Below are 57671 nucleotides of genomic sequence, written 5' to 3' on the forward strand. Positions count from 1 at the left end.
GGATCGATCCCCGCCTGAAGCCAACCTGCCGCGCGTGCCCCAAAAGGCTGCCGGCCAGCGGCCGGCACTACCGTGTGCGACTGTCGGCGGGGCCAAGGCCCATCTCTCAACACAGTTGCTACAGGGACGTACTTGCGGCGTCCCCCGCGAACCCAACCCGCCCGGCCAACCCCATGACAAGCTCTACGCGAGCAACCCACGAGGGGCTGCGCCGTTGGCTGGAAACTACGCTACCGCGCGACACACCAACGCCAGGATCGCAGGCACCGCCTGGATCATGAAAATGCGGCGGCTCACGCTGTAGGCGCCATAGCACCCGGCCACCACCACGCAGGCCAGCGAGAACGTCACCAGCACCGGCTGATTGATCACCAGCCCCACCACGATGCCCGCCGCCAGGAAGCCGTTGTACAGGCCCTGGTTGGCCGCCAGCACGCGCGTGGTCTCCGCCTTCTCCGGCGTGTTGCGGAACGTCTTCAAGCCCAGCGGACGGGTCCACAGGAACATCTCCAGCACCAGGAAGTACAGGTGCAGCACCGCGACCAGCACGGTCAGCAGCAGCGCGATCAGCGACATGGTTTCTCTCCTCGAAATGACTGGACGGGATCAGCGGTCGCGCGGCAGCTTTTTTTCTTCGCGCAGTACACCAAACGCGGCGGCGGTCATGCACGCGGCAACCACCACGCCACCGATGAACACCACATGTGAACCAAACAGCGACAAGCCCTTGTGCACCCACGCAAAGCTCAGGTCCGCGCCGCGGTACACCACCGTATCGATGGCCGCGCCGGCTTTGTAACGCCACTGCCGGTCCACGCGGGTATAGATGGTTTCACGTGCCGGCTTGGCCAATGCGAACTCGCTGGCGCGGGTCATCACCTGCACCACGGCCACCATCAACGGCATGGGTGAAGCGGCAAGCACCGAGAAGCCGATCAGGATCGCAAAGCCAGGGATCAACAGGGCCGGCGCGATGCCGTGGCGCGACAGCAGCCAGCGGGTCAGGCCCAGCTGCATCAGCAGCGCCAGTGCGTTCACCGCCAGATCGATACGCGAGAAGAAGGCCGTGGCAGCGCCTGCATCGTTGAACGCTGCACGCACGATACTGGCCTGCTGGTTGTACAGCAGGGTGCCCACGCCCACACCGAAAACCACCATGATCGCCAGCCAGCGCAGCAACGGCTCACGCACGATCAGTTTCAGGCCGTCCAGCACGCTGCCGCCCATCGGCTGCTCGCCGGATACCAGCTGCTGCTCCTGCTCACGCAGCACCGCCCAGTGCCGCAGCCGCCAGATGCTCAACAGGCAGATGGCGAGAAAGCCTGCCGAGACCAGCATCAGATTGGCAATGCCCACGCGCTGCACCAGCGCACTGGTGATGACCGGACCAAGGAAGGCACCGATGGTGCCGGCCGCGCCGATGTAACCGTAGAAGGCACGTGCCTGCGCGTTGGAAAACACATCGGCCATGAAGCTCCAGAACACTGCCACCGCGAACAGGTTGAAAACGGTGATCCAGAAAAAGAACGCCATCCCGCGGCCTGGCACACCGCTATCGAACAGTACGTAGAAGCCCAGCAGAGTGACGATGAAGAACCCATACACCGCCGGCAGGAACACCCGCCGCGGGAAGCGGCTGACCAGCCAGCCGTACACCGGCTGCAGTACCAGCATGATCACGAACACGCAGGAGAACAGGAACTGCAGGACGAAGTCCTTCAGCGCGATGCCATGGCTGGCAAACCAGGCGATCAGCATCGGCGGGAACACGGTCTCCAGGTCAGCCGAGGCAGCCATCGCCTCACGCACCGGGCGCAGCACGTAGTAGCCACTGAGCAGGCAGAAGAAGTACAGGAACGACCACCACAGCGCCGGCGACTCACGCAGTGCCACCGTCAGCCCACGCAGCGGCCCCTTGCCCTTCACCGCGCTCACGCGGCGTCCCTCGCCAGAAGACGGCGGTTGGACAGCGGCATGGCAGGCTCCGGGGGCGGTGAAGCGCGTACGTTAGCCAATGCACTGCAACATCGCCAGCAGCAGCCACGCAGAAGGCTGCAACGCAGTGTCACGGCCCCACCCATACGACACGTTCCGATACATGCCTTCAGGGCGTCAAAATTCCAACTTTTTCAACGAGATGCGCATTCATCTTCGCTTTGTTTGTGCACAAGGGAAAAGCGGCGCTAGAATCGCCATCAGCAGTCGCGCACGGGTCTCCACGATGAAAAAGAACAGCCTGCGTCGTCCGATCCGTTCGGCGGCCACCGGTTTGCTGGGCATGTTGATGCCCGTTGCCTTGTCCACCACCGCGCAGACCCCGCCGCCATTGCCGCCGATGCCGGCCAACATCGAATCCGCCGCCACCGCCGTCGCCCACACGCAGCCCGCCGCCTACCGCACCGGCCTGGTGCCGCAGGTGCAGCTGCCGGCGGCCGGCTTCAACGTGGCCAATATCGAATCGATGGCGCAGCAGCTTACCTATGGCGAGCGCGTGCCGGGCATGGCGGTGGCCATCGTGCAGGGCGGGCGCATCCTCAGCGCGCGCGGCTATGGCGTTACCGACGTCAACAACCCGCTGCCGGTCGATGCCCACACCGTGTTCCGCCTGGCCTCGCTGTCCAAGGCCTTCGCCGGCACCATGGCCGGCCTGCTGGTCAACGACGGCACCCTGCGCTGGGACAGCAAGGTCACCGACTATGTGCCGGGCTTCCGCCTGAACTCGCCGGAAGCGACCGATCGCCTGACCGTGGCCGACGTGCTCAGCCATCGCGTCGGCCTGCCCTACAACGCCTACGACCGCGACATCGAAGGCAACGCCGAGTACTACTCACTGACCCAGAAGCTGGCCAACACCAGCCTGAAGTGCCTGCCGGGCGACTGCTACGCCTACCAGAACGTGGCCTTCAGCCTGATCGGCGACGTCGTCTATGCCGCCTCCGGCAGCTTCTACGAGCAGTCGGTCGAGCGCCGCATCTTCAAGCCGCTGGGCATGAACGATGCCAGCCTCGGCCTGGCCGGCATCCAGGCCAGCTCGCGCTGGGCGCGTCCGCACGTGCGCAGCCGCAACGGCTGGGTCTCGCTGACGCCGAAGCCGACCTACTACCGGGTCGCCCCGGCGGCCGGCGTCAATGCCAGCGCCAGCGACATGGCGCAGTGGCTGCTCGCCCACACCGGCCACCGCCCGGACGTGCTGCCGGCACCGCTGCTGGCCACCCTGCATTCGAGCCTGATCAGCACCCCCGGCGAGATGCGTTCGGGCTGGCGCCGCGAGCGCCTGCACTCGGCCGGCTACGCCCTGGGCTGGCGCACCTTCGACTACGCCGGCCACGACGTGGTGTTCCATGCCGGTGCCGTGCAGGGCTATCGTGGCTTGGTCGCGCTGGTGCCGGAGCGCGATCTCGGCATCGCCATCATGTGGAACGGCGAAAGCGGCCTGCCCAGCGGCCTGCTGCCGACCGTGCTCGATTCCGCGCTCGGCCTGCCGACGCAGCGCTGGCTGGACGTGGACACCGACTTCGGCAGCGACAACCTGATGGCCGAGGGCGCAAGCCCGGCGCAGCAGGACAAGCGCAAGGGCAAGGGTGCCTCGAGCAACCGCGCGGTGGCGTCCCCGCGCTGATCAGGCGGGCTCGACCGTAAACATGAAGGGCGGCCTGAGGGCTGCCCTTTTTGTTGTTGTGTAGAGCCGAGCCGTGCTCGGCTGAGCGGAATTCTGGCGCAAGGCAGCCGAGCATGGGCTCGGCTCTACAGCTCCGCAGCGCTAATGCGCGAAGTAGTGCATGCCGCCATCCACCGGAATCACCGCACCGGTGATGTAGCCGGCCAGCGGCGAAGCCAGGAAGGCCACCAGCGGCGCCACTTCGTCCGGCTCGCCGAAGCGCCCGATCGGAATGTTGCGTGCAATGAACGCGCGCCGGCTTTCCTCGGTGGGATGCAGGCGATCAAGAATCTGCGGGCTGTTGATGCGCCCCGGTGCAATCGCATTCACCGTAATCCCCTGCCCGGCCACCTCCGACGACAACCCCTTGCTCCACAGATGCAGCGCCGCCTTCGCCGCGGTGGCGGCATTCACCGAACGTGGCTCCATCGAACCGCTGAAATTGATCACCCGTCCCCATGCCTGCGCCTGCATGCCGGGCAACAGCACCTGGGTCAGCCGTCGTGCGGCGGAGAAGTTCAGGGCGATCGCTTCCTCCCAGACCTCGTCATCGGCATCCACCGTGGTCGGCCGGGAGCCCCCTGCGGCATTGACCAGGATGTCCACGCGCTGCAATGCCTCCCGGGATGCCTCCGCGATGGACCGGACGTCGTCGGCGACGGTGACATCGCCGACCACGATGACCGGTGCCGCGCCGCCTTCGGCTTCGATCCGCGCCGCCAGCGCCTGCAGGGGCGCGCGCTGCCGCGACGTGATGGCGACGCGCACGCCCTGGGCCGCCAGATGCCTGGCGACGGCGGCACCGATGCCACTGCCCGCCCCCGTGACCAATGCGGTACGGCCTGCAAGATTCAAGTCCATGGTGTTCTCCTGTCCACGTGGCCGGCCAATCCAGCCCTTGCACGACATGCTGTTTGATCACCCCTGATTGATAAACTCCGCGCAGGTTTCAGCATTCAACACCCGGAGTGTCAGATGAACCTGCTGGAAAGCATGCAGGTCTACGTGCTGATCGTGGACAAGGGCAGCCTCAGTGCAGCGGCGGCGGCGATGGATATCTCCGCGACGATGGCCGGCAAGCATCTGCGCGCATTGGAGGCACGGTTGGGCATGCAGTTGTTGAGCCGTACCACCCGGCGCCAGCATATGACGCCCTTCGGCGAGGACTACTACACCCGCTGCCGGGAGATCCTGCGCCTGGTGGAAGAAACCGACGCGCAGGCGCAGCACCAGCAACTGGCACCGGCGGGTACGCTGCGCATCAGTGCGCCGGTGATCTTCGGCACGCATGCGTTGGTACCGGCACTGGCCGAGTACATGGCGCGCCATCCGGAGGTCCGGGTCGAAGCCACGCTGACCGACCGCGTGGTCGACCTCGCCGAGGAGGGTTTCGAAGCAGCGCTGCGCATCGGCACGCTGGCCGACAGCAGCATGCTGGTGGCGCGTGCGCTGGCACCGTATCGCTTGATGATGTGCGCATCGCCCGGATACCTCGCCCGGCACGGTACGCCCTCCGACCTGCAGGCGCTTGCCCGGCACCAATGCCTGTCCTTCGAACCCAGCGCATTGGCGCAGTGGCTGCAGGTCGATGCTGGCGGGCTTGAGCGTGTGCCCGACGGCCGGCTGCAGATCAACAACGGCGAAGCGCTGCGCACGGCGGCGCTGCATGGGCTGGGCATCGTGCTGCAGTCGGCACTGCTGCTGGCTGCCGACGTCGACGCCGGACGCCTGGTGCAGCTGTTCCCGGAGCATGGCCAGACCGGTCGGCCGATGCATGTGGTCTATGCGCACGACCGTTACCACTCGACCCGCCTGCGCAGCTTCCTGGACTTCCTGGTGGAGCGCTTTCCACCGTCGCCGCACCGCTAGCGTCGACCGTCAGAAAAGCCGTCGGGCATGGCCCGACGCTACAAACCGCTCCATAAAAAAACCCCCTCCCCGCTGGGCAGCCAGGGAAGGGGGTTTCAGGATGCGGCTATCGGGAAGTACTTAGATCAGCGGCGCCGGGGTTGCCGGCAGAGCGACCGGAGCGGCCTTCTTCTTGCGGGCGGCCGGCTTGCGCTTGGCAACCTTCTTCGCTGCCTTCTTCGGGGCAGCCTTCTTGGTGGCCTTCTTCGCGGTCTTCTTTACTGCCTTCTTGGCGGTCTTCTTGACGGCCTTCTTGGCAGTCGCCTTCTTCGCGACCTTCTTGGCCGGCTTGCGGGCCGTTGCCTTCTTGGCAGTCTTCTTGGTGGCCTTCTTGGCTACCTTCTTGACGGCCTTCTTCGCGGTCTTCTTGACGGCCTTCTTGGCAGTGGACTTCTTGGCTACCTTCTTCGCCGCCTTCTTCACTGCCTTCTTCGCAGTGGTCTTCTTGGCGACCTTCTTCGCAGCCTTCTTCACTGCCTTCTTGGCGGTCGCCTTCTTCGCGACCTTCTTCACTGCCTTCTTGGCAGCAGCCTTCTTCGCGACCTTCTTCACCGCTTTCTTGGCGGCGGGCTTCTTCTTCGCAGCTTTCTTGGTTGCCATGGGATGGCTCCTCGTCAGTGATAGGGAGTTGAAACGCCCAGTTGGATCAAACCCGCGGATGCTGCGTGCGGGGACCGCCGGCGCGTCAGGCGCGCCGTTACGGATGCGGCAATGCCCGCCTCGATCGGCGGAGCGGACATCGGAACGGGAGTTGCCTTGCATTTCTCCGGGGGAAGCGGGGCCATGTCCACCGTCATCAGGGTCGCGGTGGTCTTGAAGGGGCTGCTTCGCATCGGACGATTGATTCTGCGCACTCGGTTGGGCAGGCAAGGTCTGCTGAGGCGAAACCTAATCACGGTTTTTTTTACTGTCAACAACCCCCGCGAAAAATTTTCACATCCGCGCCATCCCGGACGCCGCCCGCACCACCGCTCCGCACGGCCTGCAACGACGGTGGAAGCGGCGCGCACGCGCGTCGCATGCGACGACGTCGATGCGCTCTCTGAACAAAAAACACTTGAAATAAGCACTCTGCGCAGATAGGCACATGTTCTGGACAACAGCGCACGTGCATCGCCGATGGTCACCGGCACCGTCGCCAACGCCAGCACAACGGGGCCGCAACGGGGGGCGAAAAGTTTTCACATCTGATCGCTTCGGCGCAGGGCGGAAACGCGGATTTGCGCAAAACTGCGCACGCCGATCGGCACCGTTCGTCTGTCGGCTGATGCCACGCCGAGGGTGCAGAGCGAACCCGCCGTCATGAGTCCGACGCACTCGCCAAAACAAAAACGGCCACCCGAAGGTGGCCGTTCCAGAACCCGGAAGTGACGACTCAGTGGTCGTCGTTTTCCAGGGCTTCGGCATACGCGTCCGGATCCAGCAGTTCGTTGAGCTCTTCGGCGTTGGTCAGTTCGACCACGAACATCCAGCCTTCGCCGTAGGCATCTTCATTGATGGTTTCCGGCTTGTCGGACAGCGCCGAGTTGACCTCGACGACCTTGCCGCTGATCGGGCTGTAGACGTCCGAGGCGGCCTTCACCGACTCGACAACGGCGATCTGCTCGCCAGCCTTTGCGTCGGCACCGACTTCCGGCAGTTCGACGTAGACCAGGTCACCCAGCAGGCCCTGGGCGTGGTCGGAAATACCGACGGTGACACGGCCATTGCCTTCGACACGGGCCCACTCATGGGACTTGAGGAACTTGAGGTCGCCGGGGATCTCGCTCATGGGACTGCTCCAGAGATATGCAGGGGTGGAAAAAACGGGGCTAGTGTAACCAACCGGCCGCCACTGCTGTCAGTGACGATCGGCAGTTTCGGATCAGGCGTCGGCGAGCACGCCGGGCTGGGCCTGGCCTTCGCGCACGAACGGGAACTTGACCACGCGTACCGGTACCTGCCGGCCGCGGATGTCGACGGTGACCTCGCCGAGTTCACCGGCCGGTACGCGGGCGAAGGCGATGCCCTTGGCCAGGGTCGGCGAGAAGGTGCCGGACAGGATCTCGCCCTGGCCGCCCGCGGTGGTCACCGCCTGGCCGTGGCGCAGCACGCCCTTCTCGTCCATCACCAGGCCGATCATCTGGCGTGCGGTGCCGGCGGCCTTCTGCGCTTCCAGCACGTCGCGGCCGATGAAGTCGCGGCCTTCGTCCAGCGACACGGTCCAGGCCAGCGCCGCTTCGTACGGGCTGATCTCTTCGTCCATGTCCTGGCCGTACAGGTTCATGCCGGCTTCCAGGCGCAGCGTGTCGCGTGCGCCGAGGCCGGCCGGCTTCACGCCCGCCGCCAGCAGGCGGTTCCAGAACGCGACCACGGCGTCCTGCGGCAGCAGGATCTCGAAACCGTCTTCGCCGGTGTAACCGGTACGGGCGACGAACAGTTCGACGCCGTCATCGGACTGCACCTGCAGGGCGGCGAAACGGCCCAGCTTGGTCAGCGCCTGACGGTCCGCATCACGCGCCAGGCCGATCACGATGTCGCGCGCCTGCGGTCCCTGCACGGCCAGGATGGCCAGGTCCGGGCGCTGCTCGACGGTGACGCCGAACGGCGCAGCCTGCTCGCGCAGCCAGGCCAGGTCCTTCTCGCGGGTGGAGGCATTGACCACCATGCGGAAGAAATCGTCGCCCAGGTAGTAGACGATCAGGTCGTCGATGACGCCGCCGCGCGGGTTCAGCATGCACGAGTACAGCGCCTTGCCGGTCACCTTCAGCTTGTCGACCGAGTTGGCCAGCAGGCGGCGCAGGAACGGCTTGACCTGCTCACCGCGCAGGTCGACCACCGTCATGTGGCTGACGTCGAACACACCGGACTCGCGACGCACCTGGTGGTGCTCGTCCAGCTGCGAGCCGTAGTGGATGGGCATGTCCCAACCCCCGAAATCGACCATCTTGGCGCCAAGGGCGCGGTGGGTATCGTTGAGCAGCGTCTTCTGGGTCATGACCGGGTCCGGCAGCAGAGGAAACAAGAATCCCCATTATCCCAGATCGGTCGCCCGCAGGCGTGCCGCAGCGCAGCGCCGGAGCTGTAGAGCCGAGCCCATGCCCGGCTGCTCTTCGTGTGGGAGCCGAGCGTGGGCTCGGCTCTACAGGTGGCGGCCTGCGTCCTCGACCACCAGCACCGTGCCCTGCACGCTGCGCACCCGCACCCACGTGCCCGCAGGCAGCTCCGGACCGCTCACCTGCCAGGACGCATCGTCAATGCTGACCCGTCCCTGGCCACCGACGATGCCCTGCTGCAGTACCACCTCCCGGCCGACCAGCTGCTCGGCGCGGCGGTTGAGCAACGGCGCATCGCTGGGCCGTGCCCGCGGCCGCCCCCAGCGCCGGTAGCACTGGATCGAGACCACACTCAGCAGGACGAAAGCGATCACCTGCCACAACAGCGGAATGTCACTGAACACCGCAACCAGTACGAACACCGCCGCCGCGCCAATGCCGATCCACAGCATGAACGCGCCAGGTGCCAACGCCTCTGCTGCGAACAGCAGCAGCGCCAACGCGCCCCAACCGACGACTTCCCAGCGCATGTCAGCCTCCGAGCGGCGGCGGCCGCTTGCCGGCGACCTTGTTGTCCTGGCTGGCCAGCGCCTGCTTCGCCAGTTCGGCCACGCCCGCGATCGAACCGATCACGCCACTGGCCTCCATCGGCATCAGCACCAGCTTCTGGTTCGGCGAACTGGCCAGTTCCTTGAACGCTTCCACGTACTTCTGCGCAACAAAGTAGTTGATCGCCTGCACGTCACCCTCGGCAATCGCCGCCGACACCACCTTGGTCGCCATCGCTTCGGCCTCGGCCAGGCGCTCGCGTGCCTCGGCATCACGGAACGCAGCTTCGCGACGGCCTTCCGCCTCCAGCACGGTGGCCTGCTTTTCGCCATCGGCGCGCAGGATCTCCGACTGGCGTGAACCCTCTGCCTCGAGAATCTGCGCGCGCTTTTCGCGCTCGGCCTTCATCTGCCGCGCCATCGCGTCCAGTAGATCCCGCGGCGGCTGGATGTCGCGGATCTCGATGCGGTTGACCTTCACGCCCCAGGGATTGGTGGCATGGTCGACCACGCTCAGCAGCTGGGCATTGATCACCTCGCGCTGGCTGAGCGATTCGTCCAGGTCCATCGAACCGATCACGGTACGGATGTTGGTCTGCACCAGGGCGATCATCGCCACTTCCAGGTTGGCCACCTCATAGGCGGCCTTGGCAGCATCCAGTACCTGGAAGAACACCACGCCGTCCACGCGCACGGCGGCGTTGTCCTTGGTGATCACTTCCTGGCTGGGCACATCCAGCACCTGCTCCATCATGTTCACCTTGCGCCCCACCCCGTACACGATCGGGATCAGGAAATGCAGGCCGGGGGTCATGGTATGCGTGTAGCGCCCGAAGCGCTCGACGGTCCACTCGTAGCCCTGGGGCACCATCCGTACGGCCTTGAACAGGATCACCACGGCCACGAAGGCCAGTACCACGGTAAAGAACATGGTCGGGAACATCTTGCTTTCCTTATCGATGACGTCCAGGCCCCAGCATAGCGCGTGAAGGCCGCATTCACAGCGGAGCTACCAGGGCACGCGCCCGCGCAGGATGTCGGCGAACATCACCCAGTCGCCCATGAACGAGTACAGCGGGTGCTGGAAGGTGGCCGGGCGGTTCTTCTCGAAAAAGAAATGGCCGACCCAGGCGAAGCTGTAACCGCAGAACAGGGCGGCCAGCACAAGGATGGGTTGGCCGCGCAGGATCGCCGCCGCAACCAGCAGCAGCACCCCGCAGCTGCCGACGAAGTGCAGCCGGCGCGACACCGGATGGCGGTGCTCGCTGAGGTAGAACGGATAGAACTCGCGGAAGCTGGCGAAGCGGGACATGCGCATGCTCCGGGGCCATGGTCAGGCCCATCATGCGCCTTTCGGGGGGCGCTGCGCTGCCTTGCAGCACCGAACCATGCTCGGCTTGCGCGTGCCAGCGCGGTCGGAAAGAAGAGCAGCCGAGCGTGGGCTCGGCTCTACAGAACCGCCTTGCCCGGCCCTACACCGATGAGGTGCGCGGCCCGAACATGATCACCGCCATGCCGGCCAGGCACAGCGCGGCGCCGAACAGGTCCCAGCGGCTGGGACGGATGCCATCGACCAGCCACAGCCAGAACAGCGCGGTGCCGATGTAGACGCCACCGTAGGCGGCATAGACCCGACCACTGGCGGTCGGATGCAGGGTCAACAGCCAGGCGAACAGGGCCAGGCTGGCGGCCGCCGGCAGCAGCAGCCAGATGCTGCCGCCCTTGCGCAGCCACAGCCACGGCAGGTAGCAGCCGACGATCTCGGCCAGCGCGGTCAGCAGAAACAGGCCGAGTGTCTTCACGCCTTCTCCGCCGCCTTGGCGTGCTGCCAGAGGGCTTCCTGCGCCTCCAGGTCCATCGCAGCCAGCGCCCCACCCTGCGCATCGGCCTGCGCTTCCATCGCACGGAAGCGACGTTCGAACTTGTGGTTGGCCCCGCGCAGCGCCGCACCCAGATCGATATCGGCGTGGCGCGCCAAGTTGGCGCAGACGAACAGCAGGTCGCCCAGTTCTTCCTGCAGGCGCGCCTTGTTGCCGGCGATGTCGCCGCGCTCGAACTCCTCGCGCAGCTCCTGCAGTTCCTCGGCCGCCTTGTCCAGCACCGGCAATGGGCCCGGCCAGTCGAAGCCGACCTTGGCCGCGCGCGACTGCAGCTTCACTGCCCGCTGCCATTCCGGCAGGCCGCGCGAGATGCCGGCCAGCGCGGAGGTGTCCTGCTCGCCCTTGGCGGCGCGCTCGGCCCGTTTGATCGCCTCCCAGTTACGCATTACCCCGTCGGCATCATCGACACTGACCTCGGCGAACACGTGCGGGTGGCGGCGCTGCATCTTGTCGCTGATCGCGCGGGCCACGTCTGCGAAGGCGAAGCTGCCCTGCTCTTCGGCCATGCGCGCATGGAACACCACCTGCAGCAACAGGTCGCCCAGCTCGTCGCACAGGTCGTCGAGGTCGCCGCGGTCGATCGCATCGGCCACCTCGTAGGCTTCCTCGATGGTGTACGGCGCGATGGTCGCGAAGTTCTGCTCCAGGTCCCACGGGCAGCCGCCCTGCGGGTCGCGCAGGCGAGCCATGATCGCGAGCAGGCGCTCCAGTTCGTTGCTTGCGGCGCTGCCGGTGGTGGGGGTGTCGTGCGCGCTCATGCGGCCTCCAGGGTCAATCGGACAACCAGTCACGCCATGGCAGGCTGGTATCACCAAGGGCAATGAAATCGCCGTTCAACAGGGTCTCGCGGCGGTTGTAGCGGAACGGCTTGCCGGTCGCGGCCGACAGTACCGCACCACCGGCGGCGTGCAGCACGCACTGGCCGGCAGCGGTATCCCATTCGGAGGTCGGACCCAGCCGCGGATAGACATCCAGGCCACCTTCGGCGATCCGGCAGAATTTCAGCGACGAGCCCTGCGCGATGGTCTCGATGCGGCCCATCCTCGCCAGCAGCGCCTCGGTCTCCGGTGAGCGGTGCGAACGGCTGGCGGCAACCCGCAACGGTGCGGTGGCCGGTGTACGGGTGCGCAGCACGGTGTCGTGCAGGCCCTGCCGGCGATAGGCCAACTCGCCGCGCATGGCATGCCAGACGATGCCGGTGACCGGGGCCAGCACCACGCCGAAAGCCGGTGCGCCCTGGTAGATCAACGCGATGTTGACGCTGAACTCGCCGTTGCGCTTGACGAACTCGCGGGTGCCGTCGAGCGGGTCGACCAGCCAGTAGGCCCCCCAGTGGCGGCGCTGCTCCCAGCCCACCTGCGCCGATTCCTCGGACAGGATCGGCAGGTCCGGGGTCAGCTGCTGCAGGCCCTGTTCAATGACCTGGTTGGCCGCCAGGTCGGCACTGGTGACCGGGCTGTTGTCGTCCTTGATCTGCACCTCGAAGCCATCGGCATAGACCTGCATGATGGCCTGTCCGGCTTCCTGGGCGATGGCGATGGCGGTCTCGCGCAGGTCCGTGGTCAGTTTGATCATCGCAATCCCTGCAGCCACTGGCGGGCGATGAACAGCGCCGCCAGCGAGCGTCCCTCGGAGAAGTCCTCACGCAGCATCAGCTGGTCCAGCTCGGCCAGCTTCCACGGGACAACTTCCAGTTCTTCCGGCTCGTCGCCGGCCAGCTTTTCCGGGTACAGGTCGCGCGCCACCACCAGCCACGACTGGTGGCTCATATAGGTCGGGGCAAGGGTCATTGCGCGCAGCACGTCGACCCGGCGCGCACCGTAACCGGCCTCTTCCTTCAGTTCGCGGTCCGCAGCCTGCTCGGGAGTCTCGCCGGCATCGATCCGGCCCTTGACCAGGCCCAGTTCGTAGCGGTGCATGCCTGCGGCGTATTCACGTACCAGCAGCACGGTCTCGTCGTCGAGCATCGGCACCACCACCACCGCACCATGGCCACGGCTGACCAGGCGCTCGAAGCGGCGGCGTTCGCCGTTGGAGAACTCCAGGTCCAGGTGCTGGCGCTGGAAGGGACCGTTCTCCTCATCGGTGATCCGATGGATGATCGGCAAGCGACGGCCGGCACGGTCATCGTTCATGCGGAATCTCCGCGGCGGCCGGCGCCTGCGCCGGGGCCGATAGAATGTGCAGGCAGCAACATGTTCATGAGCCCGAAATGCTAGCAGACCCAACCCCCTCCCCGCTGGCCCACCATTGGCGGCAGCGCGACCTGCAGGTGCTGTGGCACCCCTGCACGCAGATGCGCGAGCATCCGGACACCCTGCCGCTGGTGCCGATCGCCCGTGGCGAAGGTGCCTGGCTGATCGACCACGGTGGCAATCGCTATCTGGATGCGGTCAGCAGCTGGTGGACCAACCTGTTCGGCCATGCCGAACCGCGCATCGGTGGCGCCATCGCCGCCCAGGCGACGCAGCTGGAACAGGTGATGCTGGCCGGCTTCGGCCATGAGCCGGCCATTACCCTGGCCGAACGCCTGCTGGCGCTGGCACCGCGCCAGCCCGGCCGCGCGCCGCTGGCCAAGGTGTTCTACGCCGACAACGGTTCGGCCGGCGTGGAAGTGGCCCTGAAGATGGCCTTCCAGTATTTCCAGAACCGTGGGGAATCGCGGCGTACGCGTTTCATCGCACTGGAGAACGGCTACCACGGCGAGACCCTGGGCGCGCTGGCGCTGGGTGACATCCCGCTGTATCGCCGCGTCTATGCGCCGCTGCTGGCCGAAGCGCTGTTCGCGCCGTCGCCCGATGCCTACCTGGCCGAACCCGGCCAGAGCGCGGCCGACCGCGCGCGGCAGGCTGCCGACGGCCTGGCCACCCTGTTCGACCAGCATCCGGGCGAGATCTGCGCGGTGATCCTGGAACCGCGCCTGCAGTGTGCCGGCGGCATGCGCATGCACGATCCGGTGTACCTGCAGCGCGTGCGCGAACTGTGTGATGCGCATGGCGCGTTCATGATCGCCGACGAGATCGCCACCGGCTTCGGCCGCACCGGCACCCTGTTCGCCTGCGAACAGGCCGGGGTGATGCCGGACCTGATGTGCCTGTCCAAGGGCCTGACCGGTGGCTTCCTGCCGCTGGCCGCGGTGCTGGCCACGCAGGCGCTGTACGACGCCTTCCTTGACGACTCGCGCGAGCGCGCGTTCCTGCACTCGCACAGCTACACCGGCAACCCGCTGGCATGCGCGGCCGCGCTGGCGACGCTGGACATCTTCCGCGACGACGATGTGATCGCCCGCAACCGCAGCATCGCTTCCGTGATGGGTACGCTGGCGGCACCGTTCAACGACCATCCGCACGTGGCCGACGTGCGCCAGGCCGGCATGGTGGTGGCCTTCGAGCTGTCGCGCGACGGTAACAAGCGCACGCCGTTCGACCCGGCCATGCGGCTGGGCCTGCACGCCTACAAGGCCGCCTTGAATCGCGGCGTGGTGCTGCGCCCGCTGGGCGACGTGCTGTACTGGATGCCACCCTACTGCGTGGACGACGAACAACTGGAGCTGCTGGCACATACCACACTGGCAGCGATTGACGAGGCGATTGCATGCGCGTGACCCGCTGCCCCATCGACCTGGCGCTGCACAGCGGCCAGACCGTGACCCTGCCGGAAGAGACGGCCAACCACCTGGTGCGGGTGATGCGCCTGCGCGAAGGCGATACCTGCGTCCTGTTCAACGGCGATGGCCACGACTACAGCGCGACGCTGACGGTGGCCGGCAAACGCGAGGTGCAGGTACGCATCGACGCCGTGCAGGCCATCAAGAATGAATCGCCACTGGCGATCACCCTGCTGCAGGGCATCGCGCGCGGCGAGAAGATGGACCTGATCCTGCAGAAGGCCACCGAACTGGGCGTGGCGGCGATCATTCCGGTCAACGCCGAGCGCACTGAGGTGAAGCTTGATGCAGCTCGAGCGGAGAAGCGCGTGGCGCACTGGAACAACGTGGTGACCTCGGCCTGCGGCCAATCCGGGCGCGCGCGCATTCCGCAGGTGGGCTCGCCACTGTCGCTGGCGCAGGCCGCGGCGGCACTACCAGTGGATACGCTGCGGTTGACGCTGGACCCGCAGGGCGCACATCGCCTGTCGACGCTGGCGGCCGCTCCGGCAGGCGGCATCGTGATCGCGATCGGCCCGGAAGGTGGCTGGTCGCCGCGCGACCGGGATCAGCTGGCGGCTGCAGGCTTCCAGGGCCTGCAGCTGGGCCCGCGCATCCTGCGCACGGAAACCGCGGGGCTGGCCGCGATCGCGGCACTGCAGGCGCGGTTGGGCGATCTGGGATAAGGCTGATTCGTTGTGGTGCCGACCGCTGGCCGGCATCCACGGGATCATGAGGTTGCCGGCCAGCGGCCGGCACTACCGCGACCAGCGCGTTCAGGGCAGCAGCCGAGCTCAGGCTCGGCTCTACAGGGCCCGCGCCAGATTGCAGTTTCCTTGTAGAGCCGAGCCATGCTCGGCTCGGTGCCGGTCGGCAGCCGGCACTACCGTTTGGTAGATCAGGCCGCCAGTGAATCCAGGGCGGCTTCCAGTGCGTCCAGGTTCGGCAACAGCGCGCTCTGCTCACCCAGCAGCACGCGCATGTGCACGATCTGCGGCAGGGTTTCTTCGGAGGCGTCGGCCAGCAGGCCGTCGCGCGGCACCGAGATCAGCTGCGGGAAATTCTGCGTCAGCAGCGCATAGTAGGGGCGCTGCGCGTTGCCGCTCAGGGCCTTCAGCACCACCACTTTGTTGTGGCCGGCCACCGCCTCTTCGCCCAGCCCCGAAAGGCGTGCGAACGACACCAGCGGCACCTGCCAGCCGTGCCAGCCGATTTCGCCAACCAGCCAGCGCGGCGCATCGGAGACCGGCTGCACCGGCACGCGCGACATCATTTCGGCCACGGTGGCATTGGGCAGCAGTACGCGCTCGTTGCCGGCCTGGATCAGGACGCCGCGGATTTCGTCATTGCTGGCGTAGCTCATGGTGCCTCTCCGTTATCGTCTTCCGAGCCCCAGCGCGAGGCGATGGCCTGCGCCAGTTCCTGTGGCTCACCCGCCACCATGCCAGCGGCGACCACCGCCGTGGCTGCGGCAGGGTCATAGCAGCCCTCGCCGACCTGCCCGGCCACCCAGGCGCCGGCGGCGGCCAGATCCAGCGCCGGACCAACATGCGCAAGATCGGCACCGCTGAGCAGGACCAGCGCAGTGTGGTCAGCCGGCAGCGCGGCAATCGAAATACCCTGCGCGTCGCTGACGAAATGCAGGCCGTCACTGGCTGCCTGCACGCCAATGTCATCGGCCAGCACGTGCACTTCACCGGGTGTTGCACGCTGGCCGGCTTCGGCCAGCTGCACCGGCAACGGCGACACGCGTGCCATCTGCTTGACCAGGTTGCCGTAGCGTCCGCCATCCAGGCGCATGTGCACCAGGACCGGCACGCTCAGCGAAGACGGCAGCGCGCCGAGCAGGCGACGCAACGCGTCCGGGCCACCGATGCCGGCCAGCACCAGCAGCGATCCGGCGCGTGCGCCCACGGGCGCTGCGGCATCCAGGTCGACCAGGCTCAGATGACCGGTATCGAAGGAAGGCAGCGATGCCTCCACTGCAGCGTGGTGCGGAGCGGCGGCCGGGGCATCGGCCCCGTCTTCGACCAGGGACCAGGCGGTGTGGTCGAAGGAGACCGGCGGCAGGGGCGCTGCTGCGGGCGCGGTCTCTGCCAGCGACGGCAGTGCGGGCGGCTCCAGCGGCTCGGGCACGACCGGCTGCAACGCCGCCAGCGCCTGTTCCAGCGCGATCGGTTCGTGCAGCTGCGCGGGCGGCGAGTACAGGCTGTCAGCAGGGACCTCGTCGGCCCAGCTCAATGCCTGGTCCAGGTGCGGCTGCAACGCTTCTTCCTGCGGTGCCGGCGGTGGTGCCGGGTGGCCCGGCTCCAGCTGCAGGCCGGGTTCTTCTTCGGCCCCCGGCGGCAACACCTGCTGGTGGCCATGCAGCTTGGCGGCCAGATGACGGCCCCAGCGCTGAGCCTCCCAGCCATCACGACGTGCGGCCAGCTCGGCCTCGTCGAAGACCAGGGTCAGGCCCGGTGCGGACAGCACCGCTTCCAGGCGCTCCAATGCATCTTCGATGGCGGCTTCCAGCGCGATCACCACGAACTGCGGGCGCGCCTCCTGCAGGATCCGCACGTCCAGCGTATTGGGATCATCTTCCAGCACCAGCTGCACATCGGCGTGCGACAACGTCTCGCGCAGGCGCTCACGCGCCGCGCCGGGACGGGCCAGCAGGGCAACGGCCGGAGCCGTTTGGGTTTCACTCACGGACACGGGCGATCCCCAGCAGGTCGTACACGTTACGCATCAGGTCCAGTTCCTGGTACGGCTTGCCCAGGTAGCGCTGGACACCGATCTCGAAGGCGCGCTGGCGGTGCTTGTCACCACTGCGCGAAGTGATCATCACGATCGGCACGTCCCTGTAGCGCGGGTCGGCACGCATCGCGGTGGCGAGCTCGTAACCATCCATGCGCGGCATCTCGATATCCAGCAGCATCAGGTCGGGCACGCGCTCTTCCAGGCGCTCCAGCGCCTCCACGCCGTCGCGGGCAACGCTGACCTCGAAATTGTGGCGTTCGAGAATGCGGCCGGTGACCTTGCGCATGGTCAGCGAGTCGTCCACCACCATCACCAGCGGCACCTGGCGCTCCTGGCGCGGGGCGTTGGCCAGCACCGGCAGCGTCGGGTTGGCGAGGAAGCGGCGCACCAGCGGCGCGACGTCCAGGATCACCACCACACGGCCATCGCCGGTGATGGTCGCGCCGTAGATGCCCGGCACCGATGCGATCTGCAGGCCGACCGGCTTGACCACGATTTCGCGGTTGCCCAGCACCTGATCGATTGCAACGGCGGCCCGCAGGTCGCCGGCACGGACCAGCAGCAGCGGCACCTGGTCCTGGCCATCGGCACGCGCCGGGGCCTGCCCGACCAGGCTGCCAAGGTCGTACAGCGGATAGTCTTCGCCACTGTAGCGGTAGCTGCTGTCGGCGGCTTCGAAGCGCTCGCGCGACAGGCGGCCGATACCACTGACCGAGGCCACAGGCACTGCGAAGGTTGTTTCGCCGATCTGCACGAACACCGCCTGGGTGACGGCCAGCGTCTGCGGCAGGCGCAAGGTGAAGCGCACGCCCTGGCCACGCACCGACTGGATGTCGACCGAGCCACCGAGCTGGCGCACTTCGTTGCGCACCACGTCCATGCCCACGCCGCGGCCGGCCAGCTGGCTGACCTGATCGGCGGTGGTGAAGCCGGAGGCGAAGATCAGGTTGTCCAGCTCCTGCTCGTTCGGCTGCGCATCGGCGGCCAGCAGGCCGCGGTCGATGGCGCGGCGGCGGATCGCTTCGCGGTCCAGGCCAGCGCCGTCGTCGGCCACTTCCAGCACGATTTCCGAGCCTTCGCGGTGCAGGCGGATGGCGATCTCGCCCTCCTCCGGTTTGCCGGCGGCGCGGCGCTGTTCCGGCGCTTCCAGGCCATGGGCCACGGAGTTGCGCAGCATGTGTTCCAGCGGCGCGACCATGCGGTCGAGGACGTTGCGGTCCAGTTCGCCGTGGGTACCTTCCAGGGTCAGGTGGACCTGCTTGCCGGTATCCATGCCGGACTGGCGGACCACGCGGCGCAGGCGCGGCACCAGGCCGTCGAACGGCACCATGCGCGCGCGCATCAGGCCATCCTGCAGCTCGGAGCTGACGCGCGACTGCTGCTGCAGCAGCGAATCGTACTGGCGCGACAGGTCGTCAAGCACACCCTGCAGGCCACCCAGGTCGGCCGCGGACTCGTTCAGCGCACGACTGAGCTGCTGGAGGGTGGAGAAGCGGTCCAGTTCCAGCGGATCGAATTTCTGGTCGGCCTGATCCTGTTCGCGCTGGTAGCGGGCGACGATCTGCGCCTCGGTTTCCAGGTCGAGTCGGCGCAGCTGGTCGCGCAGTCGCGCATTGGTGCGCTCCAGTTCGCCCATGGCACCACGGAAGGCACCCAGCTGCTGTTCAAGCCGCGAGCGGTAGATCGCCACTTCACCGGCATGGTTGACCAAGCGGTCGAGCAGGTCGGCGCGCACGCGCACCTGCTCCTGCTGTGGACGCGCCAGCGGATCTTCATCGACCACGCCTTCTGCCGGCAGCGGTGCCGACAACGGCGCATCGAGCAGTGCCGGAGCCGGGCTGACGACCGGTGCCGAGGCGGTTTCTGCGGCGCTCACCACGTTGGCCGCCGCTGCCGCAGCGATATCGGTGGTGGTACGCACTTCGAACGCGTCGACCAGGTCCTGCGCCGGTTCCACCACGCGATGATCACCGGTGCGGGTCAGCAGCTGGTGCAGGCGATCGAAGCCACGCTCCAGCAGCTGCACATCGCGGCGCTCGATCTCGGTGCGGCCGGCGGCGACGGCTTCCAGCAGCGATTCGATGCTGTGGCCGAGATCGCCGATGGCGTTGATGCCGGCCATGCGCGCGCCACCCTTGAGGGTGTGCAGGTCGCGCTGCAGGCCGGCCAGCACCTCGCGATCCTGCGGTGCATCGCGCAGTTCGCTGATCAGGCCATCACAGTGGTCGAGCAGGTCCTTGCCTTCCTCGACAAAGATATCGACCAGCTCGCGGTCGTACACGCTGAAGTCAAGTGCGTCGGCGCCGTCTTCGGCATCGGCCGCATCAGGCGCCTGCTCGAGGTGTGGCGCACGGGGCGTGACGTCGGCCTCTGCAATCTCGGCATCGGCATCGGCTTCGACCGCGCCCTGGCCCGGCGCCTCTTCCATCTCGAAGAAGCGCACCGCAGCAGCGCCGCCCTGCGGGGCCTCCGCGGTGATCTCCTCAATCACCGTCGCCGGGGACGGCTGATCGGCGCTCTCTCCTTCACCGACCGCCGCCTCCCCGCCGACGTCCGCATCCTCGGCAAAGGCATCTGCCTCGCCCGGCGCGAGTTCGCTGGCCTGGAGGCCGATCACGGGCCATTGCCCATCGTCGTCCAGGGTCTGCTCTTCCTCGATCACGTGCAGGCCGGCCTCGAGCGCGGCTGCCAGCGTGACCGGTTCTGCAAAACCCGGCACAGCCATTTCATCCTGCAGGCTCGACAGCTCGCTGTCGAGTGGCAGTGCAGCAGCGTCGTCAATGACGCGGTCATCGCCACGGCCCGAATCAAAGGACAGCGACGTATTCAGGTCGATCGCGTCAACTTCCGCAGACACCGGCAGCTCTTCCGCGTCACGGTCATCCACCGGCAGCGCACTGGCGTCGAGGTACGGCGACAGATCGTCGGCCATGGTCAGATCAGCGTCGTCGACCATCACGATCGTGGGCACGGCATCTGCTTCGGCCACTTCGACAGCAGGCGCACTCTCGACCGGCTGGATCGATTCAATCGCACCGGTGTCCGCCACGGCAGGTTCAGCTTCGCCTGGCACCGACGGCCAGCCGGCGTCGAAGTAACGCGAAAGATCATCGCTGGCGGTCAGCTCGCCCACGTCCAGGCCGCTGTCGGCCGCGACATCCAGCGGCTGCGGCTCGGCTGCAGCTGGAACCGGTTCCAGCGCATCTTCGGCAAGCAGCTGCGGCTCGGCAATGAGATCGGGCGCCGCATCGAAAGCGGACGGCATGCCGGTTTCGTCCAGCGCGTCCAGCCCAGACAGCGGCGCTTCGGCTTCGGATGCCTGCTCGACATCAGCCGCCAGCTCGACACCCTCCTCATCCTCGTCTTCCAGCGCGAACAGCGGCCAGCGTGCTTCCGGCAGCTCGCCGGCCAATGCCTGCAGCCGCTGCACCAACGCGCCCTGCGGAACAATGCGCGGCTGTTCGGCCTGCAGCGCCTCCATGGTCGCGGTGATCGCCTGCGCAGTCGCATCCAGTGCGGCAACGCCTTCGTCGCCAGGCACCACGTCGGCGGCCAGTGCGCGCTTGATGTAGGACTCGGCACCGCCGGTGACCGCCGTGATTTCCGGCACTTCGGTCATCGCGAAGGCGCCGTTCATGGTGTGCACTGCGCGCAGCAGCGCGTCGCTGACCGGCTGCGGTGCCTGCTGCGCCGAGCGCAGCCAATCCTGCAGGGTGGCCTGGTGGACTTCCACTTCGGCTTCGAGGATCTCGCGCAGCACGCTGTCGATGTTGGCTGGCGTGCCCACGGCCTCGGGCACCGGCTCGGCTTCGTCCTGCACCGACGCGATGGCTTCGGCCGCCAGGATGCGGCTGATCTCGTCCTCGCCTTCGGCCTCGGCCACCGGTGCGGCCGCTACCGGCAGCGGCACGTAATAGGTTTCCTCACCGGCGCCGACACGATCGGCGATGGCCTGCATCGCCTGCAGGTCCACGCTGATGCGCTGGCCATGGCGCAGCGCGGCGTTCAGCTGCGGCAGCGCGGCATGTGCGTTATCGACCATCGCCAGCACGGCCGGAGTGGCCGGGCGGCTGCCATCAAGCACGCGGTTGAGCATGCCTTCGATCTTCCAGGCGAACTCGCCCAGGGTGCGCGCCCCCACCAGGCGGCCACTGCCCTTGAGGGTGTGGAAGATGCGCCGGATCGGCCGCAGCCGGTCCATGTTGTCCAGCTGCACACGCCATGCCGGCAGCAGCGTGCCAAGGTTGGCGAGCTCGTCGTCGAACTCTTCCAGGAACACCTCGCGGATGTCCTCGTCAATGTTCTCGGCATCGTCGTCGAAGCCGGCCTCGAAGCCGCCCTCGGTCCCAGCCACGACCGGGATGTCCGCAGCGGGCGGAGCCGCCATGGCCTGCGGATTGAAGTCGGCCGCCGCAGCGCTCAGCTCGGCAAAGAACTGCGCGTCGGCTTCGCTGAAATCGATGGGTGCGATGGTGTCGATATCAATCACCGACACCGCCGGTGCTGGTGCATCGGAGGCCGGCGCCAGCATCTCGGCCATCGGCGCGGGCACGTCCTCCGACACACCCGCCGGAACGGCGTCCACTCCGGCAACCACAAGGCTTTCGTCTACCCGCAGGGGCGTGGCGGCATCGACGATCTCCAGCGACGGATGCAATCCGGCGTCGTCTTCCAGCGACAGCGTCTCCATCGCGTGCAGCGACAGCACGTCGTCGGCATTGTCCAGCGCATCGGCGTCGAAGCGGAATACCACGTCCTCGCCGGCGGCAACCGCATCGTGCTCTGCAGCGACCGGGTCGAACACCGGCGCGGCAAAGCCAGCGGTGTCGAAGGGCACCGAGGCGTCGACGCCGCCCTCGACAGCCATCACGGCCGCATCGGCCACTGCCGGCGGCGCTGCCTCCGACAGTGTCCACTGCGGCGCCGATCCCACTCCGGTTTCGACCCGTTCGAAACTGACCGGCTCGAAGCTGGCGAAGGTCGGACTGCGCTCGTCTTCGGCACTCGCGGCCGGATCGGAGTCGGAATGGAACGGTGCGAGATCCCATTGCGGCACGTCGGGTGCAGGCGCACTGGAGGCGGCGAAGACCAAGGGCGCATCTGCGTCGTCCTGCAGCGACAGCGGTGCGGATGCAACGGTCCCCAGCGCACCGAACATCAGGCTGTTGTCCACCACCTCCGGTGCAGGCATGGCCGGTGGCGGATCAAAGGTAAAGTCCGGCAGCGGCACCGGCACAGTGCCGGCGGCGGGCGCGGCCGGCTGCACCGGAATCTCGATGCGCTCCGGCTGCAACGGCTCGGCCTGCAGCGCGACCGGCTCGCGTTCGATCAGCAGCGATGCGAACGGAATCGGCGCGGCGGCAACAGGTTCCACCGCGTTGCGGTCCGGCAACGGCCAGTAGCGCAGCGCTTCAAGGCTGCTGCGGGTGATGTCGAGAATGTCCTCGCGGCCCGGGCGGCGGTCGCGCAGTGCTTCGAGGTAGTACTCCAGGCTGGCCATGGCATCGGCCAGGGTGTCCAGCTGACGACCACTGGGCACGCGCTGGCGACCGATCAGCTCGGCTTCGATGTACTGCTGCACACCGCGCAGGTAATCGGCCGCCGTGCCCAGATCCAGCATGCGCAGCGCGCCGGAGACATCGCCCAGCAGGCGCGGCACGTCCTGCAGCTCGGCATGGTTCCAGCTGGTTTCAATGAACGCGACGAAGTGCTCGCGCGCGGCGGCGAAGTTGGCGATGGCCTCATGCGCCAGCACCTCAACCGTGCGCCGGTTCTCCACCGCGCTCGGATCGTCCTCGCCACTGCCGCCGGCGCCCAGATGAGCAACCTGGTCATCCAGCGAGGCATCCACGTACAGCAGTGCCCCGGCGATATCCAGCAACAGGTTCTCGTCGATCTGCTGGCGCCCTTCGACCACGCCACGCAGTGCATCACGCTGCTGCACGACCACGCCGCGGGCAACGCCCAGGCCCATCATGCCCAGCGTATCGGCCACCGCACCGAGCTCGTTGGCCTGGGTCTGCAGCTGTTCGGGCGCGCCGCCGGTACGCAGGTGCAGGTCCAGCGCATCCTTGATGCGCAGCAGTTCTTCCTTCACCGCACTGCCGACGGTGTCGAGCAGTTCGCGATTGCGTCCACTCAGGCTGCCACGGGCATGGTCCAGTTCGGCCTCGGTGGCGGTGACGCTGTCCGGTGCGAATGCCAACAGCACGCTGTCATGCACCCCTTCTTCGCCACGCGCGGCACGGATTTCGTTGAGCAGTGGCATCAGCACGATCGGGATGTCGCGATGCCCGTTCTGCAGGCGCTCCAGGTAGTCGGGCAGCAGCACGCTGCCACGCATCAGGGTCGCGCAGGCTTCATCCCGATCTGCCACACCACCGGCGCCGATGGCATTGGCCAGCTGTTCAAGCTCCTCGGCCACCATCGCCGGGGCATACAGTTCGACCATGCGCAGGGTGCCCTGCACCTGGTGCAGGTAGCCGGCGCAGATGCGCATGCGGCTGGCATCGGCCGGGTCTTCTGCGTAGTACTCGACCTCGTTGCGCACCTGGCGCAGGGTCTCGTCCAGCTCAGGCTTGACCCAACCCAGCGCTGCGTGGCTCATCGCATCGCGCAGACTGCTCATGGACGCGCTCCGTTCGCCGCCGCGCGGAAGCCGCGCGAGTTCTGGCGTGGGGAATGGAAATGCTTCATCGACTGGTTCCTTGCTCGCCGCCCTGCCCGCGTCACGCCGGCAGCTTGAAGTCGGCGACCGAACGACGCAGGTCGGCCGCCAGCTGCGCGAGGTGGCCGATCGATTCGGCGGTCTGCCCGGCACCCTGCGAGGTCTGGCCGGTGATCTGCCGGATCACGGCCATGGTGCGGGTGATGTCCGAGGCCGCGGCCGACTGCTGCTGGGCGGCGATGGAGATGTTCTTGATGAGGGTGTTCAGTGCATTGGACACGCGCTCGATTTCGGTCAGCGCGGTGCCGGCGTCCTCGGCCAGGCGTGCACCGGACACCACCTCGGCGGTGGTCTGTTCCATCGACGTGACCGCTTCATTGGTGTCGGCCTGGATGGCCTGCACCAGGTTCTCGATGCGTCGGGTCGCGCCGGAGGTACGTTCTGCCAGGCGCTGCACTTCGTCCGCCACGACCGCGAAACCACGGCCGGCTTCACCGGCCGAGGCCGCCTGCACCGCCGCGTTCAACGCCAGGATGTTGGTCTGCTCGGAAATGTCGTTGATCAGTTCCACGATCGAGCCGATTTCCTGCGACGACTCGCCCAGGCGCTTGATACGCTTGGAGGTTTCCTGGATCTGGTCGCGGATCTGGTCCATGCCCTGGATGGTCTCGCGCACCACGCCGGCACCCTCGGCGGCGATCACCACCGAGCGCTGTGCCACGTCGGCCGACTCAGCCGAGTTGCGCGACACCTGTTCGATGCTCGCCGCGATTTCGCCGATGCGGTCCGACGCCGAAGTGATCTGGTTGGCCTGGTGGCCCGCCGCCTCTGCCAGCTGCATGGCGGTGGCCTGGGTTTCCTGGGTGGACAGCGCGACCTTGGCCGAGGTGTCGTTGATGGTGGTCACCAGGTGGCGCAGCTCGTCGACGGCGTAGTTGATCGCGTCGGCGATGGCGCCGGTCATGTCCTCGGTCACCGAGGCCTTCACTGTCAGGTCGCCCTCACCCAGCGAGGAAATTTCGTCCAGCAGCCGCATGATCGCCTGCTGGTTGCGGCTGTTGAACTCCACCTGGGTCTGGTAGCGCAGTTCCTGCTCGCGCGAGCGGCTGCGCACGTTGGTGGAGACGAAACCGATGATCGCGATCAGCGACAGCGCGCCGGACACCACGCCAATCCAGAAATTCGGGAACAGGCGGGTATCGGACACCGAACCGAACGAGGAGAACGCCTCGAACAGCTTGCGGCTGTCGTCCAGCATGTGCGCAGAACCCTGGCCCAGTGCGGTGGCCGCCGACTGCGCGGCGAACAGCTGGCGCGAGCTGGCCAGGATCGCGTCGGCGTCCTGCTTCATCGCTTCCCACTTCTGCTGCGACTGCTCCAGCGCGGCCACGGCGGCAGCACCGCGCACGGCGGTGATGCCCAGTTCCTCGTTGCCGTTGCGCAGGCCGTCGAGCACCTGCGAGAACACGGTGATGTCGCGGGCCAGTGCATCGCCCGAGGTGGCAGCGGCGCTGCCACCGGCACGCATTTCCGTCACGCGGCGGGCCATGGAGCCGGCCACCACCACCTGCTGCAGGGCGCTGTACACCTGCGACGACGGGGCGCCGGAAGCGGACATCGCACGCACCAGCTCGTTCAGCTGGGCCTGTAGCCCCGGCACGGCGCCGGTGAAGTTGTTGGCGTTGCCGGCCAGGGCCAGCACCGCCGGTTCACTGGCGACCAGCTGCCCGGCCTGCTTGCCCAGCGGCGCCCAGGTTTCGCCCAGGGTGGCGATCGCACCGGACACGCCCGGTTCCTTGCCGTAGCGCCCCTGCAGGGTCGATACGTTCTGTTCGATCGCGTTGCGGGTGGCCTTGAAGGCGGTGAACGCCTGCGCGTTGCCGCCCACCGCGTCACGGCCCTGGTTGGCCAGCTGCTGTGACAGCACCTGCAGGTCGGCCGCCTTGGAACCGGCATCGGCCAGGCGACTGCCCTGCCAGGTGGCGACGCCGGTGTTGACGCCGAACAGGATCATCGATGCCAGCAGCAGGAACAGCCAGAGGTTGCTGCCGCCCAGCCGCAGCTTGCCGGTCTTGGTGGCGTCCGAAGCAGTACTCATCGTTCAACCTCGATCTTCAATGCAGGGGGCGTTGCCCGGCCTCAGGCCGCGGCTTGCCGGAATTCAGGGGTACGCGACAGCAGCGAGAGCGAGAACACGCCCCAGTCGTGGCCGTCGGCGTGGAAGGCGCGATCGACGAAGTGGCCGTAACGCCCTTCGGCCAGCGTGCCGGCTTCGATCTGCTGGTCCAGTTCGAAACTGCGCTGGCCGAACAGCTCATCGATGGTCAGCGCGACGTCGCCGCCGGCCTGGCGCATGATCAGCACGCGCTGGCCTTCCTGCTGCACGGTACGCGTGCCTTCCAGGAAGTACTTCAGGTCGACCACCGGGAACAGGTTGCCGCGCAGGTTGCCCACGCCCAGCAGCCACGGCTGTGCGCACGGCACCGGGGTGACCGGCGGCATCGGCACGATTTCCACCACTTCGCGGAAATCGGACACCAGCCGACGCTGGCCGACGCGGTAACCCACGCCACGCCAGAGGTCCTGCGCGAACTGCCGCTCGGGCAGCTGCACCGCGTGGGCCAGGCTTCGCCGTTCGTAGGCTTCGAGGATGTCGAAGGGCGAGCGCATCAGGCCACCAGCTCGTTGATCCGCGCGATCAGTTCATCCTCGCGCGGCGGTTTGACGATGTAGTCGGCCGCGCCCTGGCGCAGGCCCCAGGCCTTGTCGGTTTCCATCGCCTTGGTGCTGACGATGATCACCGGGATGTGCTTGATCGCTGCATCACGGGCCATCGCGCGGGTGGCCTGGAAGCCGCTCATGCCGGGCAGGACCACGTCCATCAGCACCAGCTGCGGCACCTGGTCGCGGACCAGCTGCAGTCCATCCTCGGCGTTGTCCGCTTCCAGCACCTCGTGGCCGGCACGGCGCAGCCACTGGGTGAACACCGCACGGTCGGTCGGTGAATCCTCGATCAGAACGATACGAGCCATTGTGCCTTCCCCCCCTGGTCAGGCGTTGACGTATGTGCGGATGGCACCCAGCAGTTCTTCACGCGTGAAAGGCTTCGTCAGGTATTGCTCCGAGCCGACGATGCGTCCCCGCGCCTTGTCGAACAGGCCATCCTTGGACGAGAGCATGATGACCGGGGTCGCCTTGAACAGCTGGTTGCCCTTGATCAGCGCACAGGTCTGGTACCCATCCAGGCGCGGCATCATGATGTCGACGAAGATGATCTGCGGTTGCTGGTCTGCGATCTTCGCAAGCGCTTCGAAGCCGTCGGTGGCGGTGACCACCTCGCAGCCTTCGCGCTTGAGCAGCGTTTCCGCAGTCCTGCGGATGGTCTTCGAATCATCGATGACCATCACCCGGAGTCCTGCGAGTTCCCCGCCCGCAGTCGTGTTTTCAGTCATTGCCTATCCCCAAGCGCACGGCCCGATCTCTGGCGGGGGCCGCTACGAAAGCGTATCTATATCGCACTTTCCGCGCCCGCTTCAAGGCCGCCCCATGGCGCGGGGCATGGCACCCTCCTGAACGTGACGGGTTTCGCAATGCGTGCGCGGGCGCCGGGCGGACGCTGCGTTGCAGTACGGCGGGGAGGCGCGCGGGCGGCGTTGCCGCTACCATCAACGCCTTGCCTGACAGGTGCGCCCATGCCGTTGAACGTCATCGTGGTGATGGACCCCATCGCCCACATCAAGATCGCCAAGGACACCACCTTCGCCATGCTGCTGGAAGCCCAGCGCCGCGGCCATGCCCTGCACTACGTGCGTCCGGGTGCCCTGGCCCTGGAGGGCGGCGTGGCGGTGGCCCAGACCGCGCCATTGCAGGTGCGCGACGACCCGGCCGGCTGGTATGAGCTGGGCGCATTCAGCCGCACCGAATTCGGCCCCGGCCAGATCGTACTGATGCGCAAGGATCCGCCGGTCGACGCCGAATACATCTACGACACCCAGGTGCTGGACGTGGCCGCAGCGGCCGGCGCCTGCGTGGTCAACAACCCCCAGGGCCTGCGCGACTACAACGAGAAGCTGGCCGCGCTGCTGTTCCCGCAGTGCTGCCCGCCGACCCTGGTCAGCCGCGACGCCAAGGCGTTGAAGGCCTTCGCGCTGGAGCATGGCCAGGCCGTGCTGAAGCCGCTGGACGGCATGGGCGGCCGCTCGATCTTCCGCAGCGGCCAGGGCGATCCGAACCTGAACGTGATTCTGGAAACGCTGACCGACGGCGGCCACAGGATGGCGCTGGCGCAGAAGTTCATTCCCGACATCAGCGCCGGCGACAAGCGCATCCTGCTGGTCGATGGCGAACCGGTCGACTACTGCCTGGCGCGCATCCCGCAGGGCGACGAATTCCGCGGCAACCTCGCCGCCGGCGGCCGTGGCGAAGGCCGCCCGCTGAGCGAGCGCGACCGCTGGATCGCCGCCCAGGTGGGCCCGGAGATGAAGCGTCGCGGCATGCGCTTCGTCGGCCTGGACGTGATCGGTGATTACCTGACCGAGGTCAACGTGACCAGCCCGACCTGCGTGCGCGAACTGGACGCGCAGTACGGCCTGAACATTGCCGGCACCCTGTTCGACGCACTCGAGGCCGGCCTGCGCTGATGCCGTCCGCACCTGCCGTACTGCCCCCGCCGCCGCGCGAAGCACAACGGCTGGGGGCGACCATCGCGCTGTCGGTGCTGGTCCACGCCCTGCTGATCCTGGGCGTGGGCTTCGCCGTGAAGGGCGATGCGCCGCTGGTGCCGACGCTGGAAGTGATCTTCAGCCAGACCCGCACCGCGCTGACGCCGAAGCAGGCTGATTTCCTGGCCGCGGCCAACCAGGAAGGCGGTGGCGAGCACGACCGCGCACAGCGTCCACGCGACAACCAGGCCGGCATCGTCCCACAGGCCCAGTCCGGGCTGAGCCCGGTGCCGCAGCAGCAGCAATCGGCCGCGCCGGTTCCGCCGCCGCAGGCACGGGTGGTCAGCAGCCGCAATGGCGAAGAGGTGGTGGCGCAGGCACAGTCCCGCCCCACGCCGGATCAGCCCGAACCGGACGCACCGCTGAGCGCGCGCGAGCAGCGCGATGTGGAGATGGCGCGGTTGGCTGCCGAAGTGCATCTGCGCTCGGCGCAGTACGCCAAGCGCCCGAACCGCAAGTTCGTGTCGGCCAGCACGCGCGAATATGCCTATGCCAATTACCTGCGTGCCTGGGTCGACCGGGCCGAGCGCGTAGGCAATCTGAATTACCCGGACGAGGCCCGGCAGCGCCGCCTCGGTGGCCAGGTGGTGATCAGCGTGGGGGTGCGCCGCGATGGCAGCGTGGAGAGCAGCCGGATCCTGCGTTCGAGCGGGACGCCGCTGCTGGATGAGGCGGCACTGCGGGTGGTGAAGCTGGCCCAGCCGTTCCCGCCGTTGCCGAAGACCGAAGACGAGATCGACATCCTGCAGGTCACCCGCACGTGGGTGTTCCTGCCGGGCGGCACCCTGCACGACGACCGGTAGGGGTTTGTTGCCCGGGCCTGCGGCCCGGGACCCGCAGAGGCCACGGCCACGGCAACGGCAAAAGCGGCGGTCGGGATGCTGTGCTTGGCGGGGCGGTGTGGGCTTGCAGGACACGCCGTAAACCCATCCATGGGGGCTCGATGGCGCCTTGCTCGTGTGCGCTGTCCTGCGCACACGGCAAGACCGGGGTTGGGCGTCCTGCCCAACCCGCCCGAGGCGTGCCTCGCGCCCATGGCGCCAACGGTCCTGCAAGCCCACACCGCCCCACCTCTGACAGATCGCGGCGCACCATTGCTTTGGTAGGTGTCAACCTTGGTCGATACACATCCACGCCACGCGTGGATGCAAGCGAAGCGACCCGCTTTTGATTTTGACTTTTCTTTTTTTGATCTTACGTGGCGGACGCGCACGGAAACTGTCATAGGCCGGGCGGGTGGGCTGCGCAGGGGCGTGAGCCGCATGGATGCGGCGACCGAGCTTACATGGACGTACTTGCAGCGCCCCCTGCGCAGCCCACCCGCCCGGCCAAACCACGGCTTGTGCTTTCGCGCTCCGCCACGAGGGGCTCAGCCGTTGGCCTTCGCCTTCGCCTCACGCGCGGCCTGCTGCTCGACCAGGGTCAGTGCCACGTTGTCACGCAGGTACGCGGGCTCGACCTTCTCCGGCGCAATCGCCTCGCCACGCGCGAACGCCGGCACCGCGAGTGCCAGCACGTCCGACGCCCGCGGCAATGCCGTGGCATCGAATCCACGAAGGCCGCTGCCCAACTGCGCCACCAGCGCGCCGTCGGCCGCACCGAAGCCGGTGCCCACGCCATAGGCCGACAAACCTTCCGGCAACGCCACTGCATCCGGTGCGCACACACGCTCGCCATCGCGCGCGAGCGGCAGGCCGTCAACACGCTCGAAGCGCGCAACGTACAACTCCCCCATCCGTGCGTCGATCGCCGACAGGATCTGCGTTTCTTCTGCCGGTGCCCGCAGCGCCAGCACCTGCAGCGTCGATACCGGCAGCAGCGGACGGTCCAGCGCCAGTGCGATGCCCTGCGCGATGGCGATCGCCAGGCGCACGCCCGTGAACGCACCAGGGCCGCGGCTGAGCGCGATGCCGTCCAGCTGGCGACGGCTGATGCCGGCCTCGGCCAGCAGCGCCTCGGCCCACGGCAGGCTCAGTTCGGCATGCCGGCGCGGGGCGATCTCGAAGCGTTCCAGTACCTGCCCATCGACATGCAGGGCAACGGAACAGGCTTCGGTGGCGGTTTCAAAGGCGAGCAGTTTCATCGGATCGGGTCAGAACAGGGGGAACGTGGCACCGGGCGCCGGCTCGGGGCCGGTCGCAACAGCGGCCCGGGCAGCCGCATCATCGGCCACGGGCGCCCATTGTGGCGTAAAGAAGGCCTGCACATCGGTCAGGTTGCGGGTACGGCGGAACGGCGGCAGCGAATCGAGGAAGACCCGGCCGTAGCCGCGGTTGAGCAGGCGCGGGTCGCACAACACCAGCACGCCACGGTCGCTCTCGCTGCGGATCAGGCGGCCGACGCCCTGTTTCAGCGCAATCACCGCCTGTGGCAGCTGCTCATCGCGGAACGGGTTGCCGCCCTGGCTGCGGATCGCCTCCAGACGCGCCTCGTACACCGGATCGTCCGGTGCCGCGAACGGCAGCTTGTCGATCATCACCACGCTCAGCGCCTCACCCACCACGTCCACGCCCTCGCGGAAACTGGCCGAGCCCAGCAGCACGCCATTGCCCGATTCGCGGAAGCGCTGCAGCAGCGTCGCACGCGGCGCCTCGCCCTGCACGAACAACGGCCATGGCCCATCACGCAGTGCCTCGGCGGCCTCGCGCAATGCACGGTGCGAGGCGAACAACAGGAACGCCCTGCCCTGCGAGGCCTGCAGCACCGGCCGCAGGGTCTGGATCAGCGCGGTTCCGAAACCACGCGCGGCCGGATCAGGCAGGCCCTCGGGCAGATAGCACAACGCCTGCTCGGGCCAATTGAAGGGGCTTGGCTGGACCAGCGTATGTGGATCGTCCAGGCCCAGGCGGGTGGCGATGTGATCGAAACCACCGCCCACGGTCAGTGTCGCCGAGGTAAAGATCCATGCGGCGCGACTGCGTTCGCGATGCTCGCGCAATGGACCGGACACATCCATCGGCGTGCGCTGGCAGCGGAAACCACGCGGCGTAAGCTCGTACCAGAGCACATCGGCGGCGCTGGCGGTCTCCGCCGGATCGATATCGAAATCGAGGGTGGGTTCGTCATCGCCCAGCCAGCGACTGAGCCGCGAGACCGCCTCGCGCGCACGCGCATGGCAGGCATCGAGGCCGGCAGCCGCTTCGCGCAGCGGCTGCAGCGCCTGCTCCAGCGTCACCAGGCCAGCCATCACCGTATCGAAGCCATCACGCACCTGCGGCATCGCCAGTGCACGCCATTGCGTGCCACGCGCTGGCAGCCCTTCCATTGCCGAGCGCAGCGCCAACAGCGCCTGCTGCAACTGGTCGACCGGTTCCTGCAGCGCCGACTGCGCGCCCCCGACGCCGCGCGCTTCGGCCAGGCAGTCGCGGCCCAGTTCCTGCCACGGACGCATGCCAAAACCTTCGCCGAAGAACTGCGCGGCCAACTCGGGCAACTGGTGCGCCTCGTCGATGACGAAGGCCTGCGCCCCAGGTAACAACTCGCCAAAGCCGTCCTGCTTCAGTGCCAGGTCGGCCAACAGCAGATGGTGGTTGACCACCACCACATCGGCGGCCTGCGCGCGTTGCCGCGCGCGCACCACGAAGCAGTCATCCCAGAACGGGCAGTCGGTCCCCAGGCAGTTGTCGACAGTGGAGGTGACCATCGGCAGCAGCGGCGAATCATCGGCCAGGCCTTCCAGTTCGGCGATGTCACCGAACTCCGAACGACCGGACCAGGCCAGGATCCGCTGGAACTGCGCAGCCTGTTCGGGGCTGGAAAAACGCGGCTCGCCACGCGCCTGCTGCAGGCGATAGCGGCACAGGTAGTTCGCGCGTCCCTTCAGCAGCGCACTGCGCAGGCCAACACCGAGCGCCTGGCGCACCCGTGGCAGATCGCGGTGGTAGAGCTGGTCCTGCAGCGCGCGGGTACCGGTGGAGATGATGGTGCGCAACCCGGACAGCAGCACCGGCACCAGGTAGGCGAACGTCTTGCCGGTGCCGGTACCGGCCTCGGCCAGCAGCAGATCACGCTGCTGCAGCGCATCGGCGATGGCTTCGGTCAGGTGCAGCTGTGCCGGACGCGGGACGAATGCATCCAGGTGCGAGGCGAGCGCGCCGCCGTCGCTGAGGGCTTCGCGGCTGGCATGGACAAGGTCGGACATCAGAGGGAGAGGATACCCGGCCGGGCGCTGCCCGGCACCCGTTTCAAGCCAGAGCACCCGCAAAAGCAACGGCAACAGCTTGGTTCATGACTCTGGGTTTCTACATGCTGGGCGGGTCGGGAGGGGCAGGCAGGACACGCCGTAAACCCATCCTGGGGGCTCGATGGCGCCATCCATGGCGCCAACGGTCCTGCCTGCCCCTCCCGACCCGCCTTCGACAGTTTCCCGGTGACGGATGGACGTGCTTCGTGGCGTCGCGCTTGCTCGACTGGATTCAGAAGCGGTGGGTCGAACGGAAACAAGAAGGGGTCGGAGCCGTTTTCCTGCGGAAAACGGCTCCGACCCCACGGCGAGTGCGCGCAGCGCGCGACCCGCTTTTGATCTGTTTTTTTCTTTTCCGTGGCTGGACGCACACGGAAACTGTCAGGGGCCGGGCGGGTGGGCTGCGCAGGGGCGTGAGCCGCATGGATGCGGCGACCGAGCTTACATGGACGTACTTGCAGCGCCCCCTGCGCAGCCCACCCGCCCGGCCCAATCACATGACCCGCATTTTGCGGCCAGCCACGAGGGGCTGCGCCGTTGGCTGGAAATTCAGTACCGCTTGATCCCAGGCACGGTGCAGCCTTCCAGCTGCGCATGCGCCGACACCGCATTTTCCTTCTCGCCCCGCGCCAGGCGCGACTGCTCGATCGTCGCCCAGTGCCGCCGGCACAGCGGCCCCGTCTTCGAGCCCAGATCCACCGCCTTGCGCGCGAACGTCTCCGCCTGCGCCCACTGCCCCTGCAGCAGTGCCAGTTCGGCACGTTCCTGCAGTACCGCCGGGTCGCCGGCGACGATTTCCAGCGCGTGGTCCAGGCTGCTGGCGGCACCGGCCAGGTCGTTCGCCTGGCGTTGCGCCTGCGCGGTCACCCGCAGGTCTTCCACCTGCGAATCACGCAGCGGCTGCACCGACAGCTCCTTGTCGTCCGGACCTGCGGCCGCATCCACCGCGGCCAGGCGCTGTGCCGGCGTAGTGGTATCGACCGGCGTGACCACCGGCGGCGCGCTGGTCACGCAGGCGGCCAGGGCCAGGCTGAGGCCGGTCAGGGCCAGGGGCTGCAGCAGGGATCGCATGTTCATCGGCATCATCGGCTCGGGGGAGGAGTGGCGGCGGCGGGCGCCGCGGCAGGTTCGGCAGGCGCTTCCGGCTTGCGGTCCAGGCCGAACCAGCTGCGCCAGCCACCGCCCTCGCCTTCAGCACCCTGCGCGTCCGGCGACACTGCCGGCGCGCACGGTGCATAGGCCGGTGCATAGCCCACCACGAACGGGAAACGACGCGCGCCCGGGCAGCCTTCATCCGTGCTGTTGAGTCCGGTGGGCGCCACCGACTGCCAGTCCAGGCCCTTGTTGCTGACCCGCAGCGGAGCACTCGGCAGGCGCTGGAAGATACCCGACCAGACCCGCATCGCGCCGGTGGCACCGTACAGGCCGGCCTGCTCGTTCTGGTCGTTGCCGATCCAGATCACCGCCAGATGATCGCCGGTGTAACCGGCGTACCAGCTGTCGCGACCATCATTGGTGGTACCGGTCTTGCCGGCCGGCTGCAGGCGGCCGAGGCCATCAGCGTTGAGCCGCTGCGCGGTGCCGCTGGCAACCACCTGCTGCAGGCCGACACTGATCAGGTTGGCGGCAATCGAGTCGCCCTCCTGCGCCGGTGCCGGGGTCTTGTCGTAACGCTTGAGCAGCTTGCCCTGCGGATCGAGCACGCCACGCACCGCGTGCAGCGGCTGGATCTCGCCGCCGGACGCCAGGAACTGGTACAGCTGCGCCATCGCGTACGGGCTCTGGTCGGTCGAGCCGAGGATTACCGCCGGGTTGGCGTCGGCCTTGATGCCGGCCAGGACATGGATCAGCTGGGTCACGCGCTCCGGGCCGACCTGCATGCCCACGCGCACCGTGGCCTGGTTGTAGGAATGCGCCAGTGCGTCGATCAGGCGCACCGTGCCGTGGCTGCGGTTGTCCGCGTTGCCGGGACTCCAGTTGCGGCCGCGGCCGAGCTGCACCGTCACCGGCGAGTCATCGACCCAGCTGGCCAGCGAGTAGCGGTCCGGCTGTGCCAAGGCCAGCAGGTAGACGAACGGCTTGAGCAGCGAACCGACCGGGCGCTGTGCTTCGATCGCTCGATTGAAGCCAACCTCGGACACCTCACGGCTGCCGATGACCGCCAGCACGTCACCGTTGTGCACGTCGGTCAGCACCATGCCGGCCTGCAGTTCGGGGCGGCGCTTGCTTTCCAGCGACTTGATGGTGCGGGTCACCGCGCCTTCGGCATAGGCCTGCGCGGACGGCGACATGCCGGTCATCACGCTCAGGCCCGCGCCCTGCAGCGCCGATTCCGGATAGTCATGGCCCAGCTGGCGGCGGACCAGATCGACATAGGCCGGGAAGCGGTTGGCGGCAACCAGGCCCGGCGTCTTGGGCACGCCCAGCGGGGCCTTCAACGCACGTTGGTACTCGGCGTCATCGATCAGCGTGGCCTCGTGCAGTTTGCCCAGCACGAAGTTGCGGCGATCCAGCGCGCGTTCCGGATTGCGCCGCGGGTCGTAGAAGGACGGGCCCTTGACCAGGCCGATCAGCAGCGCGATCTGCTCGGTCTCCAGCGACTGCAGGTCGCGGCCGAACCAGAACTCGGCACCGGACGACATGCCATGGATCGCCTGGCTGCCACGCTGGCCCAGGTACACCTGGTTGAGGTAGGCCTCGAAGATGGTGCGCTTGTCGTAGCGCGCTTCCATGATCAGCGCGTACAGCACTTCGTTGAACTTGCGGGTGACCGTTTGTTCCTTGCCGATGCCGAGCAGGCCGCTGCGGGCCAACTGCTGGGTCAGCGTGGAGGCGCCCTGGCGGCTCTGGCCGCCGGAGCGGATGGTCACCCATACCGCGCGCGCGATGCCCGACAGGTCGATGCCGTGATGGCGGTTGAAGTCCTTGTCCTCCACCGCCTGCAGGCCGGTCACCAGCAGGTCCGGCGCCTCGTCCATGCGGATCAGGCGGCGTTCTTCCTGCTTCTGGCCGTACAGGGTGGCGATGCGGGCCGGGTCCAACCGTGCGGCCTTCAACGCCTTGCGGTTGTCGGCGTCACGCAGCGAGGCGACCGCACCATCGGCCAGCGACAGCTCGAGCCGGCGCGGGGCAACCCGGCCATCGACGTCGTTGTAGCCGCGGCTGGAGATGACGAAGCGCCCGCCGTTCACCGCATAGGTGGCCGGCTCCTTGCCCTGGCCGTCATCGCGGTAGGCGGAGGCGGCCAGCTCGGTCTTCAGCGTGGACGCATCCATCGCCTTGCCGGGGGTGAGCACCAGCGGGCGCGCATAGACACGCGTCGGGATCTGCCAGCGCAGTTCACCGAAACGCTGGGTCACCTGCTGGTTCAGGTACAGCGTATAGGGAATGAGGAAACCCAATCCCAACGCGACCGCAGCCATGCTCCAGGTGATCAGGCGACGCCGCCACAGCGGGCCGTTGTCCTGCTGGTCGTCGTCGTCGAAATCGTCGATGTCGTCGGAATCGTAGCGTCGGGGCACGGGAGAAGCATAGCGATGGCGTCAGCGGAGTCTACCCCAGCACATTTCCCCAAGGCAGTTTCTCGAAACCGCCTGTTCAGCGACCTGCCGGGGGTAGCGCCCCCGACTTGCCTCGAACTCCATCCCACAACCCTTTCAGCATGAACCTTAACCGAACCCAGCGAGGGGCTAGGAATAAGCTGTTTCCCATCAGCTTCAGCAGCAACCGCGGCATATCCTGGGCAATCCAAATCCAGGGCGTATAGGCACGCCCATAGAGCAGGACCCGATTGCGCATGATGTAGTAAAGCCGGAAGGGCTTGTGCACGATCACACCATCGGGTTTTGCACGTGAAGGCAGCAGTTCCTCGCCGATGCTGTGGGTCATCTGCGCATCGCAAATGCCATACAGGGCATGGCCACTGCGCTTGGCGCGGAAGCACCAGTCCATGTCCAGATTGTCAATGAACAAGGATTCGTCCATTGCGCCAATCTCCCGCAAGGCCTTCATTGGTATCAGCGAACCGGATGTAATGAGGAAATCACAAGAGATGCGCTGACCTGGCCCACCGCGCAGCTTGAAATTGAACGGGAATCCAAAGCGCACGAACGGAGCAAGCATGCCATTGCGCGAATCCCGGAACTGCGGACCGACAGCCGCCACACTCTCATCCCGGGCCAATTCAACCAGTGCGTTTCCCAGCAGAACGACCATTCCCGGTGCCAGTATGCTGTCTTGGTCCATCAGCAGCACATAGTCGAATTCCAGCGCCTGCGCACGCTCATAGGCTCGATTCAAGGCACTGCCAAGACCAACATTGATTGGTGAAGCAAAAACGCTTATCCCCTCTTGATCTCCCAGCATTTCAGCAACGTCAACAGCACTGCTGCCATTGTCGAACACTACCAGATGCCCTACCTGCTGCAGCACGCTGTCAACCACATTGCGCAGCAAGACGGGATTGGGCCTGTAGGTAACGATCACGGCGCAGACACGTTTGGTGTCGAAGACAGACACGGAGTCGGGTTTCTGCAATATCAGTGGACTCATGGCATCAGATCACTGGCTGCGGACCGCAAGCCATTTGAAAAGCGATGGTAGCGGCCACTGGCCACTTCCCTGAAGACCTGCAGCAAACGTGCGAACAACGACACAGCAAGTCCGGCACGTGCCTGTGCATGCTTCAGGCGCTGCTCGAGAATCTCGGTCTGCACAGCATCAAGCGGCGGCCGTCCCCGCTGCGTGCGCGACTGCAATGAGTAGAGGCGCTGCAATGCCGCCATCAAATAGTTGCGACGTACCACGGCACTTCCCAATGCACGCTCAAGCACCCCCCGCCTGTGCGCCCCCACCTGGTTCCTGTCGTGCTGCCGGTAATCGGTGGTGATGGTCTCAATACAATCCAGTCCACCGCTGGCTGCTGCCACCATCGCCAACCATTCGTCGTGGATCCAGCCATCAGCCACTGGCAGTGCCTCCGCGATCAGATCGCGGCGCAGCGCTGTGACCGCGCCGGTTACAATGTTTCGGCCGAGGAGGACCTCAAAGCCTTCACCGCGATGCTCACGCTTGATGTCCTGGCGATCAATGGCCAAGGCCTGAAACAAAGTCGCCCGCAGAGGGACACCTTCGGCGTCGACCAACTGCGCGTTGCTGTGCAGGAGCCGCAAACCTGGACGCGCATCGAAGATCCTTAGGAAGGTCTCGATCTTGTCCTCGCGCCAGAGGTCATCCTGATCGCACAGAAAGACGATGTCGCCGCTGCACTGTAATAATGCGCTTTCGAAATTGCGGACGTATCCGACGTTCTGCTGCTGCCGTCGGAGCACCACTTCGATACCCCTCGCATGCAGGGTCGCCACCTCCTGTTCGAGAACACCCCATGTACCGTCAGTTGAGGCGTCGTCGACTATCACTACTTGCGTAGGCAGCACGGTCTGCGCACCGACGGTGCGCAGCTGGGCGGCAATGTAGCGCTCCCCCTGCCAGGTACATAAAGCAACAGAGACGGTGGTTGTGACGCTGGACATGTTCACAGGAGCGGCCGGAGCGACTGGACTATACCCCACCCGTAGACCCTACACGAATCGCAACAACTTCAGCGTCACCGCGATTCACCGCCTGCGCGGCGCAGGCGGTCTTCGAATGCTGGCAGCTCGGCCAGGTCCGGCTGCAGCAAACGGGCCTGTCCGGCGGCATGCGCCGCGAAAGCCAGGTCGCCGTTGCCGAGCCGTTCGCTGCCGATCGCCAGCCAGCGCTGGGCCAGGCGCAGGCGCGCCGAGGGAAGTCCGGCCGCGGTCGGCGACAGGGTCTGCCAGGCCTGCAGGCAGGCACCTGCGGCCTGCACGCGGTTCTGCCGCAGGTTGTCGTCGAAGCAGCGGCGGCTGGCGGGCAGCAGCCGCGCTGCGGCAGCCTTCACCCGTGCATCGCGTGGCGCCAGTGACTGCGCTTCGCGCAACGCGTCGAACGCACTGTGGCCGGGGGGGCTGATCCATTGCCCGGCACGTTCAGCGCGCTCGATCCTGCGCAGGTGGTCGCGCAGTTGGCGTTCGCGTTGCGTGTTGCTGACCGCCGGCTGCTGCAGCGCCTTCTGCGCCTGTTGTGCGCGCTGCAGGCGTTGCGCGAGCTGCTGTTGCGCGGCCGGCGAAGCACCCAGTTCCGCCGCCAGCGCGGAATCGGCCTGCGCCGGCTCGAACTGGAAGTCGTCGGCCCGCTTCTGGCTGCGCGCCAGCACCGCCTGCAAGGTCTGTTCGCGGCCGCGCTGGGCACTGGAATCATCAACCGCCACTGCCAGCACGGCGAGGAATCCCTTCGCTGCCGATTCCAGCTGCCGCCGCTGCAAGGCGCGCTGGGCCTGGCGCAGGCGCTGGTCGACAGCCTGTGCCAATGCTTCCTGGCTTGCGGGCAGATCGGCGTGGCCGGCATCGAACTGGCGCGCACGCTGCAGTATCGTCGCTGCCTCGGCCAGCTCGCCGCGCCCGGCCAGGATGCGGGCCTGCTGCAGCAGATCGCTCAGTGCGTCCTCGCGACCTTCCAGCGCCGGCAGATTGTCCGGCTGCAATGCCAGGATGCGCTGGAACAGGGGCAGCGCGCTGCTGTCACCTTCGTCCAGCCGGCCCGCTGCAAAGGCGTTGCGCGCCTGCGCCAGCAGTGCACCGATGCCGGCGCCTGCACTGCGCCGGGCCTGCAGCTGGCGAGCCACGGCGTCCGCATCGGCCTGCGGCACCTGCAGCTCCCGGGCCAGTGCCAGCGCCTTCGCGCTGCCCTCGAGGTCGTTGGCCTGCAGTTTTTCGCTGGCCTGCTGCAGGGCCGCGGCGCCGGTACGGGCCAGGCCTTCGCGGGCCTGCGGACGATCACCATCCAGCGCCAGCACGGCCTGGTAGCGCTCGCGCGCACCACTGCCGTCGGCCGCGCTCAACCGGCCGGTGGCAAGCGCGCGGTCACCTTCGGCCAGCAACTGTTCGATCTGCGGCTCATCCCAGAACCAGTCGGCCAATGGCTTGCGCAGCAGCACCAGCAGCACGAACACCGCCAGCGCCGCGACCAGCGCCCAGCGCCACACCCGGCGCGCGTGGCGTGCCTGCAGCCACCACCAACGGCCTTCACGGCGGACGCGGTCCAGCGCAGGGTGTTCAGCGCCATGCGGGCGATGCGGGGGCTCGCGTTCCATGCGTGCAGGGTAGCCGGGGCAGCGTGAAGCTCAGCCGAGGCGACGCGCCTCGCTCACGCCGGGCAGCGCATCCAGCTTGCCGAGCAGGGTCGACAGCTGGCCGTAGTCGCTCACCTTCAGGCGCAGGCGCAGGTGGGCACGGCCACTGTTGCGTACATTGTCACTGTGGATGTCGAGCACGTAGGCGTCTTCCTGGGCGATCAGGTTGGTGATGTCCTTCAGCAGCCAGCGGCGGTCGACCGCAGTGACCACCACGTCCACTTCGTAGCCGCCGCCGGCCTGGCCCCACTCCACCGGCAGGATGCGCTGCGGGCTGGTGGCTGCCAGCCGGGCCAGCGCGGCACAGTCTGCACGATGCACGGTGACACCACGGCTACGGGTCAGGTAGCCGACGATCGGCTCGCCAGCCACCGGCTGGCAGCAGCGTGCCAGCTGCACCAGCAGGTTGCCCACGCCCTGCACGGTGAACTTGGACTTGCCCAGGTTCTCGCGGCGCGCGGTCGGCCGCGGCAGGGTCGGCGCGGGCGCCGGCTGGCTCGCTGCACGTTCGGCTTCCAGCAGGGTACGGCTGACCTGGTTCGGGCCGGTATCGCCCAGCGCCACCTGGATGTAGAGATCGTCAACGCTGTCGGCATGGAACTTCTTCGCCGCCACCGCCAGGTCCGAGTGCTGCAGGCCCAGACGCTTCAGCTCGCGCTCTAGCAGTTCGCGCCCGGCCTGCACGTTGCGCGCGCGGTCCAGCTTGTGGAACCAGCTGCGTACCTTTTCGCGCGAGCGGTTGCTGGCCAGGAAGCCGTTGGCCGGCATCAGCCAGTCGCGGCGGGGGTCGGCCTCCTTGCCGGTCAGGATCTCGACGCGGTCGCCGCTGCGCAGGCGATAGGTCAGCGGCACGATGCGACCGTTGACCTTGGCGCCCCGGCAGCGGTGGCCCACCATGGTGTGCACCTGGTAGGCGAAATCGAGCGGCGTGGCGCCCTGCGGCAGATCCAGCACCTCATCCTTCGGGCTGAGTGCATAGACCCGGTCTTCGGTCAGCTCGGCATCGAGCGCCCCAGCCAGCTCATTGCCCTGCCCGTCCTGCGCCTGCTCCAGCAGCTGGCGCATCCAGGTGATCTTGCGGTCGAAGGACTTCTCCGCGCCCTTGCCACCCTCCTTGTACTTCCAGTGCGCGGCCACGCCCAGCTCGGCCTGCGAGTGCATCTCATGGGTACGGATCTGCACTTCGATGGTGCGCCCTTCCGGGCCGACCACGGCGGTATGCAGCGAGCGATAGTCGTTGGCCTTGGGCCGGGCGATGTAATCGTCGAACTCGCTCGGCACCGGCGCCCACAGTGCATGCACCACGCCCAGCGCGGCATAGCAGGCGGCGACGTCGTCGACCATCACGCGCACCGCACGGATGTCATACAGCTGGTCGAACGCCAGACGCTTCTTCTGCATCTTCCGCCAGATGCTGTAGATGTGCTTTGGACGGCCGCTGACCTCGGCCTTGATGCCCTGCGCGACCAGCTCGCGCGACAGCACCTTCTTGACGTTCTCGACGTAACGCTCGCGGGCGATGCGGGTTTCGTCCACCTCCCGCGCAATGCGACGGTAGGTCTCCGGTTCCAGGTGGCGGAACGCCAGGTCCTCCAGCTCCCACTTCAGCTGCCAGATGCCCAGGCGGTTGGCCAATGGCGCGTGGATGTCGCGTGTCAGCTGTGCCAGCGCGCGGCGTTGCTCGTCATCCAGCTTGTCGGCCGCGCGCATCCGCGCCAGCTGCCGGGCCAGCAGGATGGGCACCACGCGCAGGTCGCGGATGATCGCCAGCAGCAGGCGGCGCAGGCCTTCGCTGTTGCGCCCTGCCTCACGGCCGGCATGCAGCGCCCACACCGGGTCGGCGGCGTCCTGACCATCCAGCAGGCCGATCACCGCGGCCTTGTGGTTGCCCAGCGGCAGCTGTTCCAGGCTCGCCCGCAGGCCTGGCAGGTCGAACAGCAGGGCCGCGACCACCGCGCCTTCGTCGGCGGAGAGCATCGCCAGTGCGTCGAGGGTGTCACCCAGCACCGACCAGCTGGCGCGCATCTGGTGGTCGCATTCCGGCGCTTCCCAGTGCCCGCGCAGGGCCTGGCGCAGCGCAGCAGGCAGCACGGCTGCCGAGGGACGGTTCAACAAGGCATCCAGGCCGGGGACGGAAGCGCGGTTCACAGCATCGAGCAGGCAAGACAGAGGCCTCTACACTAGCGCCGGCGCCGTTCAGGGACAATCACCGCGGCCACCATCACCCGGCATGAAGACATGCCGCTACACTCGCGGGCAAACCCAGGAGAGTCCCGACATGTCCTCGATCGCCCCGCGTTTCCGCCTACGGCTGCTGGCCTGTGCCGCACTGTTGCTGTCCTTGTCGGCGCCTGCGCTGGCCCAGCGTGTGGTGGAGGGGGACCTGCAGCAGCAGATGTCACCGGCCGAGTTCAAGGCTGCTGGCCTGGACAAGCTCAGTGCGCAGGAACTGGCCACGCTGAACCGCTGGCTGCAGGGCAAGGTCGAAGCCGCCACCACCCAGGCGGTTGCCGCCGTACGGGAATCGGCACGCGAGGAAGGCCGTCAGGAAGTGATCGTGAAGAATCGCGGCTTCTTCGATTTCGGCAGCAGCGAGCCGATTGTCGGCGTGCTGCAGGGCGAATTCCGCGGCTTCGGCAAAGGCCGCGTCTACGTGCTGGACAACGGCCAGGAATGGGAGCAGACCGATGCAAGCACCCTGGCCGGTGTGCGCAAGCAGTCCCCCGCCGTCAGCATCAAGCCCGGCGTGATGGGCGTGTGGTACCTGAAGGTCGACGGCGTGAACACCCAGCCGAAGGTGCGCCGTACCAAGTAACGCCGTGACCTTGCTGTAGAGCCGAGCATGGGCTCGGCTCTACAGCAACGACGTCATGCCTGGCGCAATGCGGTCACCCGCTGCGCCAGCTTCTTCGCCGAGATGCCGGTGCGTGCCCCCAGCTCCTGCGCGAACAGTGACACCCGCAGCTCTTCCAGATCCCAGCGCAGCGCCTGCCATTGCGGGCGCTCGCGCAGTCCCTGCTGCTCCCCCACTTCCAGCGCTTCCAGGAACGGGTGCAGTTCCAGCATGCGCGCCTGGTCACGTGGCGGATCACGCTTGGCACGCTCGGTGCGCAGGATCATCGCCTTCAGGTAGCGCGGATACTGCGCCAGCGCGTCAGCCGGCGTGTCGCGCAGGAAGCCGGGATGGATCAGGCCGGCCAGCTGCGCTTCCATGTCGTCCAGGTTGCCGCGCGCCCAGCCCATCAACGGTGCTTCCAGCATCGGCTTCAGTTCCGCCACCAGGCCCAGGATGGTTTCGGCCAGTTTCAGCCGCGACATCGCCTCACCGAACAGGGCCTTGGCCGCATGCTCGCGTCGCTGCTCGAAGGTCGCCGCATCGCGGATGTCTTCCAGGCCCTCGGCCAGCACCGCGTTCATCGCTGCATCGACCAGGTCGCCGCGCAGGCGCTCCTGCGATTCGATCGCGGCATACAGCAGGCCGGTCTTGGCACCGACCGGCAGCTGCTTGCGCGCCTGCTTCACCTTCTCGGCCAAGGCGATTTCCAGCAGGCGGCGCACGCCGAGCGGATGGGCCTCCAGCGCCTGCTGGCGGTCGGCGAAGATGCGCAGCGCCACGCTGTCGCCCTCGTCCAGCAATGCCGGATACGCCGGCACGCCCGCTTCACCGGTCACCTGCAGCGGAATCGGCGTGGCCGGGAACGTACGCAGGCCATCGGCCGCCATCTCGCGGCCGGCGCGTGCAGCGAACGCATCGCCGGCACGACCGCCGAATTTGGCGCGCAGTGCATCCAGATCGCGCGAGGTCGCCAGCACCTTGCCCTGCTCGTCGCGCAGCCGCAGGTTCATGTGCAGGTGCGGTTCGATCGAACCGGGCTCGAAATCGAGCGCGGTCACGGTCGCGCCGGTTGCGCGCGACAGGAAACGCGCCAGTTCGCCGGTGATGGCATCGGCGCTGGGCTGCGGGAACGCCTCGTAGAACGCGCGGCCGAAGTCCGGCGCCGGCACGTAGTTGCGGCGCATCGCCTTGGGCAGGCTGCGGATCAATGCAGAGGCCTTGTCGGCGACGAAACCCGGCGCCAGCCAACCCAGTTGCACTGGGTCCAGGGCATTGAGCAGATGCAGCGGCACATCCAGGGTCACGCCATCGTCGTCGGCACCCGGTTCGAAGCGGTAGTGCAGCGGCAAGCGCGCCTGGCCCAGGGCCAGGTACTTCGGATAGCGCTCCTGTTCACTGCCCTCACCCGGTAACAGATCGACCAGCGACCAGTGCAGGGTCTTGCGCTGTTCCGGCGCCAGCCCCTTCCACCAGGTATCCAGCCCCGCCGCCGAATGGATCTGCGGCGGCACCCGGTCCAGGTACCAGCGCGCCTGCCAGTCCTCGTCGGCGACGATGCCGGCGCGGCGCAGCTTGGCTTCTTCCTCGCGGGCGGTCTCCAGCACTTTCTGGTTGTCGGCCACGAAGCTGGCGCGGGTGTTGATCTCGCCGGTCACCAGCGCCTGACGCACGAAGATGTCATGCGCTTCGCCCGGTTCGATGCGGCCGTAGTGCACCGGCTTCTTCGGCGCCAGCACCAGGCCGAACAGGCTGATCTGCTCGGACGCCAGCACCTGGCCCTGCGCGCGCGACCAGTGCGGATCGAAGTGCTTGCGCAGCAGCAGGTGCGGCAGTTCGGCGATCACCCAGTCCGGCTCGATCGCGGCCAGGGTCATGCCCCACACCTTCTGCGTATCCAGCAGGTTGGCCACCAGCAGCCACGGCGGCGGCCGCTTGGACAGCGCCGAACCGGGGAACGGCAGGAAGCGGCGCTGGCGTGGTGCCTGGAAATCGCCCTTCTCGGTGCGGTGGCCGATCTGCGTCGGCAGGCCCGCCACCAGCGCCCGGTGCAGGGTCTGGTAGGCGGCGGCGCGCACGCGTTCACTGAAACCGCCGCCAACTGGCGTCTGTTCCTTCTGCGCACGCACGGCCACCGGCATCGGTGCGGCCTCGGCCTTGCCTTCGCGGGCCAGGCGCGCGGCACGGTGCAGCTGGCCTCGGGTGGCTTTCACCGCCGCGGCGTCGTCACGCGCCGGTGCCGGCGCACTGCTGCCGGCCAGCAACGGTGCCATCGAGGCCTCGTTGGCCTCTTCCTTCCAGCCCAGTTCTTCGCACAGCAGGCGAAGCTGGCGATGCAGCTCGCGCCACTCGCGCATGCGCAGGAAGCCGAGGAAATGACGGCCACACCAGTCGCGCAGTTTGGACTGGGTCAGGTCTTCGTGGGCCTGCCGGTAGCCATCCCACAGGCGCAGCACGCCGACAAACTCGGAGCGGCCATCGGCGAACTGCGCATGTGCGCTGTCGGCCGCACCGCGTGCTTCGGGCGGGCGTTCGCGCGGGTCCTGGATGCCCAGGAACGAGGCGATCACCAGCATCGGCCGCAGGCAACCGGCAGCCTGCGCAGCGACCAGCATGCGCGCCAGCTTCACGTCCACCGGCAGGCGTGCCATCTGCTTGCCGATGGTGGTCATGCGCCGCTCGGCATCGATCGCGCCCAGTTCGGTCAGCTGCTGCCAGCCATCGGCTACCGCGCGCTCGTCCGGTGCTTCCAGGAACGGGAATTCCTCGATGCGGCCCAGGCCCAGCTGCAGCATGCGCAGGATCACCCCGGCCAGGCTGGAGCGGCGGATTTCCGGATCGGTGAACTCCGGCCGCGCCTGGAAATCAGACTCGGCGTACAGGCGGTAGCAGATGCCCTCGGCGATACGCCCGCAGCGGCCCTTGCGCTGGTTGGCGCTGGCCTGCGAGATCGGCTCGATGTGCAGGCGGTCCAGCTTGTTGCGCGGGCTGTAGCGCTTGACGCGGGCGAAGCCCGGATCGACCACATAGCGGATGCGCGGCACCGTCAGCGAGGTTTCCGCCACGTTGGTGGCCAGCACGATGCGCCGGTTCGGGCCGGGGTTGAACACCCGGTCCTGGTCCTGGTTGGACAGCCGCGCGTACAGCGGCAGCACCTCGGTGTTGCGGTACTTGCGCCGTTCCAGCGACTGGTGCGCATCGCGGATCTCGCGCTCGCCCGGCAGGAAGATCAGCACGTCGCCGCGCGCATCCAGGCGGGTGATCTCGTCGATGGCCGACACGATGGCGTCGTTGACGGTGCGCTCGCCCTCCTGTTCGCCCTCGCCTTCCAGCGCGCGGTAGCGCACTTCCACCGGGTAGGTGCGGCCTTCCACGCTGATCACCGGCGCATTGTCGAAGTGCTGGGCGAAGCGTTCGGTGTCGATGGTGGCCGAGGTGACGATCAGCTTCAGGTCCGGGCGCTTGCGCAGCAGCTGCTTCAGGTAGCCCAGCAGGAAGTCGATGTTGAGGCTGCGTTCGTGCGCCTCGTCGACGATAATCGTGTCGTAGTTCGACAACCAGCGGTCGCTGGCGATCTCCGCCAGCAGGATGCCGTCGGTCATGAACTTGATGCGGCTGTCTTCGCTGACCTTGTCGTTGAAGCGCACCTGGTAGCCGACCAGCTGGCCCAGTTCGCTCTGCAGTTCCTGCGCCACGCGGCTGGCCACCGCGCGTGCGGCAATCCGTCGCGGCTGGGTGCAGCCGATCATGCCGGCCTGGCCACGGCCTGCGGCCAGGCACAGCTTGGGCAGCTGGGTGGTCTTGCCCGAGCCGGTTTCACCGGCGATCACCACGACCTGATGGTCGCGGATCAGCTTGATGATCGCGTCGGCTTCACGCGCAATCGGCAGCTGCGGGTCCAGAGTAATGGACGGCTGCTGCTGCGCCCGTGTCATCCGGCGCTGCACCGACGCCTGCAAGGCCTGCTCGAAGGTGGCGGCCAGTGCCGCATCCTGTGGCTTGGCCTGGCACCGCGAGAGCATCCCCAGCAAACGGCCCCGGTCGCGGCTCATGGCGCCGTCGATGGCGGCGCGCTGTTGGCGCAGGCGGGGCGATGGATTTTTATCGATAGAGTTCATCAATCGGTTCGTTCAAAACTTTGAAAGCGACCAGTCATCACGACCGGTTTATTGTGAAGGCCAACGATTCCACAAGGAGGAACCCCATGGCGAAGACCAAGAGCACGACCAAGGCCAAGACCGGCAAGCAGAAGCTTGCAGCGGCGGCACCGTCGGCGCCGAACATCGATATCGGGATCACCCAGGGCGACCGCAAGAAGATCGCCGACGGTCTGTCGCGCTTCCAGGCCGATGCGTTCACGCTCTACCTGAAGACGCACAACTTCCACTGGAACGTGACCGGGTCGATGTTCAACTCGCTGCACACCATGTTCGAGACGCAGTACACCGAGCAGTGGGCGGCACTGGACGATGTGGCCGAGCGCATCCGCGCGCTGGGCTTCAATGCCCCGGGCTCCTACCGGGAATTCGCTGCGCTGACCTCGATCGCCGAGGAACCGGGCCTGACCGACAGTGCGGACTGGCGTGAAATGGTACGCCAGTTGGTGGTCGCCAACGAAGCGGTCTGCCGTACGGCACGTGAAGTGCTGGAGGTGGCGGCCAAGGGTGACGATGCCCCGACCGAGGATCTGATGACCCAGCGGCTGCAGACCCACGAGAAGTACGCCTGGATGCTGCGCTCCCTGCTCCAGTAAGGGTTGGGAGTGGTTCGGCAGGGCTGCGCCCTGCACCCGCAGAGGCCGAAGCAACAGCAACTACCAGAGCAAGAGCAAGAGCTGGTTTCCTGTGGGTTGGCGGGGTGGGTCCGGTTGCGGGAGACGCCGTAAACCCGTCCTTGGGGGCTTGGCAGCCGCATCCATGCGGCTGACACTCCCACAACCGGACCCACCCCGCCCTTGACAGATTTCCGCGGTCTGCCTGCCCTTGTAGAGCCGAGCCATGCTCGGCTCTTTTCGTTTCGATCTCGAAATATTCGATTTCGATGGATTTTGATCCACGCATGGCGTGGATGGCCCAACCGTCACCGGGAAGCTGTCGGGGGCGGGTCGGTGTGGGCTTGCAGGACCGTTGGCGCCATGGATGGCGCCATCGAGCCCCCAAGGACGGGTTTACGGCGTGTCCTGCAAGCCCACACCGCCCCGCCCAACCAGCAGACACCCCAGAGCCGGCTGCTGCCTTTGACGTTGCTCTGGCTTGAAGGCTTCTGCAGGTGCAGGGCGCAGCCCTGCCGACTCCCCCGCCGGGGTAAACTAGCGCGATGGCTTCCCGTCCCGCGCACGACCTGCTCCAACGCGTCTTTGGTTACGACGATTTCCGTGGTCCCCAGCAGGACATCGTGGAGCATGTGGCTGCCGGTCACGATGCCCTGGTGCTGATGCCTACCGGTGGCGGCAAGTCGCTGTGCTACCAGGTGCCCGCCCTGCTGCGTGACGGTTGTGGCATCGTCATCTCGCCGCTGATCGCCTTGATGCAGGACCAGGTCGAAGCCCTGCGCCAGCTCGGCGTGCGCGCCGAATTCCTGAACTCGACCCTGGACGCCGAAACGGCCGCCCGGGTCGAACGCGAACTGCTCGCCGGTGAGCTCGACATGCTCTATGTCGCCCCCGAGCGCCTGCTGACCGGACGCTTCCTGTCGCTGCTGTCGCGCAGCCGGATCGCCCTGTTTGCCATCGACGAAGCCCATTGCGTGTCGCAATGGGGCCACGACTTCCGCCCCGAATACCGCCAGTTGACCGTGCTGCACGAGCGCTGGCCGCAGATCCCCCGGATCGCGCTGACCGCCACCGCCGACCCGCCGACCCAGCGCGAGATCGCCGAGCGCCTGGACCTTCAGGAAGCACGCCACTTCGTCAGCTCCTTCGACCGCCCCAACATCCGCTACACCGTGGTGCAGAAGGACAATGCCCGCAAGCAGCTGACCGATTTCCTGCGCGGCCACCGTGGCGAGGCCGGCATCGTCTACTGCATGTCGCGGCGCAAGGTTGAGGAGACTGCCGAATTCCTGTGCGGCCAGGGCTTCAACGCCCTGCCCTACCATGCCGGCCTGCCGCCGGAAGTGCGCGCTGACAACCAGCGCCGTTTCCTGCGCGAGGATGGCATCGTGATGTGCGCCACCATCGCCTTCGGCATGGGCATCGACAAGCCGGACGTGCGCTTCGTGGCGCATACCGACCTGCCGAAGTCGATGGAAGGCTACTACCAGGAAACCGGGCGCGCCGGCCGTGATGGCGAAGCCGCCGAAGCCTGGCTGTGCTACGGCCTGGGCGACGTGGTGCTGCTCAAGCAGATGATCGAGCAGTCCGAGGCCGGTGAAGAACGCAAGCAGCTGGAGCGGGGCAAGCTCGACCACCTGCTGGGCTACTGCGAATCCATGCAGTGCCGCCGCCAGGTGCTGCTGGCCGGTTTTGGCGAGACCTATCCCCAGCCCTGCGGCAACTGCGACAACTGCCTGACGCCGCCAGCCTCGTGGGACGCGACCATTCCAGCGCAGAAGGCGCTGAGCTGTGTCTACCGCAGCGGCCAGCGTTTCGGCGTCGGCCACCTGATCGACGTCCTGCGTGGCAGCGAGAACGAGAAGGTGAAGCAGCAGGGCCACGACAAGCTCAGTACCTATGCGATCGGCCGCGACCTGGATGCACGCACCTGGCGCAGCGTGTTCCGCCAGCTGGTCGCCGCCAGCCTGCTGGAAGTGGACAGCGAGGGCCACGGTGGCCTGCGCCTGACCGATGCCAGCCGTGACGTGTTGACCGGCCGCCGCCAGATCAGCATGCGCCGCGACCCGGCCAGCAGCACCAGCGGACGCGAGCGCAGCGCACAACGCACCGGATTGTCGGTACTGCCGCAGGATCTGGCCCTGTTCAACGCCCTGCGCGGCCTGCGTGCCGAACTGGCGCGCGAACAGAACGTGCCGGCCTTCGTGATCTTCCACGACAGTACCCTGCGCAACATCGCCGAGCAACGCCCGACCAGCCTGGACGAACTGGCACGGGTCGGCGGCATCGGCGGCACCAAGCTGAGCCGCTACGGCCCACGCCTGGTCGAAATCGTTCGCGAAGAAGGCTAGCGGCGGGCCCCTGTAGAGCCGAGCCCACGCTCGGCTGCCTCTGCGCGAACAGCAGCCGAGCGCAGGCTCGGCTCTACATTGATGCTGGTCCAACCTTGAACCGGCCATTCAGCCGGAAGTGCATCCGCGCCCACTTGCAGCTAGATTAACGCCATGTCCCTGGCCTCGACCCTGCTCCGTGTCGTGCTCATGCTCAGCCTGTTGCTCAACGGGCTGAACGCGGCCATGGCCAGTGGTCACGAGGAAATGGGCCGGATGGCCCACGCGGTAGCCGCCCTTGATGGCGGCGGCGATGCCGACTGCCACCACCACGCCGCCATGCAGGCCGACCAGGCCCCGCAGGCCAAGGCCCCCGCCCACGACGCCCACTGCCAGATCAAGGACTGCGTGCGCAGCTGCGCCCAGCACCCGCTGCTGGTGGTGCAGCCGTTGCCGTACCTGGCCGGCCCAGCACTGTCGCTGGCCCCGCAGCCGATGCCAGCCACTGGCCGTCCGGCGCCGCCGCTGCCGCCGATCTCCCGCCCTCCCATCGGCTGATTCCACACACACCGTGCGCCCTGCGCACCGTAGCCGGCCACCTGCCGGCGTCTTTACGTGTCTGGAGTCACCACCATGAATACCCGCATTCCCCCCGGTCCGGGCGCTGTGCCCATGCCGTCGCGCCGCCTGTTCGTGCAGGGCCTGGCCGCCGGTGGCGTGGTTGCCGGCATCGCCGCTGTCGGCGTGCCGCAGCGCGCGCTCGCCGCCGCCACGGCTGCCCCACGCCTGGCCGGCGCCCCCGCCGTGCTCAGCGACACCCGCATCGAATTGGCCATCGGCGAATCGCTGGCCAATTTCACCGGCCGCACCCGCCCGGCGATCACCGTCAACGGCTCGCTGCCCGCGCCGATCCTGCGCTGGCGCGAAGGCCAGACCGTGGATCTGTTCGTGCGCAACACGCTGGGACGCCACCCGACCTCCATCCACTGGCACGGCATCCTGCTGCCGGCCAACATGGACGGCGTGCCGGGCCTGAGCTTCAACGGCATCGGCCCCGGCGAGACCTACCACTACCACTTCCAGCTGAAGCAGTCGGGCACCTACTGGTACCACAGCCACTCGATGTTCCAGGAGCAGGCCGGCCTGTACGGTGCGCTGATCATCGATCCGGCCGAACCGGCGCCGTACCACCACGACCGCGAGCACGTGATCATGCTGTCCGACTGGACCGACATGGACCCGGGCGCGCTGTTCCGGCGCATGAAGAAGCTTGCCGAGCACGACAACTACTACAAGCGCACGCTGCCCGACTTCCTGCGTGACGTGAAGCGCGACGGCTGGTCGGCCGCGCTGTCCGACCGCGGCATGTGGGGCCGGATGCGGATGACGCCGACCGATATCTCCGACATCAACGCGCATACCTACACCTACCTGATGAACGGCACCGCCCCGGCCGGCAACTGGACCGGGCTGTTCCGCAGCGGGGAAAAGGTACTGCTGCGCTTCATCAATGGCGCCTCGATGACCTACTTCGATGTGCGCATTCCCGGCCTGAAGATGACCGTGGTGGCCGCCGATGGCCAGTACATCCATCCGGTCAGCATCGATGAGTTCCGCATCGCTCCCGCCGAAACCTACGATGTGCTGGTCGAGCCCACCGGCCAGGACGCGTTTACCATCTTCTGCCAGGACATGGGCCGCACCGGCTTCGCTGCCGGCACGCTGGCGGTACGCCATGGCCTGCAGGCGCCGATCCCTGCACGCGACCCGCGCCCGTTGCTGACCATGAGCGACATGGGGCATGACATGGGCGCGGGTAGCCATGGTGGCCACGACATGACCGCGATGAAGGGCATGGAAGGCGGCTGCGGCGCCAGCATGGGCCACGGTGCGCATGGCGGCGGTGATGCCGCCAGCAAGGCGCCAAAGCACCCGCCCAGCGAGCGCAACAACCCGCTGGTGGACATGCAGAGTTCGGCTACCGAACCGAAGCTGGACGACCCCGGCATCGGCCTGCGCGACAACGGCCGCAAGGTCCTGACCTACGGCGCGATGCGCAGCCTGTTCGAAGACCCCGATGGCCGCGAGCCCAGTCGTGAAGTCGAGCTGCACCTGACCGGCCACATGGAGAAATTCTCCTGGTCGTTCGACGGCATCCCGTTCGCCAGCGCCGAGCCGCTGCGGCTGAACTACGGCGAGCGCATGCGCATCGTGCTGGTCAACGACACCATGATGCAGCACCCGATCCATCTGCACGGCGTGTGGAGCGATCTGGAAAACGCACAAGGCGAATTCCAGGTGCGCAAGCACACCATCGACATGCCACCCGGTACACGCCGCAGCTACCGCGTGCGCGCCGACGCGCTCGGCCGCTGGGCCTATCACTGCCATCTGCTGTACCACATGGAAGCGGGCATGATGCGCGAAGTGAGGATCGAAGAATGAGCCGCTCACTGCTTTCCCCAAGCCTGCTGGCGCTGGGCCTGGCTGCTGCAATGCCGGTGTTCGCGCAGTCGCACGCGGGCCATGACATGGGCACGATGAACGTGCCTGCGAAGAGCGCGAAGACCCCGGCCGAAACGGTCGATCATTCAAAGATGGATCATTCGGAGATGGACATGGGTGCGGCGGATCACGCCGGCATGGACCACTCCACGATGGACCACTCGAAGATGGACCATGGCGCGATGCAGCCAGCGGCGATGGACCATTCGCAGATGGACCACGGGGCGATGGGCCACGGCGCGCCCGCACCGACCGAACCCCTCGAACCGATCCCGGTGCCTACCGATGCCGACCGTGCCGCTGCATTCCCGCCCATCGCCCACGGTGCGATGGAGCATGCGCCGGAGATCAACAGCCTGCTGCTGATCGACCGCCTCGAGCATTGGGATGGCAAGAGCAGCAACGGCCAGGCCTGGGAGGCCACGGGCTGGATCGGCGGCAACATCAACCGCCTGTGGCTGCGCACCGATGGCGAACGCAGCCGTGGCCGCACCGAATCATCGTCGCTTGAAGCACTGTATGGCCGCAGCGTGTCGCCGTGGTGGGACGTGCTGGTCGGTGTGCGCCAGGACTTCCGACCGGCCGACTCCCGCACGTGGGCGGCCATCGGCATCCAGGGCCTGGCGCCCTACAAGTTCGAGAGCTCGGCCACGCTGTACATGGGCTCCGGCGGCCAGGTGCTGGCCAAGGCCGAAGTCGAGTACGACGTGCTGCTGACCAACCGTTTGATCCTGCAGCCGCTGCTGGAAGCCACAGTGGCAGCCAAGGATGAACCGGAGTACGGCATCGGCCGTGGCCTGAACAAGGTCGAAGCCGGGCTGCGACTGCGCTATGAGTTCAGCCGCCGCTTCGCGCCGTACATCGGCATCAGCCACGAACGCAGTTTCGGCGACACCTCTGACTATGCCGGTGACCACGCGCGCGACACGCGTTGGGTCGCTGGCGTGCGCATGTGGTTCTGAGCAGCGTTACGTGAGCAGTGGCCAGCCCCGGCAGCCGCCGGGGCCGGCTACACTGCGCCACGTTCCAATGCAGGCACCGCCATGTCGTTGCAGATCCGCCGCGCCACCCTCGCCGACGTCGACACGCTTTCGGCGATCGCCATCGCCACCTATACCGAGACCTGGGGCGACTCATATCCGCCGCAGGACCTGCACGATTTCCTGCAGGATCACTACAGCAGCGAACCGCAGCGCATCGAACTGTCCGACCCACGCAGTGCCATCTGGCTGCTGATGGACGGTGACGCCGTGGTCGGCTATCTGGCCGCCGGTGCCAACACCCTGCCGCACACGGATGCATGCGAGGGCGACATCGAACTGAAGCGGTTCTACATTCTGGCTGCACACCAGAACGGCGGCCATGGTGCACGCATGATGGACGCGTTCATGGCCTGGCTGGACCAGCCGCAGCGCCGCACCCTGTGGGTGGGCGTATGGGAAGAAAACTTCGGCGCGCAGCGCTTCTACGCGCGCTATGGGTGCAGCAAGGTCGGCGAGTACGACTTCATCGTCGGCGACACGCATGACCGCGAGCTCATCCTGCGGCGGCCGTGATCACGCGCTCCATGTAGCGTCGACCCATGCTCGACTATGGCCTGCAACATCCAGTCGAGCATGGCTCGACGCTACAAACTAGAAATCGAACAACTCCGACAGGAAGCTGTCCTTCTTCTTTTTCTTGTAGCCGTGGCTGTACTGCTGGCCCCGGTTGTCCTCGTAGCGCTGGCCCAGATGACGGGTGTCGCGATGCATCACCGGCGGCGGCGCGGCGGCCGGCTGCGACTGCGCCGGGGCGGGCGGCGGTACCGCACTACCCGCACCCGCGCGCTCGATGATCTTGTCCAGTTCACCACGATCCAGCCAGACACCACGGCAACCAGGGCAATAGTCGATCTCGATGCCATGGCGTTCGGCCATCTGCAGGGTCTGGGTCTTGCACACGGGGCACAGCATTGGCATTGCTCCTGTCGGTCTGGTAACGACTGTACCTGCCCTGTGATGACTGTGCGGCAACACATGACCGATGGCACAGGGACTTCCGGCGCGTGCCAGCGTGCCCGGCCCCTTCCACACTGCATGCTGGTTCCGCAGGGAGTGCGTGCATGACCGTCCTGTCCCGCCTGCCCAGCGCCGCGCGCCTGCTGATGGTGCTGCTCGGCGTCGGCGTTGGCCTGAATCTGCGCGACATCGCAGCCGCCGCAGGCACGCCGATTCCCGCCTTGCCCATTGCTTACGGCGGCAGCCTGCTCGACAACGCGCTGGCCGTGCTCGTGGCACTCCTGCTGGCCGCGCTGCTGCGGCCACGCGGGATGGGCCTGATGACCAGCCTGGGGCTGCGCGGCAACGGCTGGGGCGGCCCGTTCTGGGTACTGCTGGCCAGCCTGCCCTGCTGGCTGGGCCTGGCGCTGCTCGGTTCACCGAACACCGCGCTGACCGCGTTGGACGCCACGATGCTGGCAGTGCTGTTCCCACTGGCCGAGGAAGTGCTGTTCCGCGGCCTCGGCTTCGTGCTGCTGGTGAAGATCGTGCGCGCCCCCTGGCCATGGCTCGCACTGCCGCAGGCGCTGTTGTTCGGCTGGGTGCACTGGCTGGGTTTCGGCGGGTTCGACGGCGGCGGCCTCGCGCTGTTCGTCGGGGCGGTGATCGCCCTGGGCGGCTTCATCTTCGCCTGGCTCGACCACCTCGACGGTGACACGTTGTGGTGCGGCCTGGTCCTGCACGTGTCGATGAACCTGGCCTGGAACGTGTTCAGCCTTGATGACGCCGTTGCACTGGGCTGGCAGGCCACCGGCCTGCGCATCGGCACCGCCCTGCTCGCGGTCGCGATCCTGGCCTGGCACGTGCATCGCCGGCGCCAGACGCGGTTGTAACGCCCACTTAGCTTGCCGTGCACGCCGGGATCACTACCGGCTTGCGCATACTTGCGCGCCTTTTGCTCCCCCTGTTGTCCGGAGTTGCCGCGTCATGTTGCTGTCCAAGCGCTTTGTGGAACCGCGCGTCCTGCTCATCGAGGACGCCGAGGAAACCCAGGAACTGAGCCGTCTCGCCCTGGAAAGCCAGGCCTGCCAGGTCACCGCTGTCAGCAGCGCCGAGGCCGCGCTGGGCCTGCTCAACGCCGGTGAACCGTTCGACCTGCTGTTCACCGACGTCTGCCTGGGCGGCATCAGCGGCATCGAAACCGCCAACCGCGTGCGCGAGCACCTGCCGCAGCTGCCGATCCTGGTCACCTCCGGCATGGACCAGCATCGCGTGCTGACGCAGCTGCGCGCCGGCATCCACTTCCTGCCCAAGCCGTACAGCATGAGCGAGCTGCTCGATGCCATCCGCCTGTGCTTCCGCCACGCCGATGTGGGCGTGTTGACCGGGCCGGATGCACAGGCCGCGTGAGGCATTCATCCACGCATGCGTGGATCTACTGATTTCACTTCTCGTCGGCGTGGATTGAACGGGTCATCAGCCGCCGGTATACGGCCCCTCACCCGGCAACACTTCCAGCAGCGCACGGCTGATCACCCGCGGGTATACCGTCAGGTGGTCCTCACCGTCGATCACCACGTTGTCCACCTTCAGCTCGCGCCCCTTGCGCTCAAGCTGGGCAGTGAAGTCGGCAGTCTGCCGCAGCATGTCGTTCCCGGTTGAGTAACGCGGCCCTGGCTTGTCCGTCTCATAGCTTCCCACCGACAGCAGCACCCGCGTCGGCTGCGCCGGAATCACAGCGGCATCCTGCATCCGCGGCAGCAGAAGGTGGTCGAACCACAACGACGGGCTCGACAGAACATAGGTGCTGAACATGTCCGGCCGGGTCGTCAACACGTAGGCGCCGAACAGAGCACCATAGGAATGACCGGCGAACATGCGCCGGGCGGGATCGGTGCGATAACGTGCATCGACCATCGGCAGCACCTGCGCCGCCAGGAAATCGCGATAGTGCGCGGCACCGCCGTAGGTGACGTCATCACTGTAGTAGCCCTCGGTACGCACCGGATTACTGGGCGTGTAATCGCGCGAGCGGCTCTGCTTGGAGGTCAGCCCTTCCTGCGGCGGCAGCCCGACCAGGATGAAATCCTCCAGGTTGACACCCTTCTGGCCCACCAGGTTGCGCACGCTGCGCACCAGCGGGAAGCTGTACAGCGCGTCGGTCACGTACAGCACCGGATAGTGCTTTTCTGGATGTGCGGCGTAGTCGGCCGGCAACGCCACCCAGACCGGATAATCGCGGCCGATCGGATCGTGCACGCGCAGCGCTTCGGTATCCGGCAGCACCACGCCCGACACAGCGGCGGCCGGGCTCTCCTTCGCTTCACTCTGCGCTGCCGGCGGCGCCACCGACATCGCACAGCCACTCACGGCCAGGCAGGCCGCCACACTCCATCCACGCACACGCTGCATCCACACGCTCCCATTGCGGGCGGCGCACCGGATGGCGCCGCTGCCGCATCCTTGCATGGTGCGCAACCCGCTGCCAGTGCGGTCAGGGCGAGGCCGGCGGCGCCGGGAACAGTGTGCGCAGCGCCTGCAATGCGGCCGGATGATAGATCGTAGCGTGGGTTTCTTCCGACAACGGCAGGTACTTCACCAGCGGCGACGGCGAAGCCTGCTGCAGCAACTCGGCCAGTCGTGCAGTGGATGCGGCCAGCTCCGGCTGCCCACTGCTGGCCAGGAATACGCGCGGCTGCGCACGCGTCACCGCCGGCAGCTGCTTGGCCGCCCCGGCCAGCATTGCACCACGGTTCCACCACAGGCTGGGGTCCAGCGCGATGTAGCTGTTGAACAACGTTGGCTCCTGCAGCAGCGTCTCGACCACGAACAGGCCGGCCAGCGATTCACCGATCAGCGCGCGCTCGTCGGTGGTCGGGTAGCGCTGGCGCACCTGCGGCATCAGCTCTTCGCGCAGGAACGCGCGGTAGGCCGCCGAACCACCAATGCGCGGCGCGATCTTCCGGTCCTGCGGGTCGTTGCTGGGGCCGGTCATGTCGCGGCGGCGCTCGGTGTTCTCGATGCCGACCAGCAGGAACGGACGCATGCTGCC

Annotated in this window: 48 protein-coding genes (1 of these 48 running past the window's edge); 16 read left to right on the forward strand and 32 right to left on the reverse strand. The window is 67.2% G+C overall.

The features are described from left to right. Positions 1–225: 225 nt before the first annotated feature. Complete coding sequence (locus AC5QAH_RS12250) at positions 226–576, reverse strand: DUF1304 family protein (protein WP_049454570.1); 351 nt, start codon at positions 574–576, stop codon at positions 226–228. A 30-nt stretch (positions 577–606) separates the two neighbouring features. Continuing rightward, on the reverse strand, positions 607–1935 hold the full coding sequence (locus AC5QAH_RS12255; RefSeq protein WP_010482728.1) for an NTP/NDP exchange transporter: 1329 nt from the start codon (positions 1933–1935) through the stop codon (positions 607–609). A gap of 286 nt (positions 1936–2221) precedes the next feature. On the opposite strand from AC5QAH_RS12255, the gene AC5QAH_RS12260 reads away from it, so the two are divergent. Further along, positions 2222–3619 carry a serine hydrolase domain-containing protein gene (locus tag AC5QAH_RS12260; protein WP_049454573.1) on the forward strand — a complete coding sequence of 466 codons (1398 nt, stop codon included), beginning with the start codon at positions 2222–2224 and terminating at the stop codon, positions 3617–3619. Between the two features lie 141 nt (positions 3620–3760). On the opposite strand, the gene AC5QAH_RS12265 is transcribed toward AC5QAH_RS12260, so the two are convergent. After that, positions 3761–4519 (reverse strand): SDR family oxidoreductase, encoded by a 759-nt coding sequence (locus tag AC5QAH_RS12265; RefSeq protein ID WP_049454575.1) that lies wholly within the window; start codon positions 4517–4519, stop codon positions 3761–3763. A 114-nt stretch (positions 4520–4633) separates the two neighbouring features. Here AC5QAH_RS12265 and AC5QAH_RS12270 point away from each other — a divergent pair, with 114 nt between their 5' ends. Beyond that, positions 4634–5527, forward strand: a complete 894-nt coding sequence (locus AC5QAH_RS12270; RefSeq protein ID WP_049454578.1) for a LysR substrate-binding domain-containing protein — start codon at positions 4634–4636, stop codon at positions 5525–5527. Positions 5528–5647: 120 nt separating this feature from the next. Here the strand turns inward: AC5QAH_RS12270 and AC5QAH_RS12275 are convergent, their stop codons facing one another. Continuing rightward, positions 5648–6166, reverse strand: a complete 519-nt coding sequence (locus AC5QAH_RS12275; RefSeq protein ID WP_032130057.1) for a hypothetical protein — start codon at positions 6164–6166, stop codon at positions 5648–5650. 111 nt (positions 6167–6277) lie between these two features. Here AC5QAH_RS12275 and AC5QAH_RS12280 point away from each other — a divergent pair, with 111 nt between their 5' ends. Then, positions 6278–6649: a hypothetical protein gene (locus tag AC5QAH_RS12280; RefSeq protein ID WP_126560666.1), complete on the forward strand. Its 372-nt coding sequence runs from the start codon at positions 6278–6280 to the stop codon at positions 6647–6649. Positions 6650–6941: 292 nt separating this feature from the next. On the opposite strand, the gene gcvH is transcribed toward AC5QAH_RS12280, so the two are convergent. The 9 genes from gcvH to nudE form a co-directional block, all read right to left on the reverse strand. Beyond that, complete coding sequence (gene gcvH / locus AC5QAH_RS12285; RefSeq protein WP_010482723.1) at positions 6942–7337, reverse strand: glycine cleavage system protein GcvH; 396 nt, start codon at positions 7335–7337, stop codon at positions 6942–6944. 93 nt (positions 7338–7430) lie between these two features. Beyond that, positions 7431–8543, reverse strand: a complete 1113-nt coding sequence (gene gcvT, locus AC5QAH_RS12290) for a glycine cleavage system aminomethyltransferase GcvT (protein ID WP_010482722.1) — start codon at positions 8541–8543, stop codon at positions 7431–7433. Positions 8544–8687: 144 nt separating this feature from the next. Continuing rightward, positions 8688–9131, reverse strand: a complete 444-nt coding sequence (locus AC5QAH_RS12295) for an NfeD family protein (protein WP_049410650.1) — start codon at positions 9129–9131, stop codon at positions 8688–8690. Position 9132: 1 nt separating this feature from the next. After that, positions 9133–10092 carry an SPFH domain-containing protein gene (locus tag AC5QAH_RS12300; RefSeq protein WP_049410653.1) on the reverse strand — a complete coding sequence of 320 codons (960 nt, stop codon included), beginning with the start codon at positions 10090–10092 and terminating at the stop codon, positions 9133–9135. A gap of 66 nt (positions 10093–10158) precedes the next feature. Further along, positions 10159–10461, reverse strand: coding sequence for an Mpo1-like protein (locus tag AC5QAH_RS12305; RefSeq protein ID WP_010482717.1), 303 nt, complete (start codon positions 10459–10461; stop codon positions 10159–10161). A gap of 160 nt (positions 10462–10621) precedes the next feature. Continuing rightward, a complete protein-coding gene (locus tag AC5QAH_RS12310; protein WP_010482716.1) occupies positions 10622–10951 on the reverse strand; it encodes a YnfA family protein in 330 nt (109 codons plus the stop codon). After that, positions 10948–11787: a nucleoside triphosphate pyrophosphohydrolase gene (gene mazG, locus AC5QAH_RS12315; protein ID WP_019338695.1), complete on the reverse strand. Its 840-nt coding sequence runs from the start codon at positions 11785–11787 to the stop codon at positions 10948–10950. Before mazG ends, AC5QAH_RS12310 begins: the two co-directional genes overlap by 4 nt. Before the next feature lie 13 nt (positions 11788–11800). Continuing rightward, positions 11801–12604 carry a 3'(2'),5'-bisphosphate nucleotidase CysQ gene (cysQ, locus tag AC5QAH_RS12320; protein ID WP_010482714.1) on the reverse strand — a complete coding sequence of 268 codons (804 nt, stop codon included), beginning with the start codon at positions 12602–12604 and terminating at the stop codon, positions 11801–11803. After that, complete coding sequence (nudE, locus tag AC5QAH_RS12325; protein ID WP_010482713.1) at positions 12601–13164, reverse strand: ADP compounds hydrolase NudE; 564 nt, start codon at positions 13162–13164, stop codon at positions 12601–12603. The genes cysQ and nudE overlap by 4 nt, the downstream gene beginning before the upstream one ends. 77 nt (positions 13165–13241) lie before the next feature. Here nudE and bioA point away from each other — a divergent pair, with 77 nt between their 5' ends. Both bioA and AC5QAH_RS12335 read left to right on the forward strand, forming a co-directional pair. Beyond that, complete coding sequence (gene bioA, locus AC5QAH_RS12330; protein ID WP_049454581.1) at positions 13242–14633, forward strand: adenosylmethionine--8-amino-7-oxononanoate transaminase; 1392 nt, start codon at positions 13242–13244, stop codon at positions 14631–14633. After that, a complete protein-coding gene (locus AC5QAH_RS12335) occupies positions 14624–15361 on the forward strand; it encodes a 16S rRNA (uracil(1498)-N(3))-methyltransferase (RefSeq protein ID WP_043399181.1) in 738 nt (245 codons plus the stop codon). The genes bioA and AC5QAH_RS12335 overlap by 10 nt, the downstream gene beginning before the upstream one ends. Positions 15362–15573: 212 nt before the next feature. On the opposite strand, the gene AC5QAH_RS12340 is transcribed toward AC5QAH_RS12335, so the two are convergent. The 7 genes from AC5QAH_RS12340 to pilG form a co-directional block, all read right to left on the reverse strand. Further along, a complete protein-coding gene (locus AC5QAH_RS12340; RefSeq protein ID WP_010482710.1) occupies positions 15574–16038 on the reverse strand; it encodes a chemotaxis protein CheW in 465 nt (154 codons plus the stop codon). Continuing rightward, entirely contained in the window at positions 16035–17375 is a 1341-nt protein-coding gene (locus AC5QAH_RS12345; protein WP_049454584.1) for a chemotaxis protein CheB, read from the reverse strand. Before AC5QAH_RS12345 ends, AC5QAH_RS12340 begins: the two co-directional genes overlap by 4 nt. Beyond that, entirely contained in the window at positions 17362–24048 is a 6687-nt protein-coding gene (locus AC5QAH_RS12350) for an Hpt domain-containing protein (RefSeq protein WP_495232372.1), read from the reverse strand. The genes AC5QAH_RS12345 and AC5QAH_RS12350 overlap by 14 nt, the downstream gene beginning before the upstream one ends. 100 nt (positions 24049–24148) lie before the next feature. Next, on the reverse strand, positions 24149–26185 hold the full coding sequence (locus AC5QAH_RS12355) for a methyl-accepting chemotaxis protein (protein ID WP_495232373.1): 2037 nt from the start codon (positions 26183–26185) through the stop codon (positions 24149–24151). 41 nt (positions 26186–26226) lie between these two features. After that, entirely contained in the window at positions 26227–26757 is a 531-nt protein-coding gene (locus tag AC5QAH_RS12360) for a chemotaxis protein CheW (protein WP_010482705.1), read from the reverse strand. Further along, positions 26757–27119 (reverse strand): response regulator, encoded by a 363-nt coding sequence (locus tag AC5QAH_RS12365; protein WP_005410717.1) that lies wholly within the window; start codon positions 27117–27119, stop codon positions 26757–26759. The genes AC5QAH_RS12360 and AC5QAH_RS12365 overlap by 1 nt, the downstream gene beginning before the upstream one ends. A gap of 18 nt (positions 27120–27137) precedes the next feature. Continuing rightward, positions 27138–27539 (reverse strand): twitching motility response regulator PilG, encoded by a 402-nt coding sequence (gene pilG, locus AC5QAH_RS12370; RefSeq protein ID WP_005418455.1) that lies wholly within the window; start codon positions 27537–27539, stop codon positions 27138–27140. 240 nt (positions 27540–27779) lie between these two features. Between pilG and gshB the strand changes: the two genes are divergently transcribed. Continuing rightward, positions 27780–28727, forward strand: a complete 948-nt coding sequence (gene gshB, locus AC5QAH_RS12375; RefSeq protein WP_049410670.1) for a glutathione synthase — start codon at positions 27780–27782, stop codon at positions 28725–28727. After that, on the forward strand, positions 28727–29611 hold the full coding sequence (locus AC5QAH_RS12380) for an energy transducer TonB family protein (RefSeq protein ID WP_010482701.1): 885 nt from the start codon (positions 28727–28729) through the stop codon (positions 29609–29611). Before gshB ends, AC5QAH_RS12380 begins: the two co-directional genes overlap by 1 nt. Positions 29612–30177: 566 nt before the next feature. Here AC5QAH_RS12380 and tsaB read toward each other — a convergent pair. From tsaB to AC5QAH_RS12420, 8 genes are all read right to left on the reverse strand, one after another. Further along, the gene (tsaB, locus tag AC5QAH_RS12385) at positions 30178–30891 is read right to left on the reverse strand and encodes a tRNA (adenosine(37)-N6)-threonylcarbamoyltransferase complex dimerization subunit type 1 TsaB (protein ID WP_049452717.1); all 714 of its coding nucleotides are present in this window, start codon (positions 30889–30891) and stop codon (positions 30178–30180) included. A gap of 9 nt (positions 30892–30900) precedes the next feature. Further along, the gene (gene yoaA / locus AC5QAH_RS12390) at positions 30901–32949 is read right to left on the reverse strand and encodes a DNA repair helicase YoaA (protein ID WP_049452718.1); all 2049 of its coding nucleotides are present in this window, start codon (positions 32947–32949) and stop codon (positions 30901–30903) included. Between the two features lie 591 nt (positions 32950–33540). Continuing rightward, positions 33541–34077 carry a hypothetical protein gene (locus tag AC5QAH_RS12395; protein WP_029379774.1) on the reverse strand — a complete coding sequence of 179 codons (537 nt, stop codon included), beginning with the start codon at positions 34075–34077 and terminating at the stop codon, positions 33541–33543. After that, complete coding sequence (gene mrcB, locus AC5QAH_RS12400; protein ID WP_049454809.1) at positions 34074–36512, reverse strand: penicillin-binding protein 1B; 2439 nt, start codon at positions 36510–36512, stop codon at positions 34074–34076. Before mrcB ends, AC5QAH_RS12395 begins: the two co-directional genes overlap by 4 nt. A gap of 76 nt (positions 36513–36588) precedes the next feature. After that, positions 36589–37509, reverse strand: coding sequence for a glycosyltransferase family 2 protein (locus tag AC5QAH_RS12405; RefSeq protein ID WP_224328387.1), 921 nt, complete (start codon positions 37507–37509; stop codon positions 36589–36591). Positions 37510–37538: 29 nt separating this feature from the next. Next, on the reverse strand, positions 37539–38522 hold the full coding sequence (locus AC5QAH_RS12410; protein ID WP_049454814.1) for a glycosyltransferase family 2 protein: 984 nt from the start codon (positions 38520–38522) through the stop codon (positions 37539–37541). A 74-nt stretch (positions 38523–38596) separates the two neighbouring features. After that, a complete protein-coding gene (locus AC5QAH_RS12415) occupies positions 38597–40162 on the reverse strand; it encodes a hypothetical protein (protein WP_049454816.1) in 1566 nt (521 codons plus the stop codon). A gap of 30 nt (positions 40163–40192) precedes the next feature. After that, positions 40193–42349 (reverse strand): RelA/SpoT family protein, encoded by a 2157-nt coding sequence (locus AC5QAH_RS12420; protein WP_043399224.1) that lies wholly within the window; start codon positions 42347–42349, stop codon positions 40193–40195. Between the two features lie 130 nt (positions 42350–42479). Here AC5QAH_RS12420 and AC5QAH_RS12425 point away from each other — a divergent pair, with 130 nt between their 5' ends. Beyond that, complete coding sequence (locus tag AC5QAH_RS12425; protein WP_010481716.1) at positions 42480–43016, forward strand: hypothetical protein; 537 nt, start codon at positions 42480–42482, stop codon at positions 43014–43016. A gap of 53 nt (positions 43017–43069) precedes the next feature. Here the strand turns inward: AC5QAH_RS12425 and hrpA are convergent, their stop codons facing one another. Beyond that, entirely contained in the window at positions 43070–47152 is a 4083-nt protein-coding gene (gene hrpA / locus AC5QAH_RS12430) for an ATP-dependent RNA helicase HrpA (protein WP_049454818.1), read from the reverse strand. An 86-nt stretch (positions 47153–47238) separates the two neighbouring features. Here hrpA and AC5QAH_RS12435 point away from each other — a divergent pair, with 86 nt between their 5' ends. The 6 genes from AC5QAH_RS12435 to AC5QAH_RS12460 all read left to right on the forward strand — a co-directional run bounded on the left by AC5QAH_RS12435 (position 47239) and on the right by AC5QAH_RS12460 (position 54196). Then, positions 47239–47787, forward strand: a complete 549-nt coding sequence (locus AC5QAH_RS12435; protein ID WP_005410730.1) for a Dps family protein — start codon at positions 47239–47241, stop codon at positions 47785–47787. A 563-nt stretch (positions 47788–48350) separates the two neighbouring features. After that, complete coding sequence (gene recQ, locus AC5QAH_RS12440) at positions 48351–50156, forward strand: DNA helicase RecQ (protein ID WP_049453779.1); 1806 nt, start codon at positions 48351–48353, stop codon at positions 50154–50156. A gap of 153 nt (positions 50157–50309) precedes the next feature. Beyond that, entirely contained in the window at positions 50310–50693 is a 384-nt protein-coding gene (locus tag AC5QAH_RS12445; protein WP_010481710.1) for a CopL family metal-binding regulatory protein, read from the forward strand. Between the two features lie 75 nt (positions 50694–50768). After that, a complete protein-coding gene (locus tag AC5QAH_RS12450) occupies positions 50769–52580 on the forward strand; it encodes a copper resistance system multicopper oxidase (RefSeq protein WP_197602278.1) in 1812 nt (603 codons plus the stop codon). After that, the gene (locus AC5QAH_RS12455) at positions 52577–53602 is read left to right on the forward strand and encodes a copper resistance protein B (protein ID WP_495232374.1); all 1026 of its coding nucleotides are present in this window, start codon (positions 52577–52579) and stop codon (positions 53600–53602) included. The genes AC5QAH_RS12450 and AC5QAH_RS12455 overlap by 4 nt, the downstream gene beginning before the upstream one ends. An 81-nt stretch (positions 53603–53683) precedes the next feature. Further along, a complete protein-coding gene (locus tag AC5QAH_RS12460; protein ID WP_010481707.1) occupies positions 53684–54196 on the forward strand; it encodes a GNAT family N-acetyltransferase in 513 nt (170 codons plus the stop codon). Positions 54197–54274: 78 nt separating this feature from the next. Here AC5QAH_RS12460 and AC5QAH_RS12465 read toward each other — a convergent pair whose 3' ends face one another. Continuing rightward, positions 54275–54595 (reverse strand): TFIIB-type zinc ribbon-containing protein, encoded by a 321-nt coding sequence (locus tag AC5QAH_RS12465; RefSeq protein WP_010481706.1) that lies wholly within the window; start codon positions 54593–54595, stop codon positions 54275–54277. 149 nt (positions 54596–54744) lie between these two features. Between AC5QAH_RS12465 and AC5QAH_RS12470 the strand changes: the two genes are divergently transcribed. Both AC5QAH_RS12470 and AC5QAH_RS12475 read left to right on the forward strand, forming a co-directional pair. Continuing rightward, the gene (locus tag AC5QAH_RS12470; RefSeq protein WP_495232375.1) at positions 54745–55512 is read left to right on the forward strand and encodes a CPBP family glutamic-type intramembrane protease; all 768 of its coding nucleotides are present in this window, start codon (positions 54745–54747) and stop codon (positions 55510–55512) included. Positions 55513–55606: 94 nt separating this feature from the next. After that, positions 55607–56029: a response regulator gene (locus tag AC5QAH_RS12475; protein WP_049435667.1), complete on the forward strand. Its 423-nt coding sequence runs from the start codon at positions 55607–55609 to the stop codon at positions 56027–56029. Positions 56030–56095: 66 nt separating this feature from the next. Here AC5QAH_RS12475 and AC5QAH_RS12480 read toward each other — a convergent pair whose 3' ends face one another. Then, positions 56096–57031: an alpha/beta hydrolase gene (locus AC5QAH_RS12480; protein ID WP_495232376.1), complete on the reverse strand. Its 936-nt coding sequence runs from the start codon at positions 57029–57031 to the stop codon at positions 56096–56098. 82 nt (positions 57032–57113) lie between these two features. Beyond that, positions 57114–57671 carry the 3' portion of an alpha/beta hydrolase gene (locus tag AC5QAH_RS12485; protein ID WP_495232377.1) on the reverse strand. 282 nt of this gene lie beyond the right edge of the window, so only the last 558 of its 840 coding nucleotides appear in the window; its start codon lies beyond the right edge, outside the window; its stop codon occupies positions 57114–57116.

It is taken from the genome of Stenotrophomonas sp. YJH_SMC_43 (assembly GCF_059372535.1).

What these genes read in the sequence shown, in the direction of transcription:
- AC5QAH_RS12250 (WP_049454570.1), bottom strand. Translation starts at nt 576, where the DNA reads ATGTCGCTGATCGCGCTGCTGCTGACCGTGCTGGTCGCGGTGCTGCAC.
- AC5QAH_RS12260 (WP_049454573.1), top strand. Translation starts at nt 2,222, where the DNA reads ATGAAAAAGAACAGCCTGCGTCGTCCGATCCGTTCGGCGGCCACCGGT.
- AC5QAH_RS12265 (WP_049454575.1), bottom strand. Translation starts at nt 4,519, where the DNA reads ATGGACTTGAATCTTGCAGGCCGTACCGCATTGGTCACGGGGGCGGGC.
- AC5QAH_RS12270 (WP_049454578.1), top strand. Translation starts at nt 4,634, where the DNA reads ATGAACCTGCTGGAAAGCATGCAGGTCTACGTGCTGATCGTGGACAAG.
- AC5QAH_RS12275 (WP_032130057.1), bottom strand. Translation starts at nt 6,166, where the DNA reads ATGGCAACCAAGAAAGCTGCGAAGAAGAAGCCCGCCGCCAAGAAAGCG.
- AC5QAH_RS12280 (WP_126560666.1), top strand. Translation starts at nt 6,278, where the DNA reads ATGCCCGCCTCGATCGGCGGAGCGGACATCGGAACGGGAGTTGCCTTG.
- gcvH (WP_010482723.1), bottom strand. Translation starts at nt 7,337, where the DNA reads ATGAGCGAGATCCCCGGCGACCTCAAGTTCCTCAAGTCCCATGAGTGG.
- gcvT (WP_010482722.1), bottom strand. Translation starts at nt 8,543, where the DNA reads ATGACCCAGAAGACGCTGCTCAACGATACCCACCGCGCCCTTGGCGCC.
- AC5QAH_RS12295 (WP_049410650.1), bottom strand. Translation starts at nt 9,131, where the DNA reads ATGCGCTGGGAAGTCGTCGGTTGGGGCGCGTTGGCGCTGCTGCTGTTC.
- AC5QAH_RS12300 (WP_049410653.1), bottom strand. Translation starts at nt 10,092, where the DNA reads ATGTTCCCGACCATGTTCTTTACCGTGGTACTGGCCTTCGTGGCCGTG.
- AC5QAH_RS12305 (WP_010482717.1), bottom strand. Translation starts at nt 10,461, where the DNA reads ATGTCCCGCTTCGCCAGCTTCCGCGAGTTCTATCCGTTCTACCTCAGC.
- mazG (WP_019338695.1), bottom strand. Translation starts at nt 11,787, where the DNA reads ATGAGCGCGCACGACACCCCCACCACCGGCAGCGCCGCAAGCAACGAA.
- cysQ (WP_010482714.1), bottom strand. Translation starts at nt 12,604, where the DNA reads ATGATCAAACTGACCACGGACCTGCGCGAGACCGCCATCGCCATCGCC.
- nudE (WP_010482713.1), bottom strand. Translation starts at nt 13,164, where the DNA reads ATGAACGATGACCGTGCCGGCCGTCGCTTGCCGATCATCCATCGGATC.
- bioA (WP_049454581.1), top strand. Translation starts at nt 13,242, where the DNA reads ATGCTAGCAGACCCAACCCCCTCCCCGCTGGCCCACCATTGGCGGCAG.
- AC5QAH_RS12335 (WP_043399181.1), top strand. Translation starts at nt 14,624, where the DNA reads ATGCGCGTGACCCGCTGCCCCATCGACCTGGCGCTGCACAGCGGCCAG.
- AC5QAH_RS12340 (WP_010482710.1), bottom strand. Translation starts at nt 16,038, where the DNA reads ATGAGCTACGCCAGCAATGACGAAATCCGCGGCGTCCTGATCCAGGCC.
- AC5QAH_RS12350 (WP_495232372.1), bottom strand. Translation starts at nt 24,048, where the DNA reads ATGAGCAGTCTGCGCGATGCGATGAGCCACGCAGCGCTGGGTTGGGTC.
- AC5QAH_RS12355 (WP_495232373.1), bottom strand. Translation starts at nt 26,185, where the DNA reads ATGAGTACTGCTTCGGACGCCACCAAGACCGGCAAGCTGCGGCTGGGC.
- AC5QAH_RS12360 (WP_010482705.1), bottom strand. Translation starts at nt 26,757, where the DNA reads ATGCGCTCGCCCTTCGACATCCTCGAAGCCTACGAACGGCGAAGCCTG.
- AC5QAH_RS12365 (WP_005410717.1), bottom strand. Translation starts at nt 27,119, where the DNA reads ATGGCTCGTATCGTTCTGATCGAGGATTCACCGACCGACCGTGCGGTG.
- pilG (WP_005418455.1), bottom strand. Translation starts at nt 27,539, where the DNA reads ATGACTGAAAACACGACTGCGGGCGGGGAACTCGCAGGACTCCGGGTG.
- gshB (WP_049410670.1), top strand. Translation starts at nt 27,780, where the DNA reads ATGCCGTTGAACGTCATCGTGGTGATGGACCCCATCGCCCACATCAAG.
- AC5QAH_RS12380 (WP_010482701.1), top strand. Translation starts at nt 28,727, where the DNA reads ATGCCGTCCGCACCTGCCGTACTGCCCCCGCCGCCGCGCGAAGCACAA.
- tsaB (WP_049452717.1), bottom strand. Translation starts at nt 30,891, where the DNA reads ATGAAACTGCTCGCCTTTGAAACCGCCACCGAAGCCTGTTCCGTTGCC.
- yoaA (WP_049452718.1), bottom strand. Translation starts at nt 32,949, where the DNA reads ATGTCCGACCTTGTCCATGCCAGCCGCGAAGCCCTCAGCGACGGCGGC.
- AC5QAH_RS12395 (WP_029379774.1), bottom strand. Translation starts at nt 34,077, where the DNA reads ATGATGCCGATGAACATGCGATCCCTGCTGCAGCCCCTGGCCCTGACC.
- AC5QAH_RS12410 (WP_049454814.1), bottom strand. Translation starts at nt 38,522, where the DNA reads ATGTCCAGCGTCACAACCACCGTCTCTGTTGCTTTATGTACCTGGCAG.
- AC5QAH_RS12415 (WP_049454816.1), bottom strand. Translation starts at nt 40,162, where the DNA reads ATGGAACGCGAGCCCCCGCATCGCCCGCATGGCGCTGAACACCCTGCG.
- AC5QAH_RS12425 (WP_010481716.1), top strand. Translation starts at nt 42,480, where the DNA reads ATGTCCTCGATCGCCCCGCGTTTCCGCCTACGGCTGCTGGCCTGTGCC.
- hrpA (WP_049454818.1), bottom strand. Translation starts at nt 47,152, where the DNA reads ATGAACTCTATCGATAAAAATCCATCGCCCCGCCTGCGCCAACAGCGC.
- AC5QAH_RS12435 (WP_005410730.1), top strand. Translation starts at nt 47,239, where the DNA reads ATGGCGAAGACCAAGAGCACGACCAAGGCCAAGACCGGCAAGCAGAAG.
- recQ (WP_049453779.1), top strand. Translation starts at nt 48,351, where the DNA reads ATGGCTTCCCGTCCCGCGCACGACCTGCTCCAACGCGTCTTTGGTTAC.
- AC5QAH_RS12445 (WP_010481710.1), top strand. Translation starts at nt 50,310, where the DNA reads ATGTCCCTGGCCTCGACCCTGCTCCGTGTCGTGCTCATGCTCAGCCTG.
- AC5QAH_RS12450 (WP_197602278.1), top strand. Translation starts at nt 50,769, where the DNA reads ATGAATACCCGCATTCCCCCCGGTCCGGGCGCTGTGCCCATGCCGTCG.
- AC5QAH_RS12455 (WP_495232374.1), top strand. Translation starts at nt 52,577, where the DNA reads ATGAGCCGCTCACTGCTTTCCCCAAGCCTGCTGGCGCTGGGCCTGGCT.
- AC5QAH_RS12460 (WP_010481707.1), top strand. Translation starts at nt 53,684, where the DNA reads ATGTCGTTGCAGATCCGCCGCGCCACCCTCGCCGACGTCGACACGCTT.
- AC5QAH_RS12465 (WP_010481706.1), bottom strand. Translation starts at nt 54,595, where the DNA reads ATGCTGTGCCCCGTGTGCAAGACCCAGACCCTGCAGATGGCCGAACGC.
- AC5QAH_RS12470 (WP_495232375.1), top strand. Translation starts at nt 54,745, where the DNA reads ATGACCGTCCTGTCCCGCCTGCCCAGCGCCGCGCGCCTGCTGATGGTG.
- AC5QAH_RS12475 (WP_049435667.1), top strand. Translation starts at nt 55,607, where the DNA reads ATGTTGCTGTCCAAGCGCTTTGTGGAACCGCGCGTCCTGCTCATCGAG.
- AC5QAH_RS12480 (WP_495232376.1), bottom strand. Translation starts at nt 57,031, where the DNA reads ATGCAGCGTGTGCGTGGATGGAGTGTGGCGGCCTGCCTGGCCGTGAGT.